The organism is Rhodococcus sp. 05-2254-6, assembly GCF_002258565.1.
In the GTDB taxonomy this organism is placed as follows: domain Bacteria; phylum Actinomycetota; class Actinomycetes; order Mycobacteriales; family Mycobacteriaceae; genus Rhodococcoides.
Genome location: NZ_NOZF01000017.1, coordinates 1 through 57671, shown reverse-complemented (window position 1 = coordinate 57671; position 57671 = coordinate 1). Strand labels below are relative to the sequence as shown.

The 57671-nt window shown below is 64.2% G+C and carries 44 protein-coding genes (1 of these 44 running past the window's edge); 18 read left to right on the top strand and 26 right to left on the bottom strand.

The features are described from left to right. The 4 genes in view from hydA to CH256_RS02250 are tightly spaced (at most 13 nt apart) and all read right to left on the bottom strand, a layout consistent with a single transcriptional unit that may run on beyond the window. A protein-coding gene (gene hydA, locus CH256_RS02265) for a dihydropyrimidinase (RefSeq protein ID WP_256989337.1) crosses the window boundary here: on the bottom strand, nucleotides 1–118 show its 5' end (the start). 1298 nt of this gene lie to the left of the window's left edge; 118 of the gene's 1416 nt are visible here — the first part of the coding sequence; the start codon lies at nucleotides 116–118; its stop codon lies off the left edge, out of view. Beyond that, complete coding sequence (locus tag CH256_RS02260) at nucleotides 88–474, bottom strand: allophanate hydrolase-related protein (RefSeq protein WP_094668757.1); 387 nt, start codon at nucleotides 472–474, stop codon at nucleotides 88–90. The genes hydA and CH256_RS02260 overlap by 31 nt, the downstream gene beginning before the upstream one ends. A 13-nt stretch (nucleotides 475–487) precedes the next feature. Continuing rightward, nucleotides 488–1636: an NAD(P)/FAD-dependent oxidoreductase gene (locus tag CH256_RS02255; protein WP_094668756.1), complete on the bottom strand. Its 1149-nt coding sequence runs from the start codon at nucleotides 1634–1636 to the stop codon at nucleotides 488–490. Continuing rightward, entirely contained in the window at nucleotides 1626–2588 is a 963-nt protein-coding gene (locus tag CH256_RS02250) for a dihydrodipicolinate synthase family protein (protein WP_094668755.1), read from the bottom strand. Before CH256_RS02250 ends, CH256_RS02255 begins: the two co-directional genes overlap by 11 nt. A 172-nt stretch (nucleotides 2589–2760) precedes the next feature. On the opposite strand from CH256_RS02250, the gene CH256_RS02245 reads away from it, so the two are divergent. The 5 genes from CH256_RS02245 (at nucleotide 2761) to CH256_RS02225 (ending at nucleotide 7703) form a co-directional block, all read left to right on the top strand. Further along, the gene (locus tag CH256_RS02245) at nucleotides 2761–3765 is read left to right on the top strand and encodes a LacI family DNA-binding transcriptional regulator (protein WP_094642335.1); all 1005 of its coding nucleotides are present in this window, start codon (nucleotides 2761–2763) and stop codon (nucleotides 3763–3765) included. Nucleotides 3766–3993: 228 nt separating this feature from the next. Further along, on the top strand, nucleotides 3994–4854 hold the full coding sequence (locus tag CH256_RS02240; protein ID WP_094641656.1) for an ABC transporter substrate-binding protein: 861 nt from the start codon (nucleotides 3994–3996) through the stop codon (nucleotides 4852–4854). A 30-nt stretch (nucleotides 4855–4884) separates the two neighbouring features. Beyond that, on the top strand, nucleotides 4885–5625 hold the full coding sequence (locus CH256_RS02235) for an amino acid ABC transporter permease (RefSeq protein ID WP_094614187.1): 741 nt from the start codon (nucleotides 4885–4887) through the stop codon (nucleotides 5623–5625). Further along, entirely contained in the window at nucleotides 5622–6410 is a 789-nt protein-coding gene (locus CH256_RS02230; protein WP_306438696.1) for an amino acid ABC transporter ATP-binding protein, read from the top strand. The genes CH256_RS02235 and CH256_RS02230 overlap by 4 nt, the downstream gene beginning before the upstream one ends. A gap of 258 nt (nucleotides 6411–6668) precedes the next feature. Then, nucleotides 6669–7703: an ABC transporter substrate-binding protein gene (locus tag CH256_RS02225; protein WP_179271974.1), complete on the top strand. Its 1035-nt coding sequence runs from the start codon at nucleotides 6669–6671 to the stop codon at nucleotides 7701–7703. 66 nt (nucleotides 7704–7769) lie between these two features. Here CH256_RS02225 and CH256_RS02220 read toward each other — a convergent pair whose 3' ends face one another. The 5 genes from CH256_RS02220 to CH256_RS02200 are packed head-to-tail and all read right to left on the bottom strand — an operon-like array spanning nucleotide 7770 to nucleotide 25410. Beyond that, nucleotides 7770–14174, bottom strand: a complete 6405-nt coding sequence (locus CH256_RS02220; protein WP_094668753.1) for a non-ribosomal peptide synthetase — start codon at nucleotides 14172–14174, stop codon at nucleotides 7770–7772. Next, nucleotides 14171–20974, bottom strand: coding sequence for a non-ribosomal peptide synthetase (locus CH256_RS02215; RefSeq protein WP_179271973.1), 6804 nt, complete (start codon nucleotides 20972–20974; stop codon nucleotides 14171–14173). Before CH256_RS02215 ends, CH256_RS02220 begins: the two co-directional genes overlap by 4 nt. Nucleotides 20975–20999: 25 nt before the next feature. Next, the gene (locus CH256_RS02210) at nucleotides 21000–22760 is read right to left on the bottom strand and encodes an ABC transporter ATP-binding protein (RefSeq protein WP_094668751.1); all 1761 of its coding nucleotides are present in this window, start codon (nucleotides 22758–22760) and stop codon (nucleotides 21000–21002) included. Further along, nucleotides 22757–24469, bottom strand: a complete 1713-nt coding sequence (locus CH256_RS02205) for an ABC transporter ATP-binding protein (RefSeq protein WP_179271972.1) — start codon at nucleotides 24467–24469, stop codon at nucleotides 22757–22759. The genes CH256_RS02210 and CH256_RS02205 overlap by 4 nt, the downstream gene beginning before the upstream one ends. Continuing rightward, nucleotides 24466–25410 (bottom strand): methionyl-tRNA formyltransferase, encoded by a 945-nt coding sequence (locus CH256_RS02200; RefSeq protein WP_094668750.1) that lies wholly within the window; start codon nucleotides 25408–25410, stop codon nucleotides 24466–24468. Before CH256_RS02200 ends, CH256_RS02205 begins: the two co-directional genes overlap by 4 nt. 274 nt (nucleotides 25411–25684) lie before the next feature. On the opposite strand from CH256_RS02200, the gene CH256_RS02195 reads away from it, so the two are divergent. Next, nucleotides 25685–26149, top strand: coding sequence for an SRPBCC family protein (locus CH256_RS02195; RefSeq protein WP_068047344.1), 465 nt, complete (start codon nucleotides 25685–25687; stop codon nucleotides 26147–26149). A gap of 295 nt (nucleotides 26150–26444) precedes the next feature. On the opposite strand, the gene CH256_RS02190 is transcribed toward CH256_RS02195, so the two are convergent. The 4 genes from CH256_RS02190 to CH256_RS02175 all read right to left on the bottom strand — a co-directional run bounded on the left by CH256_RS02190 (nucleotide 26445) and on the right by CH256_RS02175 (nucleotide 29293). Further along, nucleotides 26445–27263, bottom strand: coding sequence for an Fpg/Nei family DNA glycosylase (locus CH256_RS02190; protein ID WP_068047343.1), 819 nt, complete (start codon nucleotides 27261–27263; stop codon nucleotides 26445–26447). A 50-nt stretch (nucleotides 27264–27313) separates the two neighbouring features. After that, entirely contained in the window at nucleotides 27314–27757 is a 444-nt protein-coding gene (locus CH256_RS02185) for a carboxymuconolactone decarboxylase family protein (RefSeq protein ID WP_094668749.1), read from the bottom strand. A gap of 79 nt (nucleotides 27758–27836) precedes the next feature. Continuing rightward, entirely contained in the window at nucleotides 27837–28064 is a 228-nt protein-coding gene (locus CH256_RS02180) for a hypothetical protein (protein ID WP_143536503.1), read from the bottom strand. Nucleotides 28065–28465: 401 nt separating this feature from the next. After that, nucleotides 28466–29293 (bottom strand): helix-turn-helix domain-containing protein, encoded by an 828-nt coding sequence (locus CH256_RS02175; RefSeq protein ID WP_094668747.1) that lies wholly within the window; start codon nucleotides 29291–29293, stop codon nucleotides 28466–28468. A 135-nt stretch (nucleotides 29294–29428) separates the two neighbouring features. On the opposite strand from CH256_RS02175, the gene CH256_RS02170 reads away from it, so the two are divergent. Beyond that, a complete protein-coding gene (locus tag CH256_RS02170) occupies nucleotides 29429–30358 on the top strand; it encodes an SDR family NAD(P)-dependent oxidoreductase (RefSeq protein WP_094668746.1) in 930 nt (309 codons plus the stop codon). A 3-nt stretch (nucleotides 30359–30361) separates the two neighbouring features. Here CH256_RS02170 and CH256_RS02165 read toward each other — a convergent pair whose 3' ends face one another. From CH256_RS02165 to CH256_RS28840, 5 genes are all read right to left on the bottom strand, one after another. Beyond that, on the bottom strand, nucleotides 30362–32425 hold the full coding sequence (locus CH256_RS02165; protein ID WP_094668745.1) for an AMP-binding protein: 2064 nt from the start codon (nucleotides 32423–32425) through the stop codon (nucleotides 30362–30364). Nucleotides 32426–32611: 186 nt separating this feature from the next. Then, nucleotides 32612–34216 carry an SLC13 family permease gene (locus CH256_RS02160; protein WP_094668768.1) on the bottom strand — a complete coding sequence of 535 codons (1605 nt, stop codon included), beginning with the start codon at nucleotides 34214–34216 and terminating at the stop codon, nucleotides 32612–32614. A gap of 87 nt (nucleotides 34217–34303) precedes the next feature. Further along, nucleotides 34304–35752 carry an alanine/glycine:cation symporter family protein gene (locus tag CH256_RS02155; protein WP_256989336.1) on the bottom strand — a complete coding sequence of 483 codons (1449 nt, stop codon included), beginning with the start codon at nucleotides 35750–35752 and terminating at the stop codon, nucleotides 34304–34306. A 129-nt stretch (nucleotides 35753–35881) separates the two neighbouring features. Next, nucleotides 35882–37216, bottom strand: coding sequence for a flavin monoamine oxidase family protein (locus tag CH256_RS02150; protein ID WP_094668767.1), 1335 nt, complete (start codon nucleotides 37214–37216; stop codon nucleotides 35882–35884). A gap of 30 nt (nucleotides 37217–37246) precedes the next feature. Next, complete coding sequence (locus CH256_RS28840) at nucleotides 37247–38605, bottom strand: serine/threonine-protein kinase (RefSeq protein ID WP_306438695.1); 1359 nt, start codon at nucleotides 38603–38605, stop codon at nucleotides 37247–37249. A gap of 179 nt (nucleotides 38606–38784) precedes the next feature. On the opposite strand from CH256_RS28840, the gene CH256_RS02140 reads away from it, so the two are divergent. Beyond that, entirely contained in the window at nucleotides 38785–40002 is a 1218-nt protein-coding gene (locus CH256_RS02140; protein ID WP_256989335.1) for an EAL domain-containing protein, read from the top strand. A 92-nt stretch (nucleotides 40003–40094) separates the two neighbouring features. Beyond that, nucleotides 40095–41639: an alanine/glycine:cation symporter family protein gene (locus CH256_RS02135; protein ID WP_094668742.1), complete on the top strand. Its 1545-nt coding sequence runs from the start codon at nucleotides 40095–40097 to the stop codon at nucleotides 41637–41639. A gap of 18 nt (nucleotides 41640–41657) precedes the next feature. On the opposite strand, the gene CH256_RS02130 is transcribed toward CH256_RS02135, so the two are convergent. Further along, on the bottom strand, nucleotides 41658–43166 hold the full coding sequence (locus CH256_RS02130) for a PucR family transcriptional regulator (protein ID WP_179271971.1): 1509 nt from the start codon (nucleotides 43164–43166) through the stop codon (nucleotides 41658–41660). Nucleotides 43167–43294: 128 nt separating this feature from the next. Between CH256_RS02130 and CH256_RS02125 the strand changes: the two genes are divergently transcribed. From CH256_RS02125 to CH256_RS02110, 4 genes are read left to right on the top strand one after another with little or no spacing between them, the layout of a single operon-like run. Next, nucleotides 43295–44752, top strand: coding sequence for a purine-cytosine permease family protein (locus tag CH256_RS02125; protein WP_094668740.1), 1458 nt, complete (start codon nucleotides 43295–43297; stop codon nucleotides 44750–44752). 40 nt (nucleotides 44753–44792) lie between these two features. Further along, nucleotides 44793–46313, top strand: coding sequence for an amidohydrolase family protein (locus CH256_RS02120; RefSeq protein ID WP_094641703.1), 1521 nt, complete (start codon nucleotides 44793–44795; stop codon nucleotides 46311–46313). 23 nt (nucleotides 46314–46336) lie between these two features. Beyond that, a complete protein-coding gene (locus CH256_RS02115) occupies nucleotides 46337–46969 on the top strand; it encodes a GyrI-like domain-containing protein (RefSeq protein WP_094642342.1) in 633 nt (210 codons plus the stop codon). 13 nt (nucleotides 46970–46982) lie between these two features. Continuing rightward, complete coding sequence (locus tag CH256_RS02110; protein WP_094642343.1) at nucleotides 46983–48254, top strand: MFS transporter; 1272 nt, start codon at nucleotides 46983–46985, stop codon at nucleotides 48252–48254. A gap of 18 nt (nucleotides 48255–48272) precedes the next feature. Here the strand turns inward: CH256_RS02110 and CH256_RS02105 are convergent, their stop codons facing one another. The 5 genes from CH256_RS02105 to CH256_RS02085 all read right to left on the bottom strand — a co-directional run bounded on the left by CH256_RS02105 (nucleotide 48273) and on the right by CH256_RS02085 (nucleotide 51018). Further along, the gene (locus CH256_RS02105; RefSeq protein ID WP_068047305.1) at nucleotides 48273–48695 is read right to left on the bottom strand and encodes a VOC family protein; all 423 of its coding nucleotides are present in this window, start codon (nucleotides 48693–48695) and stop codon (nucleotides 48273–48275) included. 98 nt (nucleotides 48696–48793) lie between these two features. Then, complete coding sequence (locus CH256_RS02100) at nucleotides 48794–49090, bottom strand: transcriptional regulator (protein ID WP_068282462.1); 297 nt, start codon at nucleotides 49088–49090, stop codon at nucleotides 48794–48796. Continuing rightward, entirely contained in the window at nucleotides 49087–49506 is a 420-nt protein-coding gene (locus CH256_RS02095; RefSeq protein WP_094668739.1) for a hypothetical protein, read from the bottom strand. The genes CH256_RS02100 and CH256_RS02095 overlap by 4 nt, the downstream gene beginning before the upstream one ends. Nucleotides 49507–49556: 50 nt before the next feature. Continuing rightward, nucleotides 49557–49847 carry a hypothetical protein gene (locus CH256_RS02090; protein WP_068047475.1) on the bottom strand — a complete coding sequence of 97 codons (291 nt, stop codon included), beginning with the start codon at nucleotides 49845–49847 and terminating at the stop codon, nucleotides 49557–49559. 19 nt (nucleotides 49848–49866) lie between these two features. Further along, nucleotides 49867–51018 carry an NAD(P)/FAD-dependent oxidoreductase gene (locus CH256_RS02085; RefSeq protein ID WP_094641705.1) on the bottom strand — a complete coding sequence of 384 codons (1152 nt, stop codon included), beginning with the start codon at nucleotides 51016–51018 and terminating at the stop codon, nucleotides 49867–49869. 81 nt (nucleotides 51019–51099) lie between these two features. On the opposite strand from CH256_RS02085, the gene CH256_RS02080 reads away from it, so the two are divergent. Continuing rightward, a complete protein-coding gene (locus CH256_RS02080) occupies nucleotides 51100–51663 on the top strand; it encodes a dihydrofolate reductase family protein (RefSeq protein ID WP_068047455.1) in 564 nt (187 codons plus the stop codon). Between the two features lie 16 nt (nucleotides 51664–51679). Here the strand turns inward: CH256_RS02080 and CH256_RS02075 are convergent, their stop codons facing one another. Continuing rightward, a complete protein-coding gene (locus tag CH256_RS02075) occupies nucleotides 51680–51976 on the bottom strand; it encodes a DUF503 domain-containing protein (RefSeq protein ID WP_068047452.1) in 297 nt (98 codons plus the stop codon). 103 nt (nucleotides 51977–52079) lie between these two features. On the opposite strand from CH256_RS02075, the gene CH256_RS02070 reads away from it, so the two are divergent. Genes CH256_RS02070 through CH256_RS02055 form a run of 4 tightly spaced genes read left to right on the top strand, consistent with a single transcriptional unit; the run spans nucleotide 52080 to nucleotide 56944 of the window. Then, complete coding sequence (locus tag CH256_RS02070) at nucleotides 52080–52754, top strand: GntR family transcriptional regulator (protein WP_094642344.1); 675 nt, start codon at nucleotides 52080–52082, stop codon at nucleotides 52752–52754. 57 nt (nucleotides 52755–52811) lie between these two features. Next, nucleotides 52812–54644, top strand: coding sequence for an allophanate hydrolase (atzF, locus tag CH256_RS02065; protein ID WP_094641707.1), 1833 nt, complete (start codon nucleotides 52812–52814; stop codon nucleotides 54642–54644). Further along, nucleotides 54641–55354 carry a cysteine hydrolase family protein gene (locus CH256_RS02060; protein ID WP_068047446.1) on the top strand — a complete coding sequence of 238 codons (714 nt, stop codon included), beginning with the start codon at nucleotides 54641–54643 and terminating at the stop codon, nucleotides 55352–55354. Before atzF ends, CH256_RS02060 begins: the two co-directional genes overlap by 4 nt. A 9-nt stretch (nucleotides 55355–55363) precedes the next feature. After that, a complete protein-coding gene (locus tag CH256_RS02055) occupies nucleotides 55364–56944 on the top strand; it encodes a regulator (protein ID WP_094668738.1) in 1581 nt (526 codons plus the stop codon). A gap of 42 nt (nucleotides 56945–56986) precedes the next feature. Here CH256_RS02055 and CH256_RS02050 read toward each other — a convergent pair. Further along, nucleotides 56987–57671: SDR family oxidoreductase (locus CH256_RS02050; protein ID WP_179271970.1), on the bottom strand; the 685-nt coding region annotated here is incomplete at its 5' end.

Sequence of the window (57671 nt, the reverse complement as noted above, 5' to 3'; positions counted from 1 at the left end):
GCACCGCAACGACTCTGCCGTCGTCGAGGAGCAGGTCTGCCGGAGCAGCCCAATGGGATTCGACGACCGTTCCGCCGCGCACGACCTTCATCGTGGGCTCGCGAGGTAGGTCAGCCATCCGCCGCGGTCACTGATGTCGGTGACGCCCGCGGCCGACAGGTAGTTCTCGCGCATTCGCATCGACAGGGAGCCCGAGCCATCCGCCAACTCGATGACCCCGAGTTCGAGTTCCTTCGGCTCTCTGGGAAGGAGCTCGTCGCGCAATACGTCGTACTCGACCTCGTACAGCTCGCCCGGTACCACGAATCCATCGGTAGGGACCGGGTGCAAACCGGGGAATTCGTCGCGCACGGAGAAGAAGCGGTATTTCGGGGCGGTGTCGACTTTCCCGACCAATCGCGCCTTGTGCAATGCGTCGTTCAGGGTGCCGCCGGACATCGCTTGTCCGTTGACGAACATCGTGACCAGTGCCATGTGAAGCCCTCTTTCAGTGAGTGTGAAGACGGACGAGACGGTCCGGGGAGAACGCGGATACGTCGACCTCGGGTTCGGTGCCTCGCGCCAGGGCCGAGAGAACCTGCCCCCACAGTGGCGCGAAGGTGAAGGAGTAGGTGCCGCCGGCCACGAAGAGGCCTGGGGCTGCGGCGAGTTCGCCGATGACCGGCATCTCGTCGGGGGTGGTGACCACGGGGCCGGTCCAGGTATCGAGTAGCGCATTCCGGGCGAGCGCAGGCAGAAGCCGTCGAACCTGCTCCAGATTTCCTGTGGTGCTGTCGGATCTGCTCGGGGCCGTCTCGCTGTCGTGGAACGCACCTGCTGGCCAACCGCCGCCGAGGACGAGGCGTCCCGTTCGGTCCTGTTTGATCGACATTCCCTCACCGACGTGCTGCACCAGCACTTCGAGTGTCAGAGGTGCGGCATCGAGCGAGTGCATCTGCAACGAGGTCGGGACGAGATCGAGCGATACCCCCGCCATAGCCGCGATCGGAGCCATCCACGGACCTGCAACGTCCATCACTACGGGTGCAATCCACGTTCCACCGTTGGTGCTCACTGTCCAGACATCACCGTCGCGGGCCAATCCGGTGACCGGTGTCGACGGATGTACAGACGCTCCTTCGGCTACGGCCTGACGTAACAGGGCAGGACCGGCGAGGTCGGGTTCTGCGAATCCGTCCCACGGACACCAGGTTGCGGCCTGAACGCTCGGGCCGAGCAGCGGTAGCGCCTGTCGAGCCTCGTCGCCGCTCAGTACCTCCGTCGGGATCCCCGCAGCTCGTTCCCATCGGTGCTTCGCGATGAGGGCGTGGACCTGCTCCTCGGTTTCGGCCACCATGAACCCGCCGCACCGGTTCAGCCCGAGACCGGTCACCGTCTCGTCCAGTGTGTTCCACAGCGAGCTCGTCGATTTCTGCAGTGGAAGCAGCTGTTCTACATCGACGGCTGTGCCCTGCCCGGGCCTGCGCGTATGGATGGTCTGGATGTGCAGGTTGCCCGCAGTCGTACCGGAGCCGGCGGTGTTGGGTAGGGTGCGATCGAGCACAGCAACGCGGGATCCCGCGCGAGTGAGGGCGAGAGCCGTTGCTGCACCTACGATTCCGGCTCCAATGACAACAACGTCGACCTCAGACCGCATGGACAGCTCCTGCGGTCGCGTAGGCATCGTCGATACCCGATTCGACGATGACCGATTTCAGCGCCGCAAGCGTGTCGGCGTCGGTGACCGGCAACAGCGGTTCGCGCACGGTGCCTCCCGGCTGGCCGAGAAGGTTCATCACGGCCTTCAACTGGGGGATGGGGGAGGCGTACACGCCGCTGTAGTCGGACGCGATGAGCCGGCCAGAGAACGCGCGATAACGATCGACCCACATGCGCGCGGTGTCGGCGTCACGTGCAGCGACGGCCTCGTAGAACGGCACCGCGAAGGGCGCGCCCACCCCACCGCCGTCGATGTTGCCGTCCCCACCCAGCTCGAGCAGCGTGGCAAGGCCGCGTCGATGCAGGAAGCTCCCGAATACACGGACGCGATCGGACACGGCCTCGACGGTGTCGAGCATGGCGAGCCAATCACCGGTGCTGTCCTTGATCGCGACGACGTTCTCCAGGTCGGCCAGTCGAGAGAACAGGTCGGGTGAGGTCCCCATGTCGACCGCAACGCCACGTGGCCAGTTGTAGGCCATGAACGGCAACGATGTTGCGGTGCTGACGCTTCGGTAGTACTGATAGGTCTCTTCCGCCGAGGTGTGTGCGTAGGGCGGAGGCGTCGCCAGTATGCCGTCTGCGCCGACGGAAGCAGCGTGCTTCGCGAGCGCGGAGGACTGCGCAGCTGTGTACGCACTGACACCGATCACGACAGGGAAGCGGCCTGCGACTGCATCGATCGACGCTTCCGCGACGGTCTTTCGTTCGTGGTCGCTCTGGCTGAACCATTCGCCTGTGCTGCCGTTCACGAGTACACCGTGAACACCCGTCTGCGCGTAGAGATTCATCAGGTCGAAAATTGCCTCGGTGTCGACGTCACCCGACTGCGTGAACGGTGTGGGGGCAGCGGGCCAGTAACCGGACCACGCGACATCATCGCGATTCATGGGAGTGCCTTTCGGGCTCGGGACGATCGACGACGCGTCGTACCGGCATTTGTGGGATCGATTGCATAGACTGCCTTCGGTGTGGTCGAGTCGTCAAGCCGGAAACGTACTTGTAACGCGACCGCGGTCGAATATGTCTGTCCGAGGCGTGAAGCAAGAGAACGGAGAACCGATGGCGGTCACCTTGATCGACGTTGCGAGCGCTGCAGGGGTTTCGCGCAGCACGGCATCACGCGCATTGAGTGGATCGTCACTGATCTCCGCGGAGACCCGCGCGGCGGTCGAGGATGCTGCCCGGGTTCTCGGATATCGGCCGAACAGGGCTGCGAGCGCGCTGCGCTCGAACAGATCGCACTTGATCGGTCTGGTCATGAACAACCTGCTCAACGCGACCTTTCACACCGTCGCCGAGGTGGTCCAGAAGAGAGCGGCAGCCGGCGGATTTCAAGTCCTGCTCTGCATCACCGATGCCGATCCGGCGCGTGAGAACGACGTCCTGGCCATGCTCGGCGAACACGGCGTGGACGGCACGATCGTGATCGGCAGTGGACGGAGTGCGGCGGCGTCGAATGCGCTTCTGGAACAGGGCCGCGCGGTGGTCAACCTGATCCGTTCGGTCAAGGGGAGTTCGGCGTCGACGGTGCTGGCAGACGACGTGACGGGTGCTCGCGACGCGACGGCGCACCTGATCGAGCTCGGGCACAGCCGGATCGGCTACATCGGTGGAAACGAGGATGCGACGTCCGGACGTGAGCGCTACGAGGGCTACCGACTGGCGCTGGCCGACGCAGGTATCCCGGTCGACGAGACGATCGTCCGGAAAGGTCCGTTCACCACCGAATTCGGTGCCGAAGCGATCAACTCGCTACTGGATGCACCCCAGGCGATGACTGCGCTGTACGCGGCCAACCACGAGGCTGTCTTCGGCATCCTGCCCACGCTCGTCGGCAGGGGTGTCTCGGTGCCGGACGAGTTGTCGCTGATCTGCCACGAGGACATGCCGTGGCTCGCGATGTGGCATCCGGCAATCACAGTCGTCGACAACGGCGCGGCCCAATTGGCCAACGTGGCCATGGACCTGTTGTTCCAGCAGATCAAGGACTCGGTCGAACCCGACGGGCGTACGTATCGAATCGGCGCTCGTCTGGTGGAGCGGGCGTCGTGTGCCGAACTGTGATCGACGTTCTCGGATCGCAGGAATGAGGAGCGCGATCACGTGCGAACGGTTAACAGTTGATGTACCGCGTGTCGGCAGTGTTAACCGCGTTGACGCCTCCGAATTCGTCTGCGACGCTTGATGCAATCGATCCCAAATGATCGACTCTTCTCGAACCACTCCATCATCGTCGCTGCCGCCCCGTCCTCGAACGTGTAGTGCTGCAGTCGATATCGAAAGGCTCGCTCAATGCGCAAGTTAACAGGACTCGCCGCTATCGCTGTCGTTGTAGCCGGCCTCACTGCCTGTAGTTCCTCGGACGATTCCGCCGCCGCGCCGACGGACTGCACACCCACGCTCGGTGCTTCGGACCTCGCCGAAGAAGGCGTACTGACGATGGCCACCAACGCAACTCTTCCGCCCATGCAGTACGTCGATCCGAACGGGGACGTGATCGGCATGCGCGTCGACCTCGGTAAGGAGATCGCCAAGCGCCTGTGTCTGACGCCGAAGTTCGTCAACATCGAGTTCGAGGCGCAGATTCCCGGTGTGCAGGCCGGCCGCTGGGACATGATCGACACCGGCATGTTCTACACGCCCGCACGGGCCGAGACCATCGATCTCGTTCCGTACGAGGTGCAGGCAGTCTCGATCTCGGTGCCCTCGGGCAACCCCGAATCGATCTCGAGCGTGGACGATCTGGCGGGCAAGACCATCGGGGTCGAAGCGCCCGGATACGAGTTCGACACGTTGACCGCCATGGCCGAGGAATTTGCAGCCGAAGGAAAGCCGGCGCTGACGGTGCAAACGTTCAAGACCAATGCCGATGCCTATCAAGCGCTTTCGGCGGGACAGCTCGACGGCACCTCCATCGTCGAGTCGGTCACGTCGTTCTACCAGGAAGACGGACGCTTCGAGACAGCCGTCGGTGGAATCAACGAGGCACCCCTTGCCATGGGATTCGCCAAGGGCAGCAAATCGTCCGCTGAGGTGGCGCGTGTGCTCTCGGAGATGAGGAGCGATGGTTATCTGCCCGATCTGTTCGAGCAGTACGACGTCACCGGATACGAGGGCGATATCGCCGTCAGCACCGGTCCTCTCGACAGCTGATCCGACCAACGCAAGTCGAAAGGCACCCCCATGTGGTCCTGGGACGCATTCTTCTCCATCCTGACGAGCACCCAGCTGCTCGAAGGCGCATGGGTCACTATCTGGCTCACCGTAGTCAGCATGATCCTCGGACTCGCTCTCGCAGTGGTGGTGGCCTCCGCGCGATCGTCCAAGCTCGTACCCCTGCGGATAGTCGCCGGGTTCTACGTGTGGCTGATGCGCGGCACGCCTCTACTGGTGCAGTTGGTGATCATCTACACCGGACTGCCTCAGGTCGGCATCAAACTGGGCGTGATCGAGGCGGCACTCGTCGGCCTGGTTCTCAACGAAGCCGCATACCTGTCGGAAATAGTGCGTTCCGGATTGCTGTCGGTTCCCACCGGACAAACGGAAGCGGCACGGGCCCTCGGTATGTCACCCACGAAGGTCTTCCGCGTGGTGGTTCTCCCTCAGGCACTGCGGGTGATGATTCCTCCACTCGGCAACAGCTTCAACGGGTTGCTCAAGACCACAACGCTGGTGTCGGTCATCTCAGTACAGGAGTTGCTGCGACGGACACAGTTCTTGGTGCAGGTGAATTTTCGAGTGCTGGAGGGGCTCTGCGCGGCAGCGTTGTACTTCCTGGTGCTGACAACTCTGTGGGGGTTGATTCAGAAGATGATCGAAGTACGAGTAGGACGTGGATACGACCGCAATTACCGCCGTAAGGGCGGTCCGTCGAGTCCGAAGCTCGACGACAGCGCGATGAAAGCCGAGGCTGTGAACCGATGACGAGTGCGACGTCTGCGACCACGAAGGCCACGACGATGGTCGAGGTCAGGAATATGACGAAGGCCTACAACGATCTCGTCGTCCTCGACGACATCGATTTCACGGTGGACAAAGGGGAAGTGGTCCTGCTCCTCGGGCCGTCAGGAAGTGGAAAGAGCACCCTGCTGCGCACGCTCAACTGCCTCGAGACGATCGAATCCGGGACCGTCCGAGTGTGCGGCGAGATGATGGGCTTCTCGGAAGGCGCCAAGCGAACGCCGCTGTCGGAGGCGCAAATCGCCAAGCAGCGGCACCACACAGGAATGGTGTTCCAGAGCTTCAACCTGTTTCCCATGATGACGGCGCTGGACAACGTCGCATCGGGTCCACGTCATGTCCTCGGTACGCAGAAGGACAAGGCGCGCAGGCAAGCTCAGGAACTGCTCGACCTCGTCGGCCTGTCGGACAAGGGGGAGAACTACCCGTCACAACTGTCCGGTGGTCAGCAGCAACGCGTGGCGATCGCCCGAGCGTTGGCGATGAAGCCCGAAGTGATGCTGTTCGACGAGCCCACGTCAGCCCTCGATCCCGAGATGGTCAACGAGGTCCTCGACGTCATGCTTCGACTGCGCGACGAGGGCATGACGATGGTGGTGGTCAGCCACGAAATGGGCTTCGCGAAAGCGGCCGCAGACAGGGTCGTCTTCATGAGCGACGGGAAGATCGTGGAAGAGGCACCTCCCGGTGAGTTCTTCGAAAATCCCAAAAGCGCTCGTACACAACAATTCTTGAGTCGTATTCTCTGACGGGCGTAAGTGGCACCGACCATGCGTGCCGTAGGTCGAATGAATGAATGTCGAGTGAGGGGGGATCACGCTGCCGCCTTCTATCGCGATGTCGTTCAACCTCTGAAGCCATGGGTCCCGTCGGCACCGGGAACGTCCTCGCTCGACACCGTGGTCGACTGACCGGACCAACCACACCGAACCCCCGTCGTGTTGGTTAGTCTATCCCAACATAGGCAATGTTTGCCTAACTTGGATGATGGGGAAAGAATGCGGACCTTGAGAATTTCAACGACTCGAACGCGGGGATCTCGACGCACACTGGCGACGACATTCGCAGTGCTCTCGATGGTGGGCGTCACCGCGCTGAGCGGATGTTCCTCTTCGGACAACGAGCCGGGGGAGTCGAACACGACCACTTCGGAGTCCGGTTTCAGCTACGTCGACGGCCGCGGCGAAACCGTCGAACTCGACGCGGTGCCGTCGCGCATCGTGGCCAGCGAACAGGCTGCCGCAGCGTTGATCCCGCTGGGCATCAAGCCGGTCGGCATCTGGGGAGGGAGCTCCTTCGAGTCGTCGATCCCGCTACGCGGACTCGATCTCGACGGCATCGAAAGCGTGGGACAGGCATACGGCGACATCGACGTGGAACAGGTCGCGGCCCTCGATCCCGATGTGCTCATCACCGGCTGGTACGCCGGGGACGCATACGGCGGCCTCGGTCTCGAAACATCCGACCTCGCCAACCAACTCGAGCAGGTCGCACCGTTCCTTGCTGTCTCCGCTCAGAAGCCCTCCTCCGAGACCCTGCAGGACTACGAGACACTGGCCACCGAACTCGGCGCCGACGTCGATACCGACGCGAACCGGGCCGACCGTGAGGCCTACGACTCCGCTGTCGCAGACCTGAAGGAAGCAATTGCTGCCAAGCCGGGTCTGACCGCGATGGCCATCTCCCCATCGGACCAGTACTACGTCGCGATCAACGACGAGTTCCCCGAACTGCGTGACTACCAGAACTGGGGTCTGACGCTCCTCGAGTCCGACGTTCCCCGCGCCGCCGACTCAGGATCCTTCACGCCCGTGAGTTGGGAGAATGTCGGTCAGTATCAGCCGAATCTCATTCTGCTGGACACTCGTTCGTACTCGACCCCGCTGGCCGAACTGGAAGCCGACCGTCCGACCTGGGCCCTGGTGAACGCTGCGGAGGCCGGAAACATCGCCGACTGGACCACCGATGCGACCAACAACTACGCGAGCTACACCGCGCAGATCGTCGACCTGACGGCGGCGATCGACAAGACGACCGTCTAGATCCACCACTTCGGATCGAAGACAGAGTCGCTGCCCCCACCTCGGCAACCCCGAGGTGGGGGTACGTCATTCGATGCGAGCCCAGATGTAGTCGGCCACTCGTTGCCCGAACACCGACCAGTTGTGCGCCTGACCTAGCTGTGCATGCTCGAGGTCGACGGAGTGCACATGCACGGTCCCGGTGATTCTGTCCTGCCACTGGCGGTCTCGGCGACGCTGCATTTCCAGGGGCGTTCCACGAGAAGCTCCGATCAGCAACGCGTCGCCCGCGTGGCGGCCGACCGTCGGTGGAATCGACAGAGCGAGGTGCCGACCGAGGGTGCGCACCAACCGGTCCTGTACCTCGGAAGCGAAGCTCGACAGCAGCGGATCCGTCTGCATGTGGCGCCGAAAATTGTTCTGCGCCTCCTCTATGCCGTTCTGCGACAGATCCTCACGTTCGGCCGTGTCTGCGGCGGCGACGTCTGCGTAGGAATCGAGCAATACCAGCGACGCCACTTCTTCGCCCCGCTCGTGCAGACGCGCCGCGATCGCGTGTGCGAGCTGCCCGCCGAAAGACCATCCGAGCAGGTGATACGGACCATGTGGTCGGACGGCTCGGATCCGCTCGACATGGTCGTCGACCAAGGCCTCGATCGACGCCAACTCGATCGCGTCGTCGCCGCTCTGCAGCGCCGGGTCCTGCATGGCGTACACCGATATCGAGGGATCGAGGAACCGCAAGGCTCCGATGTAGGACCAACTGAGACCGCCGGCAGGCTGCAGACAGAACACAGCGGGATCGCCGGCTCGACGCAACTCCACCAACGGTGCGAGCATGCCGTCTCTGCCACCGTCGATGACCGCACGTGCCAGACCCGCGACTGTCGGTTGCGCGTAGATGTCGCGCACACCGAGCTCGAGATCCACCGCGCGCAGACGAGACGCCAACCGGACAGCGGCCAGTGAATGCCCACCCAACGCGAAGAAGTCGTCGTCTCTGCCGATCTCGGTCACGCCCAACACGTCGTGGACCGCATCGGCGATCAGCGATTCGACATCGCCCCGCGGACGGTCCACCGGCTCGGCACTCTCCGACGGTGCAGGCAGCGCCGCGACGTCGAGCTTGCCGTTGACCGTCAGCGGCAGGCTGTCGACCACCTGCACCGATGCCGGGACCATGTAGCTCGGAATCAGTTCCCGTAGCCCGTCTTTGACCGATGACGCGGTGATGTCCGACGCTTCCGGGCCGTCGACGAGGACGTACGCGGCCAGTTCCGTACTGCCGGCCCGTTCGAACACGGTCACCGCGGCGCGCACGATGCCGGGGAGCCGCTGCAGCGCGTCCTGTATCTCCCCGGTCTCGACGCGGTGGCCCCTGATCTTCACCTGATTGTCGGCGCGGCCGTGATAGGAGATCAACCCGTCCGGGTCGCGTGATACCAGGTCACCGGTTCGATACATTCGAGAACCGTTGTCCGTGAACGGGTTTGCCACGAAACGTTCCGCAGTCAACCCAGGCCGTCCGTCGTATCCACGCGCGAGGCCCGCACCCGACAGGTAGAGCTCGCCGATGACGCCGGGTGCCGACAGCCGCAATGCGGTGTCGAGTACATGCGCGGTGGTGTTCAGAATGGGCCGACCCAGTGTCGGCGTCGATCGGTCCTGCACGTCGGCACCGAGCGCGTTGATCGTGTACTCGGTGGGCCCGTAGAGGTTGTACCCTCCCGTTCCTGGTGCGTCTCGCAGGTCGGACCACAGACGGTCTCCCACCGCTTCGCCGCCGAGCGAGACGAACACCAGACCCGCGGAGTCGTCGTCCTGCAGGGACGTGTTCAGGCACCGCGGGCGGGCCAGCAGACCGGCGTCGACGAGATGTTCACCGTAGGTCGGTGTGACGTCGAAGGCATCGATTCTCTCCGCATCGAAATAGTCGAGGAGAATCGCCGGATCGCGTCGCGTCTGCTCGTCGATCACGTGCACCGTGTGGCCCTCCAACAGCCAGAACAACTGCTCCCACGATGCGTCGAACGAGAACGACGTGGTGTGCGCGATCGCCAACTGTCTGTGCCCGGCCCGAGCGACGACGGGCTCGAAAATTTCCCTGCGGTGGTTGACGAACATGTTCGTCAACCCGCTGTACGGGACTGCAACCCCTTTGGGGCGCCCGGTCGATCCCGACGTGTAGATGATGTAGGCAAGCTGGTCGAGTCGCCGAGCGACATCGCCGGGTGCCGGCAGTCCGTTTCCGACACCGTCGATGTCGAGTTCGATGACGACAGCGGGCTGTTCGGTCGTGATGCTCTGGAGCTGTTCTGCCAGCGTGCTCGTCGTCAGAACGACGTGCGGGCGCGATTCGCGCACGATGTACTCGATGCGGTCGGCGGGCATCTCGGTATCGACCGGAACGTAGGCAGCTCCTGCAGCGAAGACACCGAACAGCGCCTCGACCATGAGCTCGGTGCGGGGGAGGAAGAGCATGACCCGCGATTCCCCGACGACACCGTTCGATCGCAGCAGCGCACCGAGATTCAGCGCGCGTGAATGCAGATCGGCAAAGCTCCACCGAACATCCCCGGCCACCAGTGCCAGGTCGTTCGGTCGGTCTGCAGCGCGTGCAGCGAACAGATCCCACACCGTGTGCTCGGGTACAGCCGACTCGAGTGCGCCCGAGTGTTGCCGCGTCCACGCGAGCTCACGCGGAGTGAGCAGAGCGATGCTCGCCGCCGCCTCGTCCGGTGCCGCAGTCAGCGCGGCCAACGCCGCCCAATAGGTGTCGACAATCGCTGCTGCCCGGGCATCGTCGAGAGCGTCCCGTCGATGCATCATTCGCACCCGGGCACCGGACTCCACCGGCGCGACCACCACCGTCAGTGCGTAATGCGTTGCATCACTGAGTTTCTGGTCGATCACCCGAAGTGCGCCATCGGGACCCAGACGCTCGTCGGGCGGAACGACCGGGATGTTCTGGAAGACGAACAGCGTATCGAACAACCCACGGTGCCCGGCGCACTCCTCCAGGTCGGACAGCGCGAGATACGGATGGGTCAGCAGGGGGCGTCGCTCGTCCTGAATACGGGCCAGATGGTCACGAACGGCGAGAGCGGGATCGATGCGCACTCGTAGCGGGACCGTGTTGAACAGCAACCCCAGAAGCTCGTCGATACCGGGGATCTCGGCGGGCCGGCCGGACACCACGGTGCCGAACACCACATCGTCCTGGCCGGTGAACTTCTGCAGAGTCAGCGCCCACGCAAGTTCGTACACGATGCTCGTCGTGACGCCGGTCTGCGCAGCGAGTTCTTTCACGTCTCGGGTGAGTGAGCGATCGAGATGGAAGACCGTCTCCGCCGAACCGGCCGGATCGACCGACGCCGCGGTGCGCCGGGGAGCGAGCAGAGTCGGCCCCGGCGTGCCTGCGAGCTTGCGTCGCCACATCTGTAGGCCCGCATCACGATCACGAGTTCTCAGCCACATCACGTAGTCGTCGTACGACGCACGGTGACTCGATTCGGTGCGGCCGGGCCGGGTGTATTCGTCGAGAACGGCCCGTAGGAATCTCCAGATGGACCACCCGTCGAGAACGAGATGTTCGATGGTGAACACCAGTGCACTCCGGCCCTCGGGGAGCAGCGCCACGCCCAGTCGGACGAGCGGCGGCTGAACAGGATCGAACCCCTGTGCAGCCTCGCGCCCTTCGAAGCGTGACAGCTCCACCTGAGCCGCATCGGCGTCGAGATGTCGCAGATCCGTCGTCGCCCAGGGCATCCGAACCGTCCTCGGCACTGCGGCAACGGTGCGCTCACCGAGCTGGACGTATCCAGCACCGACCTGCGGGTGCGCGGCGAGCACGGCGTCCGCGGCACGTCGCAACAGATCCGTGTCGAGTGAGCCGGAGAGTCGCATCACCGTCTGCGACAGGTAGATCCCCTCGCCCTGTCCGCCCAGCTGCTGATGGAAGAGAAGCCCGTCCTGCAACGACGTCGTCGGGTAGATCGCTCGCAGTGGGCCGAGAATCGACTCCACTGATCGACGCTCCCGCGGGTCGAGTCCGGCCATGTCGGTACTGCGATCGACGCCGTCCGCGAACGCGCTGTCCACCACCGGATTTACTCCGCAACCCATTGCGTTCACCCTGGTCGCGACAGCCGTCGTTAGCCGTGCGGCGACGTGGGCGACGTCGGTGTCGGCGAGGGCGGACACCGAACACGCGCACGACCACGATCCGGTCTCGGTTCGGAGGAACCTGATGTCGATCTCGGGCTCGGAGGCACTCTGTACGAGGTGCTGCCCTTCGGCACTCGAAATGTGGATGCGGACCTGCAGATCGGCAGGCGGTAGGTCGTCGAACACGCCAGGGGTGTGTTCGCTGAGGTGCGCGGCCACTCCGAAGGATGCGGCGTGCTCGGGGTCGGCATCTGCGCCGAGCAGGGTGCCCGCGTCGATCACGACGGGTAGCTCGCGGCGCAGGCAACCCACTGTTCGAGAACCGTGTTCGACGTTTCGGTCTCGGTCGGATTCGTCGACCCACACCACCATCGACTCGTGTCCGGCGACCTCCGTCATCACCTCGCGCACCGACTCGAGGACAGCCGTCCGAGTCTCGACGATGCCGGGAAGTCCGGTTGTGGTCAGCGGTGCAGAACTCTCGGCACCACTTGTCGCGGGTGCTGTCGGGACGGAGAAGAGGGGCGACGCTGTTTCTCGCCGGTCGATCACGTCCACGGCCGCATCCACGACATCGAGCCATGTCTCGGCGTGGTCGACGATCGAAAGGTCCTCTGCCAGTTCCTGATCGTTGCGTGTCCATCGTGCCGAGGAGCCGACCGCCACGTCGACCACCGATCGATCACTCGTCAACGCATCGAGAACGGACGGCCACGACTCCTCGTCGACCGCCGCGTGCGTCATCTCCACTCGCAGTACACCTTCGCCCGTCCAACCGGCTCGAAGACCCCCGTTCGCAACAGCCCCGAATTCCGTTTCTGCACTGTGGATCCGAGACCGCTCGAGAATCTCCGTTGCCGTCAGAGAGGTACGCACCGGCATGTCACCGTCGGTGTCGAGTCCGGTGGAGAGCATGTCGTGCCGAAGGTGGAGGCCGATGAGCGTTGCCTGGGCACGGCGGATCTGCCGCTCGGACAGGGTGAGTGTGCGTGACCACCGGCCGGGGCGCGGCCGAGCGAGTATCGGGGTCCGTTGCGGGGCCGGGTCGTTCGGACTGGTGGCCAGTTCGGAGATCCGCCGGTTCGGATCTGCGACGGCCTGAGCTGCGATCAGTGTCATGTCGTCCAGAATCGATCGAATAGTTCTGTCCTCGAACAGTTCCCGGCGGTAGAGGACGTCGAATCCGAGTCGACCCGATTCACCTCGTGGACCGATGGCGACAATCAGATCGAACTTTGCCGACGCGTCGTCCGGTGGGCGGAGGACTCCGTCTACGGGCCCCAGCGACACCGGTTTCGGCCGCGTGTCCACCTCGGCGATCATCACCTGGAACAGTGGATGCACTCCCGGCGTCCTCGCGGGCCGGAGCCACTCGACGACCTCGTGGAACGGGGTGGCGCGACGGTCGACACAGTCGAGCGTCGAACTCCTGGTCCGCGCGGTCAATTCGGTCACGGTGGGGTCGCCGGTGAGGTCGGTGGGCAGCACGATGGTGTTGACGTAGAGCCCCACCGCATCGGTCAGCGCGTCGGATGGCCGAGTATCGACGGCCGTGCCCATCGGGATCAGGTCGCCGCCGCCGTGGGCACGCAGTGCGAGAGCAGTGACGATCTGGAGAAAGACCAGTCGGCTGATGCGATTCCTCGAGCAGAACTGCTCGATGTCGTCGGCGAGGAACGTGGGCAGCACCGTTTCGATGATCCGCCCCGCGGTGGACGGCACTTCGCTGCGGGCGTGATCGAGCGGGAGAGCGACGGGCTCGACGTACGGTGCAAGAGTGGACGTCCAGAACGGTCGATCTGCCGTGACGTCGATGGAGCCTTCGTCCTCCGCATACTGCGCGTAGTCCACCGCCGACGCCGGCCAGATCGGTTCCTCGCCTCGCGCACGCGCGTCGTACGCGATCCGGATGTCTTCCAACAGGATCGGCACCGAACCACCGTCGGCGGCGATGTGGTGCACCGTCAGGACCAATCGAGACCGGTCGTAGAGATCTGCGGCGAAGGGGATCTCGGCACCGAGGTCGAATGTGCGGGGGCTGTACGGCTCACATCGACGGTCCGCTACCTCCACTGCGGCAGCGGGTTTCAGGTGGCGTAGCACCCTGCCGTCGTCGTTCGAGTACACACTGCGCAGCGACGCATGGCGTGTTGCCACATCGGCCAGGGCGTCGGCCAGGACGTCCAGATCCGGATCCGAGGTCAGATCGAGGTGAACCGGCATGGTGTACGCATGGCGGTCCGTTTCCATCTGATCGAGGAACAGCATCCGCTGCTGTGCACTCGACGCCGGCCCGGTACGTGCGGACGCGTGGGTGTTCGTCATCGGTGGACTCCTGATGCGAGGGTGCCGAGAAAGTGTTCCGCCACTGTCGACGCGGTGAGAGTGTCCGAGAGCGCGAGGTGATGCACGGACAGCAAGGCGGACCACCCGTCGCTCTCGTGTTTTTCGACGTGGATGTGGAGCAACGGGCCGGTGTCGACATCGATCCCGTTCACGACGCTCGCCGTGTCCTCTTCACCTTTGATGTGCACGACGGTCTCGAGGTTCACCGAGTCGGGATGTACCTCGAAGGCCTTCCACAACCTGCGCCGGGAGCGGTCGATGCGGGTGCGCAGTGCCGGGAACGTCTCCATCAGCGCTGTTGTCGCCCGGCGCACCTCCCTGTCGAGGTCGACCGCGGTCAGCTCGGCGCGGACGTCGATCTCGGCCCGAACCGTCTCGACACGGTCGTCGATGTCCAGACCGGATTTCACCGCGGTCCTGGCGAGATCGGGCAGCGGCACAGCGACATCGGCACGGGAAACATGTTCGTGTGGAGCATCTTTCGTCGCTCCGTCGGGTACCGCGGCCTCGGCGAGTGCGGCGACTGTGCGGAGATCGAAGATCTGCATCTCGGTGATGCGCCAGCCGCGTCTGCGCGCGAGGGTGACCGTGCGAATTGCGCTGATGCTGTCGCCGCCGACCCGAAAGAAGTCGTCTTCGATTCCCATGTCGTCGGCCTCGAGTCCCAGGGCTTCGGCGAAGGAGGCACGGATCGCGATCTCGCTGTCGGTTGTCGGTACTCGATCACTCGATGGCGAGACCTGGAATTCGATGGGGGGAAGGCCGTTGCGGTCGAGCTTTCCGCTCGAGGTCAGCGGGATCTCGTCCAGGATCGCGATACGAGCCGGAATCCACGACGCGGGGAGGACACGGGTGACCGTGAGGCGAATATCGTTCTCGAGCAGAGTCGTTCCGGCATCTGCGACGACGTAAGCGACGAGTCGCGGCCCGGCTGCGGTGATCTGTTGGGCCGCGGCGCTCGACCGGACGCCGGGATGGGTGCGAAGCGCGGCCTCCACCTCGGCCAATTCGATGCGTTGGCCGGCCAGCTTGATCTGGCCGTCGGTGCGGCCGAGGTACTCGATACTGCCGTCAGGTCGTTGCCGCGCGCGGTCGCCGGAGTGGTAGAGGCGGGCGCCGGGGACGTCGGCCCGGGGGTCGGCCACGAACCTGCTCGCGGTCAGCGCGGCCTTGTTGTGGTACCCGCGGGCCAGTTGCGTTCCCCCGAGGTAAAGATCTCCCTCGGCACCGGGCAGCACCTCGGCGAGCGTGTGATCGAGTATGCGGCAGTAGGTGTTCCACACCGGTGTGCCGATCGCGACGGACAGCCCTGCGACCGGTCCGCGCGCCGAGACGTTCTCGGCGGTCACGTCGATTGCCGCTTCGGTGGGGCCGTACAGGTTCAGCAGGGTCGCCCGCGGGAAGACCGTGGCCACCGACTGTGCATGCTGGGATGTCAACGGCTCGCCGCTGCAGACGATCAGCCGCAGCGCACTGGCGTCGAGTACAGGGTTCGTATGTTCGGACGTCACCGTGGTGAGGAATTCGCCGAGCATCGAGGGAACGAAGTGGACGATGCTCACTCCGTGCGTCGTGATGAGGTCCGCCAGCCGCCGTGGATCTCGGTGTCCGCCGTCTTCCACCACGACGACCGACGTTCCGGTGACGAACGGCAGAAAGATCTCCCAGCCCGAGACGTCGAACGACGCGGGGGTCTTCTGCAGGAACACGTCCGTATCGGTGATCGCGTGATGTTCTGCGGCCCAGAGGACACGGTTCACGATGGCCGAATGGCACACCGCGACGCCCTTCGGTCGTCCGGTCGAACCCGACGTGTAGAGAACGTACGCCGGATGATCACCGCGCAGCGGGCGTCGGCGTTCGTTGTCGACGACCGGATGTGTAGGAAGTGCGGCCAGCCGAGTGGCCACCGCTGGGTCGGCGAGATCGATCAGGGGCACATCCGAATCGGAAAAACGTGCCGCGATATCGGCGGTGGTGACGATCGTGGCGGCACCGGAGTCTTCGAGCAGGTAGCGAAGCCGTGCTTGGGGCAGTGCTGGATCGAGTGGCACGTAGGCGGCTCCCGAGAAGGTCACGGCGAGGATCGTGACGATCAGCTCGGGTGACCGATCGAGTGCGACCGCCACGACGTCCTCGGGTCCATGACCGGAGTCGATGATCAACCGTGCCAAGGCGGACGCCTCGCCGAGAACGGATTTCAGGTCTCGGCGACGATTTTCGAATATCAGCGCCGCGCCGTCCACCGGGGATGCGCGAGTGATGATTCGGTCGAGCGTCAGGCCGGGTTCGATGTCTCGTCGAGCGCCGGAGAGTCGCGACAGCGTGGCGCGGTCCTGAGCGTCGAGCAGATCGACCGCGTCGACCTGCAGGTCCAGCGACGCAGGCATACGCTGCAACACCGTTTCGAGTCGCCGCAGCAGTGCGTCGGCGGCGTCGGTGTCGACGACGTCGGTTGCGTACTCGACAGCAAGACCGACGGCCGAATCGTTCTCGTACAGAGTGATGCTCACGTCGTACTTGGCCGTACCGGTGTCGACGGGCAGCCGTTCGGTGACCAGATCGCCGAGAGCGAGAGTGCCCCCGCCGTCCCGGTGTGGTTGGTGGACCACCATCACGCGCACCGGAGGCTGCTCGCGCAGCGCCGGCACCGCAGCCACGACCTCCTCGTACGGCGCCCTCGAATGTGCGAGCGCGTGCAGCGTCTGGTCCCGGGTACGCGCGAACACTTCTCGTAGCGTGGGGTTTCCGCGTAGATCTGCTCGCAGCAGCACGGTGTTCAGGTGGAAACCCACTTCGTCGCTCGCGTCGTCGTGGCCTGTTTGCGGGGACCTGATCGACATCGGGGACGCCGTGAGGAACTGCTCACCCGATCCGCACGCGCGCAGTGCGATCGCCGTTGCAACCTGAGTGGCCATGTACATGCTCGCCCCGCACTCGCGCGCCGTGGCCCGCACCGCCGCTGCGACGTCATCGGCAACGACGCGTCTGATCGTCCGCCCGGTCCGTGCACCCGTATGGCGGGCAGCGCGCCAACCCGGTACGTCCAGGACCGGAGGTAGTGGAGTCAGATGTGATCGCCACGAGGCGATCTCGGACCCATGATCCTCCTCGAACACCGCCGTCGGGGACGGTGCGGTACCCAGGTCCAGCGGTGGCCGGCCGGCACCGCGCGCAGCGTAGGCACGCGAGAGGGTGCGCAGCAACGCCGGCTCCGACCATTCGTCCGTCGCGATGTGATGCACGGCGAGAACGAGTGTCGCGCAGTTCTGCTCGTCGTCGTGAACGAACACGCCGGCGCGCAGCGCAATCGATTCCGAGGGATCGAATCGTTCCTGCAGGAACTGCTCGATCGCCTGCGCCACCTTCGTAGACTGCAAGGCGTGACGTCGCAGGGCAGGGGCCGAGCGTTCGTCACTCGGGTCGAGGATCTCGACCGTAAGTGCTCCGTCGTTCTCGACGTACAACGACCGCAGAGATCGATGACGTGCGGTGACGTCGGTGAGTGCCTGTTCGAGAGCGGAGAGGTCGAGGGGACCGGCGACCCTGAACACCAGCGGTACCGTGTAGGTTCCGCCGTGTCCGCTGAGTCTGTCCGCCAACCACATTCGTCGCTCTCCGGCGTTCATCGGCCGGGTGCGCGTGTCGATGTTGACCGTCTCGTCGATATTCGTTTCACTGTCGGCGCACGGCGGCTGTTCCGCTGCGTCGATGTAGTCAGACAGATTCGCGACCGTCGGGTGATCGAACACCGCTCGCACCGATATCCGTAGGTTCAGATCCCGATTGACCCGGGTCACCAGACGCATCGCGGCCAGCGAATCTCCGCCGAGGGCGAAGAAGTCGCTGTCGGGTCCGATGGAATCCAAGAGCGCCTGTGAGCCGGCTTCGCGACCGAGCAAGGCCGCGATGTGTTCGGCCAATCGCCGTTGACCGTCGGTCAGCGGGCCCGCCGGCGCACCTCCGACATCCGGGACCGGCAGGGCGCGGCGGTCGACCTTGCCGTTGACGGTCGTGGGAAACGCCTCGAGCACCATCAGATGTGCGGGAATCATGTGCTGGGGCAGCAGCGTCGTCAGATGCGCGAGAACACTGCGAGAAAGGTTGTCCGAGTTCGGGTTCGCGTCGTCCGTGGGGATCACATAGCCGCACAGAACGGGTGTTGCCGTTGCGTGCACGAGCACGACGGCAGCGCGAACCTGGGGATGAGTGGCTGCGGCGGCTTCGATCTCTTCGAGTTCGACCCGCATGCCGCGGATCTTGACCTGGTTGTCCGCTCGGCCGAGGAAGTCGAGTGTTCCGCCTTCCGTCCAGCGAGCGCGGTCACCCGTTCGATAGGCGCGGTCGCCGATCTCGCGGGCAAAGGGGTCTGCGACGAATCTCGCGGCAGTCATGTCCGACGCGCCGACGTAGCCGCGTCCGAGCAGGTCACCCGCCGCGTAGAGCTCGCCGCCCATGCCTACGGGGAGTGGTCGCAGGCGGTCGTCGAGCACATACAACCGGCAACCCGGATTCGGTTGTCCGATCGAGGTGGAGATTCGGTCCGATCCGGTCCCGTCGTACACCACGTGGGAGACCCCGATCGTCGCCTCGGCCGGCCCGTACCCGTGGTACAGGGTCCCGGTCATGCGAGACCGGAACCGCGAGAACAACTCCGGCGTGAGAACTTCGCCGCCGCACCAGACGTGACGAACCCCTGCCATCGCGTCGGTCCCAGCGCTGGTCTCGAGGAGCACGTCGAGCATGGAGGCGACGAGATATACGAAGGTCACTCGCTCACGGGATATCAACTCCAGCAATCGCTGCGGGTCCCGATCCTCTCCCGGTCCCGCTACGACGACGGTTCCTCCCGAGCACAGCGGGAGCAGTAGCTCGTTGATCGAAATATCGAATGCGAGTGGAGCTTTGAAGAGGCTGGCATCACCCGCGCCCACCTTCAGGATGTGCTCGATCTGCCACTTCATCCGGCTGGCGATGGCCTCGTGCCGGATCATGGCCCCTTTCGGCCGACCCGTCGAGCCCGAGGTGAAGATGACGTACGCCAGGCCGGCTGCGTGACGGACCACCCCCGACGGCGGGGTGACCGGTCGGCTCTCGTGCTCCCATCGGTCGAGGGCCACCGCTATCGACAGCACCTCCGTGTCCTCGTTCGACTCCGAGCTTCCTGGGCCGCGCAATGCCACGCCGATGTTCGCGTCACGGACCACCGCAGCCCTGCGGGCCTGGGGCCATTGCGGGTCGAACGGGACGAACGCTGCTCCTGCCGCGAGAACGGCCATGACGGAGACGACCATCTCGGCGGACCGAGTCATGTCGATGGCCACACGTGCTTCCGGTCCGATTCCCGCCGCCACCAACGAGTGCGCGAGTTGGCTCGAGCGGTGGCTCAACTCGGCGTAGGTCAGACGGGTTGGGCCGGCAACGACGGCGGTCGCGTCACCTGTCCGCGCCGCCCACTCCTCGAACATCTGCACGACGTCTTGCTCGGCGAGGCAGTGACCGGTCTCGTTGACGTCGGTGACGAGCGTCTGCAGCTGCTGCGAGGAGGCGAGGGGCAACGAGTCGATCGGAGCATCGGGTGCGGTGGTCGCGGCATCGATAAAGACCGCCAGCGCGTGCGCATGGGCTCGGATCTCCGTCTCTGCGCCGGCACCTCGTAGTTCCATTGCCAGCCAGGAACTTCGAGGGTTCGCACGGTCGATGGTGCCCTCGACCACGAACTCGAGGTCCGTCACAGGGCCGAGCCAGTTCTGACGCAGTCGCGCGCGCTCGCCTCCGAACATCGAGTCACGTTCGGCCACCAGAACATTGATTCCCGGAGCGATCAGCGCAGAGTCTCCTCGCCGCAGCCGGAGCAGCTCGGTCACCACATCGGGTGCGACCGCGGTGTGAGGTCGCATCCGCGTCAAGGTGGAATCGACGTTCGCCAGCACGTCGACGACGGTCCTGCCCTTGTGTTCGAGCACGAACGGCACGACGGTCGAGGTCATCGCGATCGGAGATTCCGCCGGGGCATGGCCGGCGATTGCCAAGCGGATGGGTTGTCGCCCTGCGGGTCTCGTCGTTGCGGCGTATGCGCCGAGGAGACCGACGAGCGTGCGGCGCGGCGACGTGCGCGAGCGATCGGCCAACGCGAGCACGCGGTCGACGACGTTCTCCGGTAACTCGACTGCGATGTGCGACACCGTCAGTCCTGTGTGCTCGAGCAGACCCTGATCTTCGGGCAGGCTCGCGACCACCGCATCCCAGTAGTCGCGGTCGTCGTTCGGTGAGGCGGTGTCGGTGCGAGGACGCGTGGATCGGTCCCTCCGAACATCGTTGTAGACGTCGGCGACCCGTTCTGTGAGTGCGGTGACCGAAAGGCCGTCGATCACGATGTGGTGGTAAGCCTGGATCCACCACAGCCGCCCGTCTTCTGCGGCGGCGACGATGTGGTGATGCATCGGGCCGGTGTCCGACGACCCGATCCTGGACCGAGCCTCGGTGACGAGGGAATCGATGTGCGTGTCCGATCCGGACGTCGCACGTGTCTCGATGCGTCCGGGCGCCGCGTCGACGATGTCGAGGTCACCGTCCGAGGACGGCGTGAATGCGCGATCGAGATGCGGCAACCCGGCGAGCGTGGCTGACACCGCACTGTGAAGACGCACGGGGTCGGTGGTCGTGGGGAGCTCGAGTCGCCACGCCAGCGAGTACGTGCCCTCGCCTGCGTCGATCTGCGCGGCGGTCCAGACGGCTCTCTGTGCGGGGGTGATTCGAGGTGCGTCGAGCATGGTCATCCGGGTCTCCTCGTCGTGGGTGCGTCTACTCGACATCTGTTCTGCCCGACCATGCCGACCAGAGACGCGCATATCGGCCGTCTGCTGTCACGAGATCGGCGTGGGTGCCGGATTCCACGACACGGCCGTGCTCGAGCACCACGACCGTGTCTGCTGCCACGGCCTGCGTCAGCCGGTGCGCCACGATCACCGTGGTCCGGCCCTCGGTCGCCGCCGATGCGGCTTCTTCGAGCAGGCGGGCTCCGCTACTGCCGGCCTCCGCGGTCGCTTCGTCGAGTATTGCGACCGGGGGATCGGACAGGATCAGTCTCGCCAGTGCGAGCTGCTGCCCTTGGGATGCACTGAGCGGATGCCCGTTCTCCCCGATGCGTGTGTCGAGGCCCTCCGGCAGAGCCCGGACCCAGTCGGCAGCTCGGACCCGATCGAGGGCGTCCCACAGAGCGGCGTCGTCGGCATCCGCGTCCGCGAGCCTCAGATCGTCGGCGAGAGGGCCGGCACTGACGTGGACGTCCTGCGAGAGGATCGAGATGTGCCGCCTGAGTCGGTCGGTACCGAGATCACGTAACGGGATGCCGCCCAACGTGACCGAGCCGCGGTCGGGCTCGAGGGACCCGGCTGCGAGAAGCGCGGCAGTCGTCTTTCCGGCACCGGTCGAGCCGACCACTGCCACCGTACTTCCGGCGGGAACGCTGAGCGAAATTCCGTGCAGAACGTCGCCCCCGGTGGAGTAGGCGTACGTGACGTCGGATAGTTCCAACGTCGCGTCGACAGGTTCGGCGTCGATCCCTGTCGTTCGAGTCGATGCCATGTCGACCACGCCGACGAGACGATCGAGGCTGGCACCGGCGGATTGGATATCGTCGAACAGGAACAGCACCGTACCGAGCGGGTTGAACAGTCGATGGAACATCAACGTTGCAGCGGTGACTGCGCCCAGAGTCACGAGATCGCCTCTGACCAATAAGAACCCAGTACTCAGGATGATGGTGAGACCCACCAGTTCCGCGCGGTTCTCCTTGCCGACGAAGCGAGTCAGCAGTGTGAACGTGGCGATGGAGAAGTCCCTGGCGCGTTCGGATTCCGTCTCCACGGACGCGACAGCAGTGTCTTCGCGGCGGTACGCGCGCACCGTGCGCGCGCCTTGGATGTTGCTGATCAGCGCCTGCGAACGATCGCCCATCGCGGCCCGTTCGGCAGCGTAGAGAGGGCCGCTGCGCGGCAGATACCACCGAAGAGCGGTGACGTACAACGGTAGTGCCAAGCTGCCGGCCAGCCCGAGACGCCAGTCGATGCCGTACATCGTCACGACGGACACCCCGATCAACAACACCGCGTTCACCACGGCAGGGAGTACGCCGTTGACGGCGCGGGTCACCTGGGACACGTCATCGCTGATGCGCGAGAGCACATCTCCGCGTCCCGCCCGTTCCACCGTGCGGGTGGGGAGGGCGAGAACTCGGGTCACCACCTGCTCGCGCAGCTGTGCCACCACGCCTTCGCCCAGTTTCGCCACGAGGTAAGCCATCAGTCCGGCGAACACCCCGTTGACGCCTGCGGCGATCATGACCAGAACCACCACCATCACGATCCGGCCCGGCGGCCCGCCCGCGACGACCTCGTCGACGAGGCGTCCGAGAATCAGAATCGGTGCCAGAGCCGAGACGGCGGAGACGATGCCGACAAATGGAGTCAGGGCAACGAGCCCTGGCCTGGCCGCGAGTTGTCCGCGTAGCCACGACCACGATCGTCCGGCGGTTGCGACGGGCAGACGGGTGTCGTCGGTCATCGCAGCACCGCCTCCGCATAGCCCTCGGCCCGTTCGAGGAGAACTGAATGGGGTGCGTCCGCCGCGATTCGGCCGTCACGTATCACCACTACCCGGTGAGCCACGGACAGCAATGCAGGACTGCTGGTCACGATGATCGTCGTTTTCGGGGTCCGTACGTTCGGCCCGTGACGAAGAGTCGCGATACCCCGAGCGATGGTGTGTTCGGTGACCGAATCGACTGCGGTGGTCGGTTCGTGCAGCACCAGTACGGGAGGCTCGGCGAACAGGGCCCGTGCCAGCGCGATGCGCTGTCGTTGTCCCCCGGACAGATTGGCACCCCTCTCGGTCAGCCGCTGTTCGAGACCGTCGGTATGACTGTCGACGATCTGGTCTGCACCCGAGGCGCGAAGCGCTCCGTCGAGCTGTCGGTCGGTGTATCCGCGTCCGGCGGTGATGTTGTTCTTCACCGTGTCGGCGAACAGGTCGGAGACGTGTGGTTCGACCACGATTGCTGCTCGGACCTGCGCGAGTTCGATGTCGCGGGTGGGCGTGCCTGCGAGCAGAACATCGCCGCTGACGTCGGCAGCCGAAACCTGCCCGGACAGAACGGCCACGATCGACTCGGCGTCCTCGGACCCGTACGCCAGGATTCCGACTGTCTCCCCAGCCGCGATGTCGAGGTCGATCTTCTGCAATGACCGGTGCGTGACGCCGCGGAGTCCGAGATCGAGCCGCTTGCCGGTGATGTGCTGGTTGCCGTGGTGCAGAATTCGATCCGCTCCCAGTACCAGGGCGACGCGATCGGCCGACGCCCGCGCCCGGGCGATGATCGCCGGGGTGGAGGACAACACACCCAGTGGTTCGATGAGGAATTGCGCCAGACCGACGACGGCAATCAATTCTCCGACGGTGATGCGTCCGATGAGAGCGAAGTAGCCGGCTAGCCCCGCGACGGATGCAGCAACCACCGCGCTCACGCCGGTGGTGATCCCCGATTGCGTCGCCAGCGATCTCGCCGTGAGCAGTGCTGCACCGAGGGCTTTCGCGCTGGCTTGTCGATAGCGCGTCGCCGCTACAGTTTCCGCGCCGATACCTTCGATCGACCGATGCCCGCTGACGAGGTCGGTGGCCAGCGCAGTCGCCTCGGCGACCGTTCGCTGCTGCTCGGCTGCCAGCCTGGTCACCCGCGGTGCGACGAGCTGAAGCACGGCGACGAAGATCGGGGTGCCGATGAAGATGGCGAGTCCCAACGGCACGTCGATGACCATCAACGCAATGGCCGTGGCGACGACGGCGGTGGCAGCAGCCGCGATGCGCGGGAACAGATCCAGGAACCATGCCGACTGTTCGGCGTCGGTACTGGAAATGGTCAGTAGCTCACCACCCCGCAGGGTTGTGTCCAGGCCACGCGGATCGAGAATTCGACCGGTGACCTCCATTCGTATGCGGTGCGCCTCGTGCTGCAGAGCGACGTTGAGGAACCGCATACCGAACTGATAAGCCGTTGTCAGACAAAGAAACAACGCTGCAAGTCCGACGATCGAGAGGACGAACCAGGGGACGTCGCCCGAGGAAATCGCCGAGTCGATGATCCACCCCAACGCGATCGGAACTGCAGTCTCGGCAAGCTGGTGGATGCAGATGAGCAGTGTTCCGATGCTCACTCTGCGCTTGTTGCGCGTCAGTGTTCGACGGACGATTCGCCCGCCTGTCACCTCGTCCTTCATGCCGTGGGCGTGAGGTAGCCGCCGCCGGTCACGAAATAGTCGAGCGCATCGACATCGTCCCCACTTTCGGTGCGCACGCGATCTATGACGAGTCCGTGGTTGGTGCCGCGGTGGGCTTCGGGGCCGGACACGATCACCATTCCCGCGCCCTCCCTGATGAATATCCGACCGGGTGTTCCGCCGTAGATACCGTCCGAGACGTGAGCAGTGATGATTCGAAGCTTTCGGCCTTTGTGGAAGGTGTAGGCGTTGGGATAGGGATCGGACATCGCACGAACCAATCTGTCCAGGTCCTCGGCGGGCCAGGTCCAGTCGATGCAGCTGTCCGACTCGTGTCGTTTGTGGAAGAACGTTCGTTTCGTCAGGTCCTGCGGAGTCCATGTGGCCGTGCCGTTCTCGATACTCTCGAGTGCGTCCAGCAGCACCTCGGGGATCAAGTCGATCGTCGCCTCGACGAGATCGGTGGAGGTGTCCCTCGGTCCGATCGGAACCGCTCGTTGGGTGATGACATCGCCGGTGTCGAGTTCGCCGTCCATTCGGTGCGCCGTCAGTCCGGTCTCGGCGGCACCACTGATCAGCGCCCAGATCACCGGAGAGAATCCGGTGAAGGCGGGAAGCAATGAGTCGTGCAGGTTGACCGTGCCGTGCGGAGGCATCGCGAAAATCTCGGGAGGTAACCAGGTCCGCCAGTTGTTCGCAACGATGATGTCCGGTGCCCACAGCTGCAGACGTTCCTCCAAGGCTTTGTCGGGGCGCTTCGCCAAGTACACCTCGATGCCGTGATTGCGTGCGAGATCTTCGACGGAATCGGGCCAAATGCTCTCGTACGCTTGCTCGCTGACCGGATGCGTCACTACCGCGACGACGTCGTGGCGTGAATCCACGAGCGTCTGCAACGTCTTGTGACCCCAAGTCTGGAAACCGAACAGCACTACCCGCATTGGCTCATCTCCATGTTTCTGCTCCGACGAAGTGGCACAGTGCCTCGCCTTGTACGTGGCCACCGGGGATTCACGTCGTACGCGATCGATCACCCCGGGCCGAGAGTTAGGCTAGCCTACCATCAACTGCAGAGTCAGGTGGGTGGGCGAAGTGGCCCCGAACTGCAGAGCCGTCGACGAAAAAGCCCAGCTGGGACGAGGTGTGACGACGGTTCGATCGAATCTTCCGGCGGTGCCGCGATTGAACGTGTCGAACTCTGGGCACAAAGGAAGAATGACCGACAACACGAAAGTCACAGTCGAACGAACCATAGAAGCTCCCGTCGACGCTGTTTTCGACGTGCTGACCAACCCCGAGCGGCATCAGGCGCTCGATGGATCAGGCTTCGTACGAAGCGTCGACCATGCCGACCGAATTCAGAAGGTCGGCGAGAAGTTCACGATGAACATGCAGGGCGATCACATGGGCGGCGAGTACCAGACCGACAACCATGTGACGGGCTACATCAAGGACAAGCTGGTCGCATGGACGACGGCACCCGCAGGCAACGAGCCTCCCGGCTGGGAATGGCTGTGGGAGCTCGAGTCTCAGGGCCCGAACGAGACGCTGGTCCGTCATACCTACGACTGGTCCAAGGTCACGGACAAGAAGTTGCTCGAGCAGATCAAGTTCCCTCTGGTCACCGAGGATCAGCTGAACGACACACTGGGTCGCCTCGCGGTCGAAGCGACGTCCTGACCCAACGACTCTTCTGGGACGCACAGCCTCAGCTCAGCCGTACAACGCTGTGGCGTCGACACTCTCTATCGGCATCCAACGCCGCCGGGAATCCGTCGACGTGAAGGTGGCCGTGCGGTCGACTCCACGGCGAAGCTCGCGGGAACCGGCGGCAGCTTGTTCGCTACGAGTTCGGTGCGCGCCTCGTCGGGGAGGTCGGCGTCCCGTCAGTCTTCGCTGAATGCGATCTCGGGTGACAATTTCGAAAAATGCTGTCTTACAGCATTATCGAGCTCGTCCCGCGCGATGGATCGGATCAGGATTGTTCACGAGAACACCACCAGGTTGTGCGGCCGCCCACCGTTCCGCGTGCCATCGGGGCACCACATCGCGGGCACGCCGCATCCGTCTTTCGGAACGGAATGATCTCCCCGGTGTGCACTCCACCTTTCTTCGTGGCCGATCGAACAGCGCGACGCAGAACGACGCGAAGCTCGTCGAGCTCCTCCGTCGTGAGCGTGTTGGCCCGCCTGGACGGGGATTGCTCGCTCTGCCACAGCACCTCGTCGGCCAGTAGATTGCCGACCCCCGCTATCGCCGCTTGATCGAGCAGGCGTGCCTTGAGAGGTGCACCGCTGGAACCGATTCGATGGCGGAAATCGTCGCGCGTGATCTCCGCGGCATCCGGACCGAGAGCGTCGATGTCGGGTTCGAGTCGAACCCGACCGAGTCGGCGCTTGTCGAAGAGTCGGAGCTGTCCACCGTCGTCGAACGTCATGGAGAACCGAGTCCACTCCGGCTTGTCGGTCGGGCGCTCGCCGACATGGGGATCGCCACCTCCGTACTGCGACGTCCGCTCGCCGTCGGGAGCGGTGACGATGACGCGCCCACCCATGCCCAGGTGTATGCCGAGGGTCGGCCCGCTCGAGCCGTCGGCCGTGACGGTCTCGCACCACATCGCCTTACCGCGTCGACGAGCCTCGGTGAGTTTCCCGCCGATCAGTGCGCCGGCAATGTCGCCCGGCATATGAGGTCGGCACTCGAACGTGTCGGTGTCATCGATGTCGACGATGACGCGACCGAGAGCTTTCTCGACGACCTGTCGGGCGTTTTCGACTTCGGGTAGTTCCGGCATGCATCCGGTGTACCCACTTCGTCGACACTATGCGCGGGTGCCGCCGTCGGTCATTCGGCTCGTTCGTCGTCCTTCGCGGGCACCAGCGGACCCAGTTCGGCATCGAGCACCTTCTGCACGACGCGCATCGCAGCCAGCGCAGCAGGCGCACCGCAGTACCCCGCCGTGTGGACGACAGTTTCGGTGATTTCAGTTCGGGTGAGGCCGTTGCGGAGAGCTCCGCGTACGTGTCCTGCGAGTTCCTCGTGGGCGCGTAGCGCGATGAGGATGCCGAGGTTGAGCAGGCTCCGACTGCGGTTGTCGAGGCCGGGCCGCGTCCACACGCCGCCCCACACGGTGTCGGTGACGAAGTCCTGCAGGGCAGCGGAGTCGGTGTCGGCGGCACTGGCAAACGCCTTCTCGACGTACTCGCGGCCCATCACGTTTCGACGGACCTCGAGCCCGTCCTCGAAGCGCGGACCCCTGTTCCGACTCGTGGCCTCGTCGTCGATCATGGTGGTTTCTCTCTTTCGTCTGCGTGTCGACAGATCATGGCCGGGGTTCCAGCGGAACCCTAGGCCGAAGCGAAGTCGGTCACGGCTCGCTCTGTTCGGTGTGCGTGCGTGGATCACCGTGATCAGGGGGAGTGATGCCACGCTCGCGCGGCGAGCCCATGAAGGCCGATCCTCCGACAGCGCTTTCGATTCCGTGAAAACTGCCGCGCCGCATGCGCGAGCGAAGTAAGCGTGCGATCGATACGAAAGCACCCAGAACGACTGCGAAGCCTGCGACCACGGCAAAGACTGCCAACGATGTGTCCATGATGTCTCCGATCCTCATCCTCGAATCCCGACCGGCCTCTGTCGATTATGAGACCCGGGACCTGCTCGGGTGGTGGAACCGGGACGTAGGTGTGTTTCGCTCCGCTCAGCGCAGAGACACTGTCCCTCCGTCACGGTCGTCGCGCGCAGGTTGTGTGTCGTCGGAGACTTGTTCTGTACGAGTTGCTTCGAGGAACAGCTGAAGAAAGGAAGAATGCTCGCCCCGTTCCTGCGAGGGCCTTCCCACTCGGGGGCCTTCCGATGCCTTCGACATATCGATTCGCGTTCCTCCCGTGTCTGCGATCAACAATCTCAGATTCTGAATAGTCAAGCAACTGAGATAGTAGATACAAAGCGCGGTACTGAGTGAACGATCGGCGACATGCGGCGACCGAGCGACTCCTAACGGTGTGCGTGGGCGGCGAGGGTGCCCAAGAGCTGCAACGCATCGGCCGAGGGGGTGTTCGGTTCGGCGTGATAGGCAACCAGGGTCTGGCCATCGGTACCCGCAACGGTCAGTTTCTCGTGCCGAAGGTCGAGGGGGCCGACCTCGGGGTGATCGAGAAGGCTGGTGCCGCCCGTTCTCAGGTGTACGTCGTGGCGCGCCCACAGCTGCCTGAACGCCGCGCTCGCGATCGACAGTTCGCCGACCAGGGCGGTGAGAACCTCGTCGTCGAGATGCGTCGCCGAGACAGCCCGAATTCCAGCCACGGCGTCGGTGGTGACGCGGCTCCAGTCGCGGTGCAACTCTCGCTCGTCGGCATCGAGAAATACCGCACGGAGCAGGTTGACCCCGGGGGAGTTGTTGGGAGACAACGCCGTTGCCATTCGATTCGCGGCCAGCACCGTGAAGCGGCGATCGTGAATCAACGCCGGCATCGGCAACGCGTCGAGAAAGCGAAGAGTTCCGGCCGACACTCGCTCCCTCCTCCTCGCTGGACGGCGGGCCGAAGTAGGGGGAGTGGCCAGAGCGTGCAGGTACGCAGTGCTGTCGGCGTCGAGACGCAACACCGCGGCCAGGGCGTCGAGCACCTGCGTCGACGGAGTCTGGTTGCGGCCCTGCTCGAGCCGAACGTAGTAATCGGTGCTGATTCCCGCAAGCATTGCGACCTCCTCGCGGCGCAGACCGCGAACGCGACGCCGCCCACCACCGATGAGGCCCACATCCTCGGGGTCGAGCTGCTCGCGGCGCGCTCGAAGGTACCCACCGAGCGCCTCGTGGTTGTCCATCCCTCCACCGTAGATCCGGAACCCGGGTGATGAGTAGCCCGCACGAACCCAGGATGCCGCGGGCTCGTGATGGTTCCTGGGAGTACCTCACTCTGGGAGTGCCGCACACAGCGGATTCACGAGAAGGAGTGCGAAATGACGAGAATCGTCACACCGTTCGGTGCCGACGCCACCGCCGACGAAGTCAGCGAAGGCATCGATCTGTCAGGCAATCGCGCCATCGTCACCGGGGGCGCGTCGGGCATCGGAATCGAGACCGCTCGGACGCTCGCTCGCCGCGGAGCACAGGTCACCCTCGCTGTCCGCGACGTCGTCGCCGCCAGGAGAGTCGCCGCGGAGATCGTCGCCGACACCGAAAATTCCGAGATGGACGTACGCGAGCTCGACCTCACCGACACCGCATCGGTGAGAGCCTTCGTCGACGCGTGGGACGAGCCCCTGGATCTGCTCGTCAACAACGCGGGTGTCATGGCCATCCAAGAGCTGACCCTGGTCGAGAACACATGGGAAAGGCAGTTCGCGACCAATTTCCTCGGCCACTTCGCCCTCACGACAGGCCTTCACGACGCCCCGCGGCTCGCCGACGGTGCGCGCGTGGTGTCGGTGTCTTCCTCGGCTCACCTGTTCTCGCCGGTAGTGTTCGACGACATCGACTTTCGCTTCCGGCCCTACGACCCGCTGCAGGCCTACGGTCAGTCCAAGACTGCCGTCGTTCTGTTCGGAGTGGCCGCGACCTCACGGTGGGCGGACGACGGAATCACGGTCAACTCCGTGAACCCGGGAGCAATCGCGACCTCTCTGCAACGCCATGTCGGTGGCACGCTCGCCACTCCCATCGAACTGCAGAAGACCCCGGCGCAAGGCGCATCGACATCCGTGATGGTCTCTACCAGTGGACAACTGGACGGCATCGGTGGCCGCTACTTCAACGACAATCAGGAAGCGATCGCCGTCGATCACAGACCTACCGACATCACCGAACTGGCGAACTCCGTGGCCTCGTACGCCCTCGATCTCGATGTCGCCGAACGGCTCTGGGCCATTGCTGCCCGTGCCGTCGAATGACGATCACATCCCAGCGGCGGTAGGCGGCTCGATCAGCATCCTCTTCATCACCTTGCCGGTCGCGGTTCGGGGCAGTTCGTCGAGGAATGTGATGTCACGGGGAACGCAGAAGCGGCTCAAACGGTTTCGGATGTAGGCGCGCACCATGTCCGCATCGAGACCCGCTGATCCGCGGCCGACGACGAACGCGGCCAAACGCTGCCCGTATTCGCTGTCGGGCACACCGACGACCGCGACCTCGCCGACCTGAGGAAGATTGGCGATGGCATCCTCGACGGGGCCGGGAAAGACGTTCTCGCCTCCGGAAATGATCATCTCGTCGTCTCTGCCGCAGACGAACAGCCGCCCGTTGCAGTCGATGTACCCCAGGTCGCCGGTATCCATCAGCGCAGCTCCGCGGGCGGACGCCGTCGACGGCGGTTGGGCGTTGGTGTACCCGTCGAAGAGCATGTCGTTGCCGACGAAGATTCGGCCGAGGGTTCCCACCGGAACGGCAGTACCGTCCGCGTCGAGTACAGCGACCGTCGTACCCAGCGGAGGGCGCCCGGCAGTGGCGGGGGCGGCGCGCAAGTCTTCGGGGGTGGCGATCGTTGCCCACGAGACCTCGGTGGAACCGTAGAAGTTGTAGAGGACGTCACCGAAGACGTCCATGAAGCGGCTCACGGTCGATCCGGTCAATGCCGACCCACTGCATGCGACGACGCGCAGGCTCGAAGTGTCGTAGCGTGATCGGACCTCGTCGGGCAGGTCGAGTATCCGCTGCAGCATGATCGGAACTGCGATCAGCGAGGTGCAACGGTGCGCCTCGATAGCCCGCAAGCAGTCCTCCGGATCGAATCGATCCTGAAGAACCACCGTGGCGCGCAGCGGCGTACTGATCTGTAGTGCCGCCAACCCCCAGCTGTGGAACATCGGTGCCGCGATCAACATGGTCTCGTTCATCCGGAGGGGCATCCGAGACAGCATGGCTGCAACAGTTCCGAAGCCCTTCGGTGTGGGACGAACCGCACCCTTCGGTGACCCGCTGGTTCCCGAGGTCAACACGACCACCGAACCGGGTCTGTCCGGCCTCGTGAACGTCGCGGACGGTGCTGCGACGAAGTGTTCGAGGGTGCGTCGACGCGGAACGGCGGTATGAGACGACAGGCTCACACGAGTGACGTCGTCGGGCAGGTAGCGAACCATCGAGTCGAACTCGTCGTCGACGAACAGCACTCGGAGCTGGTGTCGGGCGGAAATGGTCTCGATCTGGCGGGCAGCGAGACCGGTGTTGAGAAGGACCACCTCGACCCCGAGCATGCCGCACGCGACGGTGCACTCGATCATCCCGGAGTGGTTTCGGGCCAGAATGCCGACGGTGCTACCAGGACTGATTCCAGCCGCATCGAGACCTGCGGCGATGCGGTGCGATCGCTGGTGGATCTCTGCGAAAGTGCGAGTCCCTCGGTCGTCGATCAAGGCAATCGCGTTCGGCGACTTCGCTGCTGCAGCCGCGAAGCCTCCGCCCAGAGTGAAGCCCCATTTCGCCAGTGAGTTCAGCTGCTTGTACGCGCGGTCGGGACGTGCAGCACGAATGACGCCGGTTCCCACCATCGTCTTCATGATTGCCAACGGGAGTGACCGAGAATCCCCGGTATTGGACACAATCGAGGTCGAGGTGCCGGAGAGGCAGTTGTCCAGTCGGCGTAGACCACCCATCACCCAGTCGACCACCGCGCGGTTGTGCTCGGGTTGGGGCGAGTACGACCCGCCGAGGCCCGCTCTGAACACGGTGACATCGATCTTCGTCTCGCCTACCGAGCGCGCAGTGAGGGTGAATCTGATGAATCCGCCGGACTCGACGTGCTCGATGGTGATGATCGGCCGGTTTCGTCTGTTCACCACCAGCTCGAGGGCGTGCTCGACACCGCCGACTCCGCACCGGTAGCCGGCCGTGGATTCGCGGAGCACGCAGTAGTCGAGCCCGGGGAAGTAGCGTGGGAACAGCTCGACCGCGCTCAAGACCCCGCAAACCTGCTCGATGTCGTGTGCGAAGACCGTGCTGCAGTCGATGACGTCCGAGACCATGCCCCACCCCCCGTACCTTGCCGAGCCGGCAGGGACGCCGACTCAACACCGACCAGGGGATGGCGGCGCGCACCTGGAACGGGTCATCCGCCTGGATGAAGTCGCCATCGTAAACCCGAAGCACGCTTGTCTGGGCGAAATCAGCCGAAGTCGGTCTTCGATCGTGGGTTTTTCCTGTCCAGCGCGTCAGAACTGGATGCCCAGCGACCACGCGAACACCGTGTACGCGGCAATGGTGATCAACGAGATGGCGATCAGATTGAGCCAGAAACCACCACGCATCATCTGGCCGATCGTGATGTATCCACTGGCATAGGACACCGCATTCGGTGGAGTCGCGACCGGCAGCATGAACGCACAGGTCGCTGCCAGCGCTACGGGGACGGTCAGGACCAGAATGTCGATGTTCATGCCCATCGCGACGCCCCCTGCTACCGGGAGGAAAGTCGCCGCCGTCGCGGTATTGCTGGTGATCTCGGTCAGGAAGATGATCGCGGCCGTGGCGACGACGACCAACATGACCACTGGAATCGTGTCGAGACCGCCCGCGACGCTACCTATCCACTCCGTCAGGCCGCTGGACTCGAACTGTGCCGACAGGGCGAGCCCGCCGCCGAACAACAACAGCACGCCCCACGGGAGTTTGACGGCGGTCTCCCAATCGATCAGACGCACACCCTTCTTGCTGCCGCTGGGAAGCAGGAACAGCAGGAGAGCTGCGGTCATGGCGATTCCGGTGTCGGATATCGGCGGGCTGTCGAAGAGCAGCGGAACCCCCACCCAGGAAGCGGCCGCCAGGCAGAAGATGATCGCGACCCGAATCTCTCCCTGCGACATCCTGCCCAGGGCGTCCAGTTCACCTCTGATCAGCTGTTTGCCGCCGGGTATGTCGTCGATTTCCGGCTTGAACATCACGTGGGTCAGCAGGAACCAGGCGATCACGAGCAGGATCGCCGCGAGCGGAACGCCGGCGATCATCCACTGCAGGAATCCGATGGTGATTCCCTGACCCCCCAGGTACCCGACCAGCAAGGTGTTGGGCGGGGTGCCGATGATCGTTCCGAGTGAGCCGATCGATGCCGCATAGGCGATACCGAGCATCAGAGCGGTGCCGAAGTTGCTCTTGATGACGGCCTGCGTGATGGTCTCGGCGTCCGGGCTCGTTTCACCATCGGAGCCGGGTACAGCTCCGGCCTTCCTGCCGATGTCGAGAACCAGAACGAGGACCGAGACACCGATCGGAATCATCATCACTGCGGTGGCCGTGTTGGAAACCCACATCGACAGAAAGCCGGTCGCGATCATGAACCCGGCGATCACCATGGTCGGTTTGGTGCCCATGGCGTTGACCGTCAGCAGCGCGATACGGCGATGCAGATTCCACCGTTGCATGGCCAGCGCCAGGAGGAAGCCGCCCATGAACAGAAAGATGATGTTGTTGCCGTACGAGGCACCGACGTCGTTGACGACGACGCCGGAATCGAATACCGGAAAGATGACGAGGGGTAGCAGTGCGGTCGCCGGGATGGGCACCGCCTCGGTCATCCACCAGATGCCCATCAATACCGCGGTGGCTGCGGTCAGCCGTGCCGGGTGCGCCACGTCCTCCGGGAGAACCAGATAGACGACAAGTGCCAACAGAACGCCTGCGCCGAGTCCGACCCATTGCCGCTTGCGGCGACCGGGCTGCACTTCGTCTTCGCGTTCTCCGGCCGATTTCCGATCCACTTCGTCGAACTCGTGGCCTTCGGATGCGCGCCCGGCCTTCTCGTCGTCGCCGACCTGCGTCATGGAACCTCCTCGGTGTGGACGTTTCATCACCCTAACGTGTGAATTGTCCGGAAGGTCCGAATCGAACAGCGGCGACAGCCGCCTCGCTTACCGCGCGACGTCGGGCTTGTTCGCCGCCGGATCGTTGTCGAGCACCGGATCCCACACGTCGCCGGGTAGGTCGCCCGGCAGATGACTGTTTCCGCGTCCGACGAATTTGTCGTCGCGACCTTCGCGACGCATCGCCTCGAAGTCCGCCAGCGCACCGAAGGCCCATTTGCCCAGCAGCGCAATGGCTACCAGGTTCACGGTTGCCATTGCCGCCATGGCGACGTCCGCGAGTGCCCATACCGTCGTCAGCGCGGACAGGGAGCCGAAGCCGATGGCTGCAAGGACGATGGTGCGCAACAGGTTCAGCAGTTTGCCCTCGACTCCGAGGAAATTGAGGTTGATCTCGGCATACGAATAGTTGCCCAGGATCGAGGAGAACGCGAACGTGAAGATCAACAGTGTCATCGGAATCGTGGTCCACGTGCCCAGCTGAGCTGAGATCGAGTCCTGAGTCAGAACCGCGCCCGCCACTCCGCTCGGGTTGCTGATGTCGTACACGCCCGAGACCAGGATGATGAACGCTGTCGCACTGCAGATGACGATGGTGTCGAAGAAGACTCCGAGCGACTGGATCAGACCCTGCTTCACCGGATGGGACACCGTCGCGGTCGCTGCGGCGTTGGGCGCGCTGCCCATGCCTGCCTCGTTGGAGAACAGTCCGCGCTTGACGCCGTTGAGCATGGCGGCCAGGATTCCACCCGTCGTGCCGCCGATCGCCTCGTTCAAACCGAATGCGCTGGAGACGATCTGACCGAAGACCGTCGGGATCTCGCCGATGTTCATCGCCACGATCACCAGTGCGAGCAAGACGTACACCAGAGCCATGACGGGGAGCAGGTACTCGGCCACCCGCGCGATTCGCCGGACACCACCGAAGAGAATCGGCGCAGACAGCACCACCAGGAACACCGCGATCCACCCGGCATCGATGTTCATCGTGGACGAGAACGATTCGGTGATGGTGTTCGCCTGAACCATGTTGAACGCGAAGCCGAAAGCGAAGATCAGCAGGCACGCGAAGACGATTCCCCATCGACGCGAACCCAGACCCAATTGGATGTAGTAGGCGGGACCGCCTCGGAAGCTCCCGTCGGGATTGCGCACCTTGTACATCTGCGCCAGAGTCGCCTCGATGAACGCCGTCGCCATGCCGACCACCGCGACCAGCCACATCCAGAAGATGGCTCCCGGTCCGCCGAGAGTGATCGCGATGGCGACTCCTGCGATGTTTCCCGTACCCACTCGGGACGCCAGACCGACACAGAAGGCCTGGAACGCCGAGATGCCGCCCTCGGCGTCCGACCGAGATCCACCGATGGCCTTGAACATCGACGGAAGAAGCCGAATCTGAACGAATTTGGTTCGAACGGTGAAGTACAGTCCGACGCCGATCAACAAGTAGATGAGGAAGACGCTGTAGAGACGATCTGCCAAGAAGTCGATCACTGAACTGACGGTATCCACGGTGCCATCCTGGAGTGCTCGGTGTGTGGGTGCGTCGACAGCACATTACTCGCAGATGGTCGAAAGTTTGCACCGAACACAAACGCGCGTGGTGGGGTTCGGCGCGTGCTGTCAGCGCTTCGTAGGACTCCAGATGTCGCCGAACGGTATCGAACGCCCCAGAATACGTTCTGCTGCACGGTGTCCCGACTTCAACGCCGCTGTGACCGTTGCCGGATCTTCGGTCCATGTCGCCTCACCGGCGAGGTGAAGCACGTTTGCGATCGGAGTGGCGAGGTCGTCGTGATCGCGCGTACGTGAACCCACCGTCATGTACGAGTACGAACCGTACGAGAACGGATCGTCCTGCCAGCGAGTGACATACACGCGGTCCGGTGCAACGACCCGGTCGCCGTACAGGCCACGCAGCGCCTCGAGAACCGAGTCCGCGATGCGCGCGTCCGACCAGTGCCGAGTCTGCTGCGCACAGGTACCCGCTGCGAACGTCAGAAGCGTCGGACGTCCCTGGGGCATGGTCACGTCGTACCAGGAGTGCCACCAGCGCCCGGCTTCGCCCTGCTGCCGAACGGCATAGACGTTCTCGTCCCAGAACTTGGTGGGGAACCGCAGGAACACTTTCTCGAAGGCATTCATCTCGAGTCGTTCGAGTGCACCCGAAACAGGTTCCGGTAGAGGCGGTTCCACGGTGAACGTCGGCGACTTCAGTACTCCGATCGGCACCGTCACCACAGCGCGCTCGGCCGAGAACGTCCCGGATCCGGTGTCGACCCCAACTCCGTCTCGACCCCAACGGACCTGCCTCACCACGTGTTCGAGCCGGACGTCGAGCCCCACGGCCAATCGAACCGCCAGCTCGTCGTAACCGTCGGGGAACACGACTTCGTCGCCCTCGATGGCGTCGTCGTCCAAACCGTGCGCGTCGAGGAGGTCTTTTCCTACTCCCAACTGTTCCTCGGCTCGATGTCCGAGGAACTCGCGAACTCGTTCGAGTCGGTCGATGTTCCAATCCAGTTGCGTCAGAGTTGCTTCCACTGCGTCTCCGAACGACGTTCCCGGGGACGACGTCGCAACCGTTGCGGCGAACAGTTCGTCGAAGTGGTGAACGTCGGCGCCGAACTGCGCGGCGGACTCGTCGCTCAACCTGGTCCCGGTGGGGGAGTAGTACGCGATGGGCCTGCCGTCGGGTTGGTAGCTACCGACGGTGAACTCGACGGTCCGCATTCCGAAGGCGTCTACGGCATCGGCGAGAGGGTTGTTGTCCGTTCCGTGAATCCAGGACGCGCCGACATCGAGGATGCCGTCGGCGGTCCGCATCGTCCGGACCCGACCGCCCACGCGGTCTCTGGCCTCGAGAACTACGACTCGCTGACCGGCACGATGCAGGAGTCTCGCAACGACCAAGCCGGAAATACCTGCCCCGACCACGAGGGTATCGACGTGTGTCACCGTCACTCCTGTCCTCGGACGGCCGTGGGGTCAGTTCCCTCGGCCGGAATTGCCGTTTCCGTTCCCGCTGTTGCCGTTTCCTGAATTGCCGTTCCCATTGGTGCCGTTGCCGTTTCCCGAATTGCCGTTCCCCGGGTTTCCGTTGCCGTTTCCCGGCGGTAGCGGTGCAGGCGCGGCCGGTTCGATCGGATCCGGATTCGATGTGGGGACGGGTGCAGGCTCGGGCGGGTTCGAGAAGACCGGGATCGAGGTCGCCGGTGCGGGCTCAGGTGCAGGTGTTGTGGCCGCAACGGTCGGCGACTCCACGAGTGTCGGAGCCGGTGTCGCAGGTGACATGGGCTCCGGCTCATCACCCGTGCCCACTGCGACCCAGACGATCGCCGCGCCCAGCGAAACGAACAGAGCCGCTGCCGCCGGGATCATCCATCGTCGGCGGTGAGATTCGGCCGTAGCCGACGCTGGAAATGTTGTGGGCGCAGCCCTGTCGATGGGTTCGACGGGCATCACGGCAGTGTGAGCAAGAGGTGTCGTGCTGCGCGAGAGCGCGCGCAGTCGGTGGGCAACTGCAGCTGCGTCCGGTCGATCCTCCGGGCGTCTGGCTGTCATCTCCGTCAACAGCGCGTGCCAGTCCGGTCCGAGCCCCTCGGGGACGTCGGGATCGCGGTGCAGGCGCGCCACCGCTGCTGCCACGGCGCTTCCCTCGAATACCATTGTGCCGCTCAGGCATTCGATGAGAACGAGACCCAGCGTATAGATGTCCGTCGGCGGGCCGGCAGACGTACCCGTTGCCTGCTCCGGGCTGAGGTAGTGCGCAGTACCGACTGTGGTGCCGTGCTCGGTGAGTCGTTCGGCGTCGACGATACGGGCGATGCCGAAATCGGCAAGTTTGGCGCATTGCCCCACGCCCACGTCCGGTGCCTGCGCGACGAGAATGTTGGCCGGCTTGATGTCCCGATGGACCACACCCCGGTCGTGAATGTAGGCGAGAGCTTCCGCCAACTCGTAACCGATCCGCGCGACGTGTGCGGCGTTCATCGATCGGCTCCGGCGATACGCACTCAGAGTCGGACCGTCGATCAGCTCCATCACCAGGTACGGAACCGGCATCCCGCTGTCGTCGAGTGCAGTGCCCGCGTCGTACAGCGTCACCAGACCCGGGTGCGACAGCGACGCGAGAGTACGAATTTCTGCATCGATGCGCTGTGCAGAGTCCGGCGGCTCACCGTGGCGAAATATCTTCACCGCTACGGACCGGCCGAGAACGTCGTCGTCGGCGTGCACGACGTCGGCCATTGCGCCGCGTCCCAACACGGTGCCCAGTCGGTATCGATCCGCGAAGAGGCGGTCGTGAGGGGCACGAGGGCGAGAGTCCGCTCCCACTGTCGTCACCGCCGTTCGTCGAGTCCTTCGAGCACCTTATAACCAGTCGATCGACGTGCAGACCGCAGTCGGCTGTGGACATCACGGTGCAGTCGGGCAAGATGATGACCCGGGTGGGGACCGATCGATCAGTATCGAGGGAGGGTCCACCCATGTGTCGAGGCTCGACGAGTGCCGCAATTTCGCCGGTGTCGATCGACATCACGTCGGTCTATCAGCCGATCGTCTTGCTCGACGGGCGCGCCGTCGTAGGGTACGAGGCGTTGGTGCGGACCTGCGGAGAAGGTCCGCCGATCCCGCCACCGGAACTGTTGGGGGTGGCACGCGCGCAGGGCGTCACGGCCGATTTCGATTGGCGGTGCAGACTCAGCGCGCTTCGCGGTGCCGTCGAGTCCGGCTATCCCGATCAGCTCGCGCTGTTCGTCAATGCCGAACCTGTTGCCCTCGATGCACCTCCTCCTCGCGACTACCTGCCGATGCTCGCCGACGCGTCGCGGCTGTCGATCATCGTCGAGATCACCGAGCGTGATCTGATGGGTGATCCGGCCGGTCTGCTGAGGGCGGCCGAGCACGCCAGAAATCTGGGGTGGCGAGTCGCCATCGACGATGTCGGGGCAGATTCCTCCAGCCTGGCGCTGATCCCGCTGCTGCGTCCCGACGTGATCAAGCTCGACATGGCTCTGGTGCAGGGGCGTTCGAGCAACGAGACCGCAGCCATCGTCGCTGCCGTTGCCGCCGAGGCCGAACGTACCGGTGCCCTGGTCCTGGCCGAGGGGATAGAAACCGAGCGGCACGAAAGCTATGCGCGCGCGATGGGGGCCGTTCTGGGGCAGGGATACCTCTACGGCACACCGGCCCCTCTCCCGGATTTCGGTGCGGTACCCGAACCCGTCCGTTCGCTCGACCTGGATGGAACGGTCACCGTGCGCGCCCCCGTGGCGGTCACGCCGTACGGACTCACCCATTCGCTCGGCGCCCGCAGGCACGCGGATTCCACACTGCTCGACGCCATCGAGAACAGTTTGCTGCACAGTGCATACGGCACCGGTTCCTCGACCGTCGTACTGGCGACGGTGAGCGCGTCCACCGGCCTGACGCCTGCACGCGAGTCGATGTTCGAGGACCTCGCCACCCGGACCGCGCTGACGGCTGTCTTCGACTCGCATCCCGCGCCGTCTGCGCCCAGCTTCCGTGCTGTGGTGGTGGGCGCAGACGAACCGTTGGCGCTGGAGCGTTCGATCGTGATTCTTGCTCCGATGTCGAGTGCGGCGCTCATTGCGGTGGAGCGAGGCACGGCCGAGGACGGCACCCCGATGTACGACTACCGCCTCACCTACGACCGCCATGTCGTACTGGACGCTGCAACAGTGCTTTTGAGACGAATACCGGCCAGATCTGCGGTCTGAGCCCGCGAGCGTCTCGTCAAGATCGCGTAAATTATTGCTCGAAATTCGGTAAATGGCGTCTTCTGCGGTCAACGTGCTGTTCACTCGAAGCCATGAGCTCTCACCCCCTCGCAACCGATGTACTGGCCGCGGACGGAGGCACGATCAGCTCCATCGAGACGGCGATCAACAATGCCTTCGATCCGATCTCCGCTGCCGTGTCGAATCTCGTCTTCTTCACCGTGAACATCGGCGGAGCCGCTGTTCCACTGATCGTCCTCTGGCTCATCGTCGGTGCCGTCGTCTTCACGGTGGCGTTCAAGTTCATCCAGGTCCGCGGAATCAAGCGTGCGTTGATTCTCGTCAGCGGCAAGGAGGACGAGGCGGACGCGCCCGGCGAAGTCAGCCACTTCAGAGCTCTCACCGCCGCGGTGTCCGGAACCGTCGGTCTCGGCAACATCGCCGGTGTCGCCGTCGCCGTGACACTCGGTGGACCCGGTGCCACCCTCTGGATGATCCTCGCCGGCTTGCTGGGCATGGCATCGAAGTTCGTCGAGTGCACGCTCGGCGTGAAGTACCGAGACATCAACGAGGACGGCACCGTCTCCGGCGGACCCATGAAATACCTGACCAAGGGTCTCGCAGAGCGAGGACTGGCCAAGGTCGGCAAGGTCATGGCCGTCTTCTACGCCATCGTCATCACGTTCTTCGCCATCAGCGGCGGCAACATGTTCCAGGCCAACCAGACGTACGCGCAGGTCCGCTCCGTCACCGGCGGTGACGATGGATTCCTCGCTTCCGACGGAGCCAAAGCAGTGTTCGGCATAGTCGTCGCGCTGATCATCGGACTGGTCATCATCGGCGGCATGAAGTCGATCTCGGCGGTGACCGCCAAGCTCGTGCCGACGATGGCGCTGATCTACATCGTCGCGTGCGGCGTCGTCATCGCCGTCAACTTCCGTTCCGTCCCCACGGCGTTCACGGCGATCTTCGAAGGTGCGTTCTCGCCCGAGGGTGTGGCCGGCGGCGTACTCGGCGTCATGATCATCGGATTCCAGCGCGCCGCGTTCTCGAACGAGGCAGGACTGGGTTCGGCGGCCATCGCGCACTCGGCCGTCAAGACCAGGCATCCGGTCACCGAGGGCTTCGTGGCCATGCTCGAGCCCTTCATCGACACGGTTGTCATCTGTACCGCGACCGCACTGACCATCGTGATCGCCAACACCGTCACCTGGCAGGATCAGCGCGCGATCGTCGCCGAAACCGGTGAGCTTCCCGCCGGCGGTGTCACCCTCACCTCCGACGCCTTCGAGACCGTGCTCCCGTGGTTCCCGTACGTGTTGACTCTCGCGGTGGCTCTGTTCGCGCTCTCGACCGCTATCACCTGGGCCTACTACGGACTGCAGGCGTGGACGTCGTTGTTCGGACGCAGCCGCTTCTCGCGGACCTTCTTCAACGTGATGTTCTGCATGTTCACCGTCATCGGAACCGTACTGTCCCTCGGCTCGGTGCTCGATTTCGCCGACGCCACCTTGTTCCTGCTGGCATTGGTGAACATCACCGGCCTGTACCTGCTGTTGCCCGTGGTCAAACGCGAACTCTCCGAGTACCTGGCGATGCGTCGAGGCGAGCCGGACAAGGTCGACGCCGAGGTGTGAGAAGGATCGGTCGACGGGTCAGCCGCCGGGGACGGTACAGCCCTGGCGGCGGGCCTGTTCGAGAAACACCGCAGTGGCGATCCCCGGGAATCGGGGGGAGCCTGCCGGTAGTGGACCGAGAACGTCGAACAGCCTGTCGAGCCGTTGATAGAGCGTCTGCCTTTGTATCCGAAGGCTTTTCGCGGTCTCGGTCTTGCTACCCCAATGGGTGATGTAGGCCAGCAGGGTCACGTACAACTCTCCGTGCCGCTCCCGATCGTGGGCGAGCAACGGTCCGATCTGATCGTGGACGAACTTCTCGACCGTGGATTTCCCCGACATCGACTCCACCAGTAGGGCAAGTGCGAAATTGCGGGCATCGCGGATGCGGTCGTGAGGGCCGAGGTCCAGCGCGAGCACTGCTGTGGCGGTGTCGAAACACCGGCGCAGACCGTGGCGATCGGAGGCTCCCGGACCGACACCGGCTCGCCTGATACGCAACTGCGTCGTCTGCAACATCGACAGCAGAACCGGCCGTCGGGCATCGAGCATCTCCTGACCGGCGAAACCGAGAACAGCGACGTGTCGGTCGCCGATCTTCCCGCACCAGTTGTGCGGCGATACCGACCCCACTGTGCGTTGCCACGTGCCGGCAGCCGGGTCGTGGTCGAATTCGACCGACACCGTCAGGTAGGCGTCGTGTTCGGGCATACCCATGCGCTCGGCGACGCCGTCGAGGTGGTCGGTGACATCGGAGGCGGGGTAATTCGTCGCCGACAACAGTGAGAAGAAGCGGGTACGCAGTCGGTCTTCCACCCTGGCCGGGCGTGAACTGAGCAACGCGATCGACAGGATTTCCGGAGCTCTCTCCAGTCCGGCGTTTATCGAATAGATGTCGGCATCGGGTCCAGGAGCCACGGTCAACACCGCGACGTCCCGACCACCACTGGTGACGGGCACCTCGAACGAGGTGAAATCGGATGGCTCGGTGACGAGTCCGGATTGCCCGATCAGATCTCCCGACGCCGAATGCAGCGTCACCGACGACCGAGTCTCGGCACCGAGCACATCGAGAACGGCGTCCACCGCCCCGTCCGTTTCGATCAAGGCCGACAGCAACCGAGACATACGGTTTGCCATCTGCAGCCGACGCAGAGCGGAGTCGGCAAGTTGACTGTTGATGCTCTCGCATACCTGTACGAACGGCACACGGCGTCGGAGATGCACCACCGGAAAGCCGATCCGTTCGGCATGTTCGACCAGAAGCGGCGGAACGACGTCGAGAATTCCCCCCGTCTCCACCGCGATGCCGACGACTCCCGCGGCATTCATCGACTCGAGGTACGTCACCAGATCGGCGTCGGAACACCCGCCGAAGTACACACCCTCCATCAGAATCAGCTCCCCACCGCGCAAGAGCGGTGCGATGTCGAGTTGCTCGCTGGCATGAACCCACCGCAGAGACCGCGACGCAGAACGCCTTCCCGCGACGAGCTCGGGTCGCGCCGCGGAAAGATAGACGTCATCGAAGGCGTCGAGCACATTCATAGGTGACATTCTGTCCACCCGCCGTTACGAGTGGCTTACATTGCGTAAGGGTTCGGGAAACACACGGGCAGCAGGCTTCTCACGAGGCCGACCGAACCGCCGGTCGACCGCATACCGAGGAGTTCACGGTGACCACACATTCCCACGACGTCGAGGATTCGCTCCAGCCGATTCCCGAGAGCCAGAGAACCACCGCGTTGTCCGGTCAGTTCTGGATATGGGCGGGTGCGAACATCGCGCCGATCAACTGGGTGCTCGGCGCGCTCGGCATCAGCATGGGCCTCGGCCTGGCGGATACCCTGACGGTGCTCGTCCTCGGAAACGTCATCGGAATGGCGATCTTCGGATTCTTCGTTCTACTCGGACAACGAACGGGAACGACCGGAATGCTGTTGGGCCGTTCGGTCTTCGGTCGTCGAGGCAACTACGTTCCCTCCGCCGTCCAGGCCGTGGTGGTCGTCGGCTGGTGCGCGGTGAACACCTGGATCGTCCTCGACCTGGTGATGGCCCTGTTCGGCGAACTCGGCTGGGTCGACCCGGACGCCGCGAACGTCGGATGGAAGGTCGCGGTGGCCACAGTCATCATGGCGATTCAGGTCGGTATCTCCATGGCCGGATACCGGGCGATCGCGGCATTCGAACGCTGGACCGTTCCGCCGACCGTCGTGGTGCTGGTTCTGATGTCGATCGTGGCCTGGTTCCACCTCGACATCGACTGGAGTTACTCCGGTCCGGACGGAGTTGCGCTGGCCGGCACCGAGCGCATCGTCGCCATGTCCGCTGTGATGACGGCCATCGGAATCGGCTGGGGACTGACGTGGTTGACCTACGCCGCCGACTACTCCCGCTTCGTGAGTACAAGTGTTCCGCGACGCAAGCTGTACCTGGTCAGTGCACTGGGACAGTTGATCCCCGTCGTGTGGCTCGGTGTGCTCGGCGCGACGTTGGCCACCACCAACGGTTCCGTCGATCCGGGCAAGCTGATCGTGGAGAACTTCGGTGCGCTCGCCATCCCGGTGCTGCTGTTGGTTCTGCACGGCCCCATCGCCACGAACGTCCTCAACGTCTACAGCTTCGGTGTGACGGCGCAGGCCCTCGATATCAAGTTGAGTCGGCGCACTTTGAACCTTGTCGTCGGCGTTCTCGCACTGGCCGCGAGCGTGTTCTTCGTCTTCCAGGAAGATGCGGCGCAGACCCTCGACGCCTGGCTCGTGGGTGTGGTGGGCTGGGTGGCGACGTGGGGCGCGATCATGCTGGTGCACTACTACATCTTCGAGCGCGCCAGCACCCGCTACGGCCATCTGTTCGACGACGTGGGCTCGACGAGGATGCAGGACGTCAACTGGCGTGCACTCGCGGCGTTCGCCGTGGGAATTTTCGGCACCTGGATGTTTCTCAACGGCATGGTCCCGGCATTGCAGGGGTTCGGTTCGCAGGCGCTCGGCGGTCTCGACATCTCGTGGCTCGTCGGCAGTAGTGCTGCAGCATCGACCTACTACCTTCTCGCCCGAAAATCTCATCGGCAGTGGATGATTCGTCAGCAACAGCCCGAAGAGCAGGCTCCGACACCACAGCCGGTCGAATAGCTCGTAGCCGTCATCGCGCCGCGCAGTCAAGGAAGGAAACATGGGAATCTTCATCAGGAACGCGCACGTCATCACCATGGACGCATCCACCGGATCCGAACCGATCGTTCGCAGCATCCGGATCGAGAACGACGTCGTCACTGCAATCGCTGCCGATCTCGAACCCGGCGACGGCGATACGATCATCGACGGCCGCGACAGGCTGGTGACACCGGGATTCGTGAACGCACACACCCATTCCTGGGAGACGTTCTACAAGGGCAGATACGACAACATGCCCCTCGAGATGTGGATGGCCATCGCGTATCCGATCCTCGGCGACAGTCGCGTCGAACCCGATCTGGTTCGTCTGCGCAGCACGTTGTTCGCAATCGAGTCCCTCGAAGCGGGCGTGACGACGATCGTCGACGACGTTCTCGAGAACCCGACTCAGGATTGGGCGCAACTGTCGGCGGTGTTCGACGCCTACGAGGAGATCGGCATCCGAGCGAACATTTCCGGACACGTGATCAGCAAACCGTTCGTCGATACTGTGCCGTTCATCGCCGATCATCTGTCGCCGGAGGTCACGGCCGAGATTCGGTCGCATCCGGTTCCCACCACGCAGGAGTACCTCGCATTCAGCAGGAAAGCATTCGAGCAGTATCACGGTCGAGGCAACGGGCGTCTGCGATACATGGTCGCGCCGTCCGCACCGCAACGGTGCGGTGCGGAGCTTCTGGTCGGTGCCACGCAGTTGGCGGCCGAATTCGACGCCGAATGCCATATTCACGTCCTCGAGACCAAGACTCAGTTGGTCACGGGAACGGAGATGTACGGCGGCTCCCTGGTGGAATACATGGGTCGGATCGGCGCACTGTCGCCCAATACCACCCTGGCGCATGGCATTTGGCTGACCGACAACGACATGTCGATGATCGCCACGGCGGGTACGTCGATTTCGCACAATCCGATCTCGAATCTCAAGCTCGGATCGGGAATCGCCCCGTGGCATGCCCTGCGTACCGCAGGCGTGAACCTCGGGTTGGGAACCGACGGATGCTCGAGCAGTGATTCTCCCCGCATGCTCGACGTCGTGAAAGCTGCTGCGCTGCTGCACAAGGTGACCAACCCGGACTTCACCACCTGGCCCACGGTGGACGAGGTACTACATGCAGGCACCGTCGGCGGGGCCCGCAGTGCGTTCCTTCAGGACACCGTGGGCACCGTGGAGGTGGGGATGCAGGCCGACCTGGTGATCTTCGATCTCGACACAATGGCTTTCACGCCTCGGCAGAAGCTCGACCGGCAACTGGTGTATTCCGAGAACGGTTCCTCGATCGATATCGTGATCGTGGCGGGCCGGATCGTTGTCCAGGGCGGACGCGTCACCACGGTCGACCGGTCGGCGGTGCTGGCCGAACTCGCCGAGCGCCTCGACGAGATCGTGGCACGCCAGAATGCACTCGATTCGCTGAACAAGCCCCTGCTGGATGCGCTGGCGGCCATGTACGACAGAGCGGTTGCGACCCGCGGCACCGTCAACCGATTCAGCGACGACGAACGCGCGTGGCTCGTCTGAACGGCGGTGCCGGAGCGGGTGTCATGAAGGTCGATTTCAAGAAGACGCTCGACGCATATTCGGCACGGCACAACATCTTTCGTACCCTTGTCGTTCCGCCGCTGACCTACCTGATGCTCGACGGACACGGCGATCCGAACACCGCGCCGGAGTATGCCGAAGCAATCGGGGCGCTCTACCCCGTGGCCTATGCAGTCAAGTTCGCGAGCAAGAACGATCTCGAACGGGACTACGTCGTCCCGCCGCTCGAGGCTCTGTGGTGGGCCGAGAACATGACGTCGTTCACCACCGAGAGGGACAAGAGCGAGTGGAACTGGACCGCCATGATCATGGTGCCGGACTGGATCGACCGTCCGATGTTCGAGGCGGCAGTGGCGACCGCCGCCTCGAAGAGCAACTCGGATGCGTCGAGCAGGGTTCGGTTGGAGACTCTCGACGAGGGACTGTGCGTACAGACGCTGCACATCGGGTCCTACGACGACGAGACACCGGTACTCGACGAGCTCCATCATCGATACATCCCCAGTTCTGGATTGACGATGACGGGCAGACATCACGAGATCTACCTGAGCGATCCGCGCCGGGTCGAACCTGCGAAGCTGCGCACCATCCTTCGCCAGCCGGTAGCGCATTCAGCGGAGTCGGCGTCGCTCTGACACGATGGCCGTCATGACCAACGCGGTGCGCCCGGCGTCGTTCACCGCCGGGACCCTCACTCTCCTGGGTGCGCTCTACTTCGCGCAGGGAGTGCCGTTCGGATTCTTCACCCAGGCCTTGCCGGTGGTGCTCCGAGAGTCGGGGTTCTCCTTGGTGAAGATCAGCGCAACCGGTGTGTTGTTCCTGCCGTGGGCGCTCAAGTTCCTCTGGGCACCGTACGTCGATCGGTATGGATCCAGGAGGCGGTGGCTGCTCTCGCTGCAGTGTTCGGCCGCAGCGGTGGCACTGGCGTTGTCGTTCCTCGATCTGTCCTCGACGTTGCGCTGGTTGTTCGTCGGGATCTTCGTCATGAATGCTCTGTCGGCGACGCAGGACATCGCGACCGACGGCATCGCGGTGCGCACGCTCACCGCGGCGCAGCGCGGGTTGGGCAACGGACTCCAGGTCGGTGCCTACCGCATCGGCATGGTGTGCGGTGGCGGACTGCTGTTGTGGCTGTTCACCTTCGCCGGATGGCGCGCGCTGTTCGTTGCGATGGCACTGCTGATCGTGCTGACGACGCTCCCCGTGTGGTGGATGCGCAGACAACTCGACGCGGCCGACGCGGACTCCGATCCGCACGCCGAGCGACCGAGGCCGGGGCGGCTGGCCGGTGCCTGGTGGTCGCGGCTTCGCAGACCCGGAATGATTGCATTCATTCTGCTGATCATCGGGTTCAAGTTCGGCAACTCGATGGGATCGGCCCTCGTGGGTCCGTTCCTGTCGGACAGCGGTCTGTCGCTGCCCCAGATAGCGCTGGTCGAGGGCGGTCTGTCTTCGGTGGCTGCGGTCGGAGGAGCCGCACTCGGGGCATGGCTGGCGTTTCGGTACGGACGTCGTCGGGCCCTGCTGGTGGGCGGAGTGAGCCAAACGCTGAGCCTTGCCCTGTATGTCGTCGCGTCCCTCGGTGTAGGCGGCTTTCCGCTTCTGGTCACCGCCAACATCACCGAACATGTGCTCGGTGGTGCGGCCACCGTGGCGGTGTTCGCGCTGATGATGGACGCGTCCGAGAAGCGCTTCGCGGGAAGCGATTACACGCTGATGGCGTGCGCGATCGTCTTCGCGCAGGGTGCCGCCGGGATCGCCGCCGGTGTGGTCGGAGACCTGTTCGGCTACACGGCGATGTTCGGTTCCGCGCTCGTCCTGTCCGGTATCGGCTGTGTACTGTTGCTGCTGGCCCTCGATCGGGGCTGCGGGCCCGAAGGTCTCCGACAGGTGATCCCGCCGAAGACCGTCGTCGTGTAGGAGCGGCCGCGTCGGCGCTCAGCTCCCAGTGTTGGATCCTGCGATGTTGACCATCCACTGGACACCGAACTTGTCGGTCAACATTCCGAACGTGTCGCCCCACGGAGCTTTCTCGAGACCCATGGTGAACTGCGCGTCGACGGCCAACTTGTTCCAGTAGCCCGTCAGTTCGTCCTCCTCGTCGCCGCTGAGCGAGACACTCATGGTGTTGCCGGGGGTGTGCTCCATCGACGACGGCGTGTCGGCTCCCATCAGAGTGAAGCCGTTCGAGGTGGTCAGCTGGCCGTGCATGACCTTGTCCTGGTCGGCGGGATCCTCGCTGGCATTGGCCTCGCCGAGCGTGGTGACGGTCAGCTCGCCACCGAAGACCGACCGATAGAACTCCATTGCCTCGCGGGCATTGTCTCGGAACGACAGGTAGGGATTGAGAATGGACATGATCGAAGTCTCCTTCTTCGCTGAACGAGCGGGCTGAACTACGTCGACGGCATCCGTCGAAACAGTAGACACGCACCACGACGGAAAGTCACCGCAGAAGATCAAATAGAGGCGTCGGTATCGGCCAGAATGGTGCGGAGTGCAGCCACATGGTGCCGATACGCCGTTCTACCGTCCTTCGTCAACGACAACCACAGTCGACGCGAGTCCGTGCGTGATCGCTGCTGCTCGACGTATCCCGCATCGACCAGCGCGGCGACCTGCTTGCTCAGCGCCGATGCGCTCAACCCGCTGTGTTCCTTGACGATCGAGAGTTCCACCGTCGTGGCCGCGGCCAGAAGGGCACAGATTCGGAGCCGGTGTGCGGGATGAATGATGGGATCGAGATCGCTCGTCATCGACGTGTGCTGCGGTAGTGCAAGATCGATCCGATCGAGTAGATCGACGCAGCTGCGATGGCGAGCAGAAGCACAGGCCAGGCCGGTCCGCCGGGATTCCCGACAGCCTGCGCCAGTGCGACGCAGAGCGCCGAGAGCGCCACGCAGGTGAGGAAGCCTCTGTTGGTGGGTAGGGCCCACGGCGTCCCCATCCGATATCCGGTGATGACGTTGACCGCGATGATCACCGCAGCTACCCCCAGGGGCGCGGCCTGGCTGTCGAGAAGGGCGGTCAGTGCGAAAACGGCAAGCAGCACCGCGTTGACCGGGTACAGCCATATCGGCCACCGAGTGTCTCGTACCGCGCGCTGAACTCGGTCGATGTCGTCGAGGGCTGTCCGTGCTTCGGCAGGTGTGGGTCTTCCGATGCTTTCCATGGTGGAAACCGTATTGGATAGTTTCCATCATGGCAACCATCTGGCGAGGGTCAGGTGTCGGCAGGCCGCGATACTTCCGATTCCCAGCGGGCTCGTCGTTCGTCGTCGGACTGTTCCCACCACGGCGTTCCACGCTCGCCGAGGGCGACTTTGGTGGCGTGCACCCCTGCCCGAGATTCCGGTGCGCCCGACGTCCGTTTGACCTCCCTGCGCCACGCCATCAGGATCGACCGCAGTTCGGCATTGCGATCCTCGGGGATGTCAGGATCCGTTGCGCGCCAACGTCGACCCTTGATGACGATGTAGCGACCGTCCTCGGTGCGTTCCGGTTCTTCGGCCATGGGTCCACACTGCCATGCGTCAGCTGCTCAGATACTGCGGCACTGCAATCCCGTCGAGCCCGAGCGCAACGGCGGCACGAGCGGTGACCGGGCCGACCAGATTGCCTGTCCCGTTGTAGCCGCCGAATGCGACCACGGTGTCGTCGACGACTGTGCACAGCGGGCGCCCGTCCGCGGTGAATCCCACGGATGCAGCCCAACGCGCAACAACCGAAAAAGATTCTCCTGCAAACGATGTCGCGACAGATTCGATGTAGTCCTGCACCTGGGCGGTCGGTTCGTCGGACGGTGTCCACTCGTCGTCTACGAAGAGGTCACGACCGCCCCCGACATACAGCCGTCCCGACGCGTCCTGCTGCGCGTAGTCGTATCCCCATCGTCCGTACACGGGGCAGGGCAGTCGTCTCGGCGTCACGGGCGAGGTGGCGAGCATCTGCAGACGCGCGGTCCGAACCCGGCCGTCGAGCTGGGGGAGTACCTGTTCGAGCCGACCGTCGACGGCAACGAGAACCAGGCCGCACCGAATCACCCCACTCGGCGTCGTGACTGCTCCTGGCTCGATGGCGGTTGCGGGCGTGTTCTCGTACAACCGGGCGCGGCCCGCGAGGATCGACGCCAACCCCAGCGCGCGACGCGCAGGATTCATCACCGCGTCGTCCGGTAGGAAGATCCCGCGCCCCAACTCGCCGGAATACTGCTCGACGGCAATGTCGTTCTCGCGCAGGCACTGTGCCAGCGCATCGCAATCCTCCGAATCAGCGAGCTCGACCGGCGCGCCGGGCACTCCCGCGAGCCTGATGGATCCGGTACGGCGGACGACGTCGGATCCGAGAATCTCTTCCAGAGAGTCGATCTCGGCCAGAGTCGCTCGATACAGATCCACCGCACACGGGCCCCAGGTTGCGAGCGCAGCGTGCAGAAAAGTCGCCGGACCACCGAGCAGGAATCCGCCGTTGCGGCCCGCGGCACCGGCAGCGATCCGTCCTGCGTCGATACCGACCACATCGAGACCACGGTCCACGAGGTCGGTTACAGCGGCCAGACCCGAGCCTCCCAGGCCGACGACGCAGACGTCCGCGGTGCCGTCACGCTCCAGTGCGGGCAGGCCCGGCCAGCCGGACACGGCCGGGTCGTCGTCCCACGCCGGGCGGGACATGTCGCTGGCAATCATCGGTCGATGGTATCGACGGATTCGGCGGGCGGATGGTTTACGATTCCGGCACCCGCATCCCAGCACCGGTAAGGACCGTCCATGCGCACTGTGATCGTGACCGCGTTCGTTTCGCTCGACGGCGTCATGGAGGGACCGGGCGGCGAGGTGGGTTATCGCAACTCGGGGTGGACGTTTCAGGGCATCGAGTTCGACCCGGCCGCGTACGAGATCAAAGGACGTGAGCAGGAAGAGGCCACGGCGCTGCTGTTGGGCCGCACCTCGTACGAGGCATTTGCGCCGATCTGGCCCACCATGGACGATTTCGCCGGGTACAACGCGATGCCGAGGTACGTGGTGTCGACAACGCTCGAACAGGACGACTCACGCTGGCCGGCAACCATTCTGCGCGGTATCGACGACGTTGCCGAGCTCAGGGACTCCGATGGTGGGCCGATTTCGATCCACGGCAGCGCCACTCTGGGGCGAAGTCTCGCCGACGCCGGACTCGTCGATCGGTACCACCTGCTCGTCTTTCCACTCCTGCTCGGGGCGGGAAAACGATTGTTCAGTGAGGCCGACAAGGACACCACGCATCTCGAACTGGTCGAACACGAGGTCTACGGCAACGGAATTCAGAAGCAGGTGTTCGACGTACGACGATGACCGGGCGGGGCAGGCCTCAGATGTCGTCGCTTCGGATGGTGCGCCGCCGCACGGAGACGAGTTGCAGCTCGGGACGTGAGGCCGCCACGCGCTCGATTCGGTCGAGAACTTCGGTGACGTGGTCGCGATCGCCTGCTACGACTGACGCGCCGACACCTGCTCGTCTGTGCAACTCTCGATGATCGGTCTCCGCGGCCGACACCGCGAACTTACGTTGCAATTCGGAGATCACCGGCCGGATCACGGAGCGCTTCTCTTTGAGTGAGTGAACGTCTCCGAGAAGGAAGTCGAATTCTATCCATCCAATCCACATATACCGACCATCCTAACGCTGGGGGATACCCGAGCACTCGGGATTCGACTCGGCGATGCTTCGGATGCGCACCATTCGCCGAACATGTTCGTACACTGGCGGCATGGCTGCACCGGCGGAACACGGCTCCTTGCCGCCCAGCCTTGTCGAAATGGCGACTCGCCAAGTCCGATCCGAGGTGCTCAGCGGTGCGCTCGAGCCCGGATCCCGAGTGGTCGAGGAAACCCTGTGCGCGCGCCTCGGGATCAGCCGAGCACCGGTACGTGAGGCGTTGCGCCTGTTGGCTCAGCAGGGTCTCGTCGAACATCTTCCACGTCGCGGGTTTCGAGTGACGGTGTGGTCGACAGTGGACATTCTCGAACTCTTCGAGCTGCGTCAGGTTCTCGAACGGCATGCGCTCGAGCGCGCGCTCCCGCTCGCGTCGTCTCGCGACGGTGCGTTCGCGCCGGTACGAACGGCGCTCGACGAGATGCGTGACGCCGATGCGCGGGGCGACACCCTCGGCAAGGACGACGCCCACCGGCGTTTCCACGAAGCCATCGTGGCGTTGGCAGGCAGTCGCCAACTCGATGTGGCGTATGCCCCGATCCTGCTGAAGTTGCAGCTACCGATGGCCCGCAATCTCAGGGAAGAAGCCCGAGTAGCCAATCCGGTCGACGGGATCCGGCGTCACGAGTGGTTGCTCGACGCCATCGAATCGAACGATCTGTCGGTGGCGCTCGCTGCGTTGAAGCAGCACGGCGAGCTGACCTACCTGCATCTCGAGAGTACTTCCTAACAGACTCGAAACACGGCAACAACCTGCAGTAACAGAAAACTGTCGACAATCGACGGTATGAATTCAGACCTTGGACCGGTACTCGGCCCGACCGTTGCCGAGATGCTCGCGGCGTACCGAACCGGTGCCTCGACTCCCACGGCAACGGTGGAGGCCTTCTCGACCGCCGTGGCTGCGCGCGGCGACGACGGAACGTGGATCACCATCGTGGCCCGTGCGGAACTGCTCGCGGCCGCCGCGGCTCTGGAAGCGCGACCCGATGCGGTGTCGCTACCCCTGTACGGAATTCCCTTCGGCGTCAAGGACAGCATCGACGTGGCCGGATACCCGACCACTCTCGCCTGTCCCGACTACGCGTACACGCCGGATTCGACGGCCCCGGCAGTGCAGGCGTTGGTCGACGCCGGAGCCATCTTCGTCGGCAAGACCAGCCTCGACCAGTTCGCGACCGGGCTGAACGGAACGCGCACGCCGCACCCGATTCCGCGGAGCGTCTACGGCAACGACATGATCTCGGGCGGGTCCAGCTCCGGTTCGGCACTGGCCGTCGCCCTCGGGCAGGTGCCGTTCTGCGTGGCCACCGACACCGCAGGATCGGGGCGAGTGCCCGCAGCGCTCAACGGCATCGTCGGGTACAAACCGTCACGCGGCCTGATCAGCACCGTCGGACTCGTCCCCGCGTGCAAGTCGCTGGACTGCATCACCCTGATGGCGACGACGGTCGAGGATCTCGATCTCGTCTTCGACGTCATGTGCGCCGAGGATCCAGCGGACGGCTGGTCGCGTCGCCGCGGAGAGAAGTTCGACGGGCACGAGGTCACTGTGGGTCTACCGGACCTGCAGCAGTTGGATTTTTTCGGCGACGCAGCCATGTTCGATGCACATTCGGTCGCGCGCCGGTCGCTTCCCGAGCATGGATTACGGACCACCGCAGTCGATCTCACTCCGTTTCTCGATGCCGGATCGCTGCTGTATCAGGGACCGTGGGTTGCCGAGCGGCTGGTCGAGTTCGACGAATTCCTCACCGACAAGCCCGATTCCATCGTTCCGGTCGTCCGCGAGATATTCCTGGGTGGACGGCGGTACAACGCCGTCGATGCCTTCCGTGCCCTGCAGACGCTGCAAGACCTTCGCGCTCGCGTCGCGCAGCTCTGGACATCGATGGACGTGATGATCGTGCCGACCATCGGTACCACCTTCACCGTGCCCGAGGTACTCGCGGACCCCATCGCGTGCAACACGAAGCTCGGCCACTACACCCACTTCGGGAACCTTCTCGACCTGACCGCCGTAGCGGTTCCCTCCGGGCTCACCGAGGACGGTCGACCGGTCAGCCTCATGGTGATCGGGCCTGCGCTGGCCGACGATACGATTCTCGCAGTCGCGGCCCGGTTGCTCGGAGAGGGGCGCACCGTCTCACCGCCTCTCGCTGGCGGAGAGCCGGCGGTCGGGACCATCGACATCGTCGTTGCCGGGCACCATCTGTCAGGAGAGCGCGCCAACCCGCAGCTCGTCGAGCTGGGCGGGTCCCTGGTCGAGGCCACGTGCACCGCGCCGACGTACACACTGCTTCGGATCGGAACCGCCGATCCGACACCCGGTCTGTTGCGAGTTCCATTCGGCGGCAGCGCAATCGACGTGGAGAGGTGGCGTCTGCCCGCCACTTCTCTTGCGGTACTCGCGGGCAGAATGCCGGCGGTACTCGCTCTGGGACGAGTGCTGCTGGCCGACGGTTCCGACGTTCTCGGCTACGTCTGCGATGCCACTGTGCAGACCGGTGCGGAGGGACACACCGTCGACGACATCAGCGAGTTCGGTGGCTGGCGGGCATATTCCCGGGCGATCAGTTCTGCTCACGACACTTCCATTGCAGCACAGGAGATCTCATGACCTCAACACATACACCGGTAGTTTCGATACCGTCGGCGTCGCCATCGGAGTTCACCCTCGACGCGTCGACGACGGCACTGCTCGTCATCGACATGCAGAGGGACTTTCTGCTTCCAGGGGGATTCGGTGAGAGCCTCGGCAACGATGTAGGCCAGCTCCGAACCGTGATCGAACCACTCGTGGGTCTCATCGCGGTGGCCAGGGAGGCCGGGATACCGGTGATCCACACCAGGGAGGGGCATCTGCCGGACCTGTCGGACTGCCCGCCGGCCAAGTTGCGCCGCGGCGCGCCCTCTCGGCGCATCGGAGATCGGGGAGCGTTCGGCCGCATACTCGTTCGCGGTGAGTACGGCCACGACATCGTCGACGAATTGGCACCACTCGAAGGCGAGACCGTCATCGACAAGCCCGGCAAAGGGGCGTTCTACGCCACCGAGCTCTCCGAGGTTCTCACGAGCGCCGGAATCACCACCCTGCTCGTCACCGGTGTGACGACGGAGGTGTGTGTGCACACCACGGTGCGGGAGGCCAACGATCGAGGATACGAATGCCTCGTGGTGACGGACTGTGTCGGTTCGTATTTCCCGGAGTTCCAGCGAGTGGGCCTCGAGATGATCTCGGCTCAAGGCGGGATTTTCGGGTGGACCGCGCCGTCGGAGGACGTCGTTGCCGCGTTGGTCGCGTTCGTTCCCACTTCTGCGAGCCGATAGGACCAGAACATGACCATGGACGTCAAAGACTCACCCGCTGCAGGCTCGTCGCCCTCGTTCACCCTCTCGTGGTGGACGAAAGGCGACACCAACGCATTCTTCGGACTCGGCTTCAACATCCTCGTCAACGTTCTCACTCTGACCACCTTGAGCATCGCAGTGGTCGGTATTCCAGGAAGCGACGTCCTCGGGACGCTGCTGCCTGCTCTCGGAATCGCACTGATCCTGGGAAACTTGTACTACATGGTTCTCGCTCGTCGACTTGCCAAGCGCGAGAACCGAACCGACGTGACTGCGCTACCCTACGGTCCGAGCGTGCCGCACATGTTCATCGTCGTGTTCGTGGTCATGCTCCCGGTCTACCTGGCGACGGGCGACGCGGTTCAGGCGTGGGCGGCGGGACTCGCCTGGGCCTTCATGATCGGCATCATCGTCATGATCGGAGCGTTCGTCGGGCCCTACATTCGCAGGATCACCCCGCGCGCGGCAATGCTCGGTACGTTGGCCGGCATCTCCATCACGTTCATCGCGATGCGCCCGGCCGCGCAGATGTGGGAGGCCGCCTGGATCGGGTTGCCCGTTCTCGCAATCATTCTCATCGGCTTCTTCACAGACGTGAAGTTGCCCGGCAACATTCCGGTGGGTCTCGCGGCGCTTCTGGTGGGCACGGCGATCGGCTGGATCGGCGGATACATGTCCGTGCCGGACGTGACCGAGGCGGCGAGCAATATCGCGCTCGGCCTTCCGGATCTGCGCCTCGATCTCCTGCTCGACGGTCTCGGTAACCTGGCACCCCTGCTCCCCACCGCAATTCCGTTGGGGGTCTACAACTTCACCGAGGCGATGAGCAACGTCGAAAGCGCGTCCGCTGCCGGAGACAACTACAACCTGCGCAGTGTGCTGCTCGCGGACGGCTTCGGTGCGGTCGTCGGCTCGGCGTTCGGATCGCCGTTCCCGCCCGCGGTCTACATCGGCCATCCCGGCTGGAAGGACGCAGGTGGCCGCACCGGATACTCGGTCGCATCGGGCGTCGCGATCGGGTTGATGTGTTTTCTCGGGTTGTTCGGATTGCTGGCGACGTTGCTGCCGATTCCCGCGATCGTTCCGATTCTGCTGTACATCGGACTGCTGATCGGTGCCCAGGCATTCCAGTCGGTGCCGAAGCTGCACGCTATCGCGGTGGTGGTGGCGCTGCTTCCCAACCTCGCGGAGTGGGCGGTGGGTCTGATCGACAACGCACTCAGCGCGGCAGGTACATCGGCTACCGAAGTGGGCAGTGAGGCACTGGGTCAGGCGGGTGTCGTCTACGACGGGCTGAAGACGTTCGGATCGGGAGCGGTACTCGCCGGACTGATGTTGGGCACCATCGTCACGTTCGTTCTCGACAAACGGTTTCTCGCCGCCGCAGCAGCGGGTGGGGTGGCCGCGGCACTGTCGTGGGTCGGTCTGATCCACTCACACGAGGTGGGGTGGGCAGCCAACCCGCAAGTGGCCCTGGGTTATCTGTTCTTCGGGCTCGTGTGTCTGGCGTACTCGCGGCTGATTCCCGCCCCGAAGCAGACGGGCGAACCACAACCGGTCGGGGAGTAGGGCTTCCCGATGCGGGCCGCGTGGCCCGCATCGGGAACTGCTCTAGCGCGTGCTCACGAGCTCGAGCGCCACGAGATCGGAGAGGTACTTCTCGATCAACTCGCGCCCGAGGTGCGGAATGTCCCCGACGGCCGAGGCGAACTCGTCGGCGGGCAGCATCGCCCCGGACGACGGGTGTTGCGGGTGTGCGTACGAGTCGATCAGGGGGAGCAGCGAGTGCGAACGCTGCTTCTCCGGCAATGCCTCGACTGCGGCACCGAACCGTTCGAACCACTCGTCGTAGTTCTCGACGATCTCGATGTCGCGACCTGCGTCACGCATCCAATCGACGAACGTGTCCAGCGAGATGTCGTCGTCGTGTGGGTTGAGGATGTCGAACGTTCGGTAGCCAGAGGTATCCCCGCCCGCGATCGACGTGATGGCCGAAGCACTGAAATCGGCAGGCAGACCGTCGTAGTGGGCCAGCGGTCGCCCTTTCTCGTCGGTCGGTGCCCCGGTGTCGGTGGCGTAGAACGTGTGAGGAGCCAGGCCGGTTGCGACGACCGAGAGGATCAGACGCGTGAACACGTCCGGCACGTTGAGCTGACCGGTCCATCTGCTGTGCGCCAGGATCATGTCCGAGCGAAAGACCGACACCGGCAGGCCGAACTCGTCGAACGCGTTGCGCAACAGCACTTCACCGGCCCACTTGGAGTTTCCGTAGCCGTTGGCGTAGGAATCGTCCACA

What these genes read in the sequence shown, in the direction of transcription:
- CH256_RS02240 (WP_094641656.1), top strand. Translation starts at nt 3,994, where the DNA reads ATGCGCAAGTTAACAGGACTCGCCGCTATCGCTGTCGTTGTAGCCGGC.
- CH256_RS02215 (WP_179271973.1), bottom strand. Translation starts at nt 20,974, where the DNA reads ATGACCATGCTCGACGCACCTCGAATCACCCCCGCACAGAGAGCCGTC.
- CH256_RS02180 (WP_143536503.1), bottom strand. Translation starts at nt 28,064, where the DNA reads ATGGACACATCGTTGGCAGTCTTTGCCGTGGTCGCAGGCTTCGCAGTC.
- CH256_RS02160 (WP_094668768.1), bottom strand. Translation starts at nt 34,216, where the DNA reads ATGACGCAGGTCGGCGACGACGAGAAGGCCGGGCGCGCATCCGAAGGC.
- CH256_RS02205 (WP_179271972.1), bottom strand. Translation starts at nt 24,469, where the DNA reads ATGAAGGACGAGGTGACAGGCGGGCGAATCGTCCGTCGAACACTGACG.
- CH256_RS02175 (WP_094668747.1), bottom strand. Translation starts at nt 29,293, where the DNA reads ATGGACAACCACGAGGCGCTCGGTGGGTACCTTCGAGCGCGCCGCGAG.
- CH256_RS02250 (WP_094668755.1), bottom strand. Translation starts at nt 2,588, where the DNA reads ATGAATCGCGATGATGTCGCGTGGTCCGGTTACTGGCCCGCTGCCCCC.
- CH256_RS02095 (WP_094668739.1), bottom strand. Translation starts at nt 49,506, where the DNA reads ATGGAAAGCATCGGAAGACCCACACCTGCCGAAGCACGGACAGCCCTC.
- CH256_RS02060 (WP_068047446.1), top strand. Translation starts at nt 54,641, where the DNA reads ATGACCTCAACACATACACCGGTAGTTTCGATACCGTCGGCGTCGCCA.
- CH256_RS02195 (WP_068047344.1), top strand. Translation starts at nt 25,685, where the DNA reads ATGACCGACAACACGAAAGTCACAGTCGAACGAACCATAGAAGCTCCC.
- CH256_RS02260 (WP_094668757.1), bottom strand. Translation starts at nt 474, where the DNA reads ATGGCACTGGTCACGATGTTCGTCAACGGACAAGCGATGTCCGGCGGC.
- CH256_RS02230 (WP_306438696.1), top strand. Translation starts at nt 5,622, where the DNA reads ATGACGAGTGCGACGTCTGCGACCACGAAGGCCACGACGATGGTCGAG.
- CH256_RS02210 (WP_094668751.1), bottom strand. Translation starts at nt 22,760, where the DNA reads ATGACCGACGACACCCGTCTGCCCGTCGCAACCGCCGGACGATCGTGG.
- CH256_RS02130 (WP_179271971.1), bottom strand. Translation starts at nt 43,166, where the DNA reads ATGAATGTGCTCGACGCCTTCGATGACGTCTATCTTTCCGCGGCGCGA.
- CH256_RS02170 (WP_094668746.1), top strand. Translation starts at nt 29,429, where the DNA reads ATGACGAGAATCGTCACACCGTTCGGTGCCGACGCCACCGCCGACGAA.
- CH256_RS02200 (WP_094668750.1), bottom strand. Translation starts at nt 25,410, where the DNA reads ATGCGGGTAGTGCTGTTCGGTTTCCAGACTTGGGGTCACAAGACGTTG.
- CH256_RS02185 (WP_094668749.1), bottom strand. Translation starts at nt 27,757, where the DNA reads ATGATCGACGACGAGGCCACGAGTCGGAACAGGGGTCCGCGCTTCGAG.
- CH256_RS02090 (WP_068047475.1), bottom strand. Translation starts at nt 49,847, where the DNA reads ATGGCCGAAGAACCGGAACGCACCGAGGACGGTCGCTACATCGTCATC.
- CH256_RS02070 (WP_094642344.1), top strand. Translation starts at nt 52,080, where the DNA reads ATGGCTGCACCGGCGGAACACGGCTCCTTGCCGCCCAGCCTTGTCGAA.
- CH256_RS02080 (WP_068047455.1), top strand. Translation starts at nt 51,100, where the DNA reads ATGCGCACTGTGATCGTGACCGCGTTCGTTTCGCTCGACGGCGTCATG.
- CH256_RS02075 (WP_068047452.1), bottom strand. Translation starts at nt 51,976, where the DNA reads ATGTGGATTGGATGGATAGAATTCGACTTCCTTCTCGGAGACGTTCAC.
- atzF (WP_094641707.1), top strand. Translation starts at nt 52,812, where the DNA reads ATGAATTCAGACCTTGGACCGGTACTCGGCCCGACCGTTGCCGAGATG.
- CH256_RS02120 (WP_094641703.1), top strand. Translation starts at nt 44,793, where the DNA reads ATGGGAATCTTCATCAGGAACGCGCACGTCATCACCATGGACGCATCC.
- CH256_RS02115 (WP_094642342.1), top strand. Translation starts at nt 46,337, where the DNA reads ATGAAGGTCGATTTCAAGAAGACGCTCGACGCATATTCGGCACGGCAC.
- CH256_RS02100 (WP_068282462.1), bottom strand. Translation starts at nt 49,090, where the DNA reads ATGACGAGCGATCTCGATCCCATCATTCATCCCGCACACCGGCTCCGA.
- CH256_RS02055 (WP_094668738.1), top strand. Translation starts at nt 55,364, where the DNA reads ATGACCATGGACGTCAAAGACTCACCCGCTGCAGGCTCGTCGCCCTCG.
- CH256_RS02190 (WP_068047343.1), bottom strand. Translation starts at nt 27,263, where the DNA reads ATGCCGGAACTACCCGAAGTCGAAAACGCCCGACAGGTCGTCGAGAAA.
- CH256_RS02135 (WP_094668742.1), top strand. Translation starts at nt 40,095, where the DNA reads ATGAGCTCTCACCCCCTCGCAACCGATGTACTGGCCGCGGACGGAGGC.
- CH256_RS02255 (WP_094668756.1), bottom strand. Translation starts at nt 1,636, where the DNA reads ATGCGGTCTGAGGTCGACGTTGTTGTCATTGGAGCCGGAATCGTAGGT.
- CH256_RS02220 (WP_094668753.1), bottom strand. Translation starts at nt 14,174, where the DNA reads ATGACGAACACCCACGCGTCCGCACGTACCGGGCCGGCGTCGAGTGCA.
- CH256_RS02110 (WP_094642343.1), top strand. Translation starts at nt 46,983, where the DNA reads ATGACCAACGCGGTGCGCCCGGCGTCGTTCACCGCCGGGACCCTCACT.
- CH256_RS02245 (WP_094642335.1), top strand. Translation starts at nt 2,761, where the DNA reads ATGGCGGTCACCTTGATCGACGTTGCGAGCGCTGCAGGGGTTTCGCGC.
- CH256_RS02085 (WP_094641705.1), bottom strand. Translation starts at nt 51,018, where the DNA reads ATGATTGCCAGCGACATGTCCCGCCCGGCGTGGGACGACGACCCGGCC.
- CH256_RS02165 (WP_094668745.1), bottom strand. Translation starts at nt 32,425, where the DNA reads ATGGTCTCGGACGTCATCGACTGCAGCACGGTCTTCGCACACGACATC.
- CH256_RS02235 (WP_094614187.1), top strand. Translation starts at nt 4,885, where the DNA reads ATGTGGTCCTGGGACGCATTCTTCTCCATCCTGACGAGCACCCAGCTG.